This window comes from Candidatus Nitrohelix vancouverensis (assembly GCA_015698305.1).
Lineage (GTDB): Bacteria > Nitrospinota > Nitrospinia > Nitrospinales > VA-1 > Nitrohelix > Nitrohelix vancouverensis.
In genome coordinates, this window is sequence record CP048620.1 from 1735970 (window position 1) to 1793640 (window position 57671).

A 57671-nucleotide genomic window follows, 5' to 3' on the forward strand; every position below is an offset into this window, starting at 1 on the left:
TATGGGATGTATAAACTTTCAGATCGTTTTTTCAAGCTCGACGCAACGGTGTTCTATGTCTGTATGGTTCCGCTTCTTTCGATCATCACCGTTCGTCAGCCCGGGGTGGGTTTTCATGTTTTTTTTATGTATCCACTGATGTTCCATCTGTTGCTGAACTTTCTGCAAGAAAAGAACTTTCGTTATTTTTTCTCCGCGGGCATCGTCTTTGTTTTGGCTCAACTGGGCGCTTTGGGATACACGATGCCATTACAGCTTGTGACCGTTTCTTTTTTCTTCTTTTTTGCCAGTTTTCCTTATCTAAAAGAATGGCGCCAGTTTTTCAGGTGGGACAGGATCAATCCATGGGAATTTTTGACGCTATTAGCTTTATTGTCTGCGGTCGCCGTCACCTATTATCAGGTAGCGACGCACTCTACCGATCCATTGACGTTGATATCATTATCCCGTGACCCCGGGACATCCAAAGTTCCACTAGAGTCGTTTCTGACTTATGGGTATTTGCTGGATGTAAAACTTTCCTTCCTCGACATCTTCTGGCCCATCATCTTCAAATTGGACTTCCCCAGTTTGTATATCGGAATCATTCCGTTCCTGTTCGTCGTCTATTCACTTTTCCGGGTTCGAAACAGGAATTTTTACTGCATTGCGGCTACGGGTCTATTTCTCTTTTTATTCGCTCTGGGAGGGCGCACTCCGCTCGCGGCTTTTTTATACGAATATTTTCCGTTCATGCATTATTTCAGGCATGTCTCTCATGCCGTGGCGGCTCTGGTCATTATTTTTGCAATTATGTCGGGTTTTGGTTTTGACAAATTTTTTTCATCAAATGCCATTCAAAGCAAATTATCCAAAAGTCGCCCCGAGAATATTGTGATAGGGCTTGTGATCTTCAATCTGGGGGTTTTCCAGATGATTACGGCTGTTTATTACCATAATATTTCTCATGTTGGACGCGTGACGGTAGTCAATTCTGATTACTATAATGTGAATGCATTCAATTATCAGCCCGTTCGCAATATCAGTCGGTCTGAGTGGGATGGCAACCGCTTGAGGGGGCGCCAGAGAAGAATTCTCTTCAACAATATATTGATATTAGGGAAACTGGATTACCGCACCTACAACCATTTGCAATGGGATGTGTGCCTGGTTCCTGCCCGGATCGACTTCGCTGGAAAGAGAGTGTTCCAATTATTTGAAGAGCATGAGCTCAAATTATTTGGGACGCGAGGCGGCTGGTTGAATCAGTCTGATTCGTTTTATGATAATAGGGAACTGCTCTACAAGCTAGGATGTGACACTCAGAAAATGCGAATCGTTCGAGACGTGGAGGTCAATGGCGATGCTTTGACGACAAAGTCCATCGAAGCGGATATTCCCAATTCGATACGGGCTCTTGACTATCGTTCAAATCATGTCAAGGCGGCGGTTAATAATCCATTTACGGAGACTTCCTATCTTTACTATGCAGATAGCTGGGACGCAGGATGGAAAGCGAAGGTTAACGGTGAGCCGACGCAAATTCTGCGGGCGAATACGGCGTTGAAGGCCGTTGCGATTCCGCCGGGAAATTCTACTATAGAGTTCAGTTACGAGGCACCCTATCGGCTCCATGTGTGGATATTGATTGTTTATGGGCTGGTATTGGCCATCGGGGTCGTGATCGGACTGGCTCGGGAAGCATTTACTGGCAGACGGAGCCATGAGAAAGCGAGTGATGCAGAGGCTATTTCCGCATCAGCGACCTCGCAGGAATGATCAGTCCGACAATGCTTGTCATCATGAAGATGCAAACGATATAGATAAACAAGGTCGGTTTAAATTTGAATTCCAGCGTATGCGATCCTTCCTCCAGATAGACAGCCTTGTAATTAAAGTTGGCCCTTAACACCGGCATCGGTTCTCCATCCACCCAGGCCTTCCAGTCCTTGGAATATGCATCGGCGTAATAAAACAATCCGCCTTTGCTGTTATTGATTTCAAATTTTATGTAGTTGGGGCCAAAATCAGTCACCTGTGTCGGCTCGTCGCGCGCATAGGGAGAGGCGTCAGGCGTTGTCGTTTCAGGATCAAGGCTGATGATCCAAAGATTCTCTTTTTCCTTCTGATTCTCTTTAAAAAAATTAATCTCCTTGATATAGCTGATAAACCATAGTTTGTTTGAGATGCTGATCTCATTATCTCTTTTATCCACAGCGCATAAATTGGGCTGTGGCGAGTAGGGACTCGGTTCTTCATTTGAGTTGGGAATGGTTCCGTCATTGTATTTATTGGAGAAGCAGAATCGATTTTCACTTTCAGGTTCGCTGGATACAGGAAGGAATGCGTGAGCAAAATATGCCAGGGAAAAACGAGATGAATCGAGGTGATTGATATACCCCTGGAAATAACCGAGATGCTCGTCATCCCAGGGCCAGTTCAGGTCGAAATCGCGGTTGTGCGTCGGAAGAAAAATCCTTCCATTTTCCGATTTTGAAGGGATTGGGTTCCGGCCGATTTCAGCTGGATCGGCGTCTTGTTGAACGATCTCCTTGTCAGGAGGCCAGTTCTTGAAACCGATCTGCAATTTTTTTGTGTAAAGCCTTGTGAGTTGGTTGTACAAGTTCGCCAGTTCCGGTAGCGGTGGCGGCGGCGGAAGAGTTTTATAATTTAATGTCTGCTCTGCGGTGAGTGTGTCGGCCATGGACCGTTCAATGATAGCGAGCTTTCCAAGTTCGTCGGGCGTCATATTGGCGATTTGTTTCAACGCTTCCATGCTATTGGGAACAATCGTAATGTCGTCAAAAAATCCGAATCGTTGCGCGCCGATACCGCTAAGAACGCGTTGATTCTCTACCGGAACCCAGCGGATGAAATCGAAACTTCGTTTGTTCACGATCATATAATCTTTTTGATAAAGCGGGCCCGCCGTCGGGATGCGGAACATGGGGGCTTGGTAGGCCCAGAACGTTCCCAGACGAGGCGCGGAAGGAACGCGCACAGGGCTATATTTGAAGTCTCTGCGTTTATGGTAGGCGCCTTCGGCTGAGTAATGCGCGGGCTGAGTCGCGAAGAATCGATACAATTGAATCAATTCAAAAACTTGAAACAGGGTGAGCAGACACATGCCAAGACCGCAAAGCAAACGAACGGATTTGCGGGAATAGGCAATGAAGAGCGAGACTGATGCGTAAGCCAGGATGAGCAACCATACATTGGATACAAGGTTTTCTTCAACCCAGTTCTTGTATTTAAGAATCGATTCAGTTGATTGGTCGGATGGTAAATTATTGGCGTACAAAAAAAGCAAGACGCAGTGCAGAACAAAGACGCATGCCAGAACAGGAAGCGTCCGATCTTTTAATGTTTGACTGGATTCGTAGAGAATGAAAGTTTCTTTAACAATCAGGGCCAATAGCACAGTCCAGAAAACATAGAAGTATCCAAGAAAAATCAATGGAACGCGGATGGTTTTATATCCGGGGAAATACTGCAGTATGGCATCGTAGAGAAAGCTTGGCGTCGCCATGATGCAGATCAGCGCTATCACAAGGTATAAGATCAGATTCTTGTAGGGCGATTGGGACTGTTTGAAAAGGCAGACGATCAGAATCAGCGGTACGAGTCCGAGCAGTAAGACCACCTCCCATTGCGTATACATTCCCATAAAATATCGTATATCGGCAAAGGGGAAGAGGGCGCTGATCAGGTAATCGCCGGCCGCAAAAAAATGTTGTTTGGGTTGGAATAAGGAGCTGTTCGAGATGTGAACCATCAAATCATAAGCGTTGTACACATCGACGCGAAGATAACCAAAATCTTCTGAGTCTGAGGATACCAATCTTCCAAGGGTGTAGAAAAAAGGGCCGGATAAAATCAGGAGCATGACGACCCCCAGACTTCCTTTCACCCAGCCAATGGCGTTAAGGATTTTTAAGAAGGAGCGATTGCCGTAAAAAGGAATGGCGAAAAGAACCGCGATCAAGCCAAGGATCAAGAGAATATAACTCAGGTTCTTCAGGGGGATGATCCCGACGACAAAAAATCCGGCGATGAACCCGGCGATTTTCAGTATGAAAATTATTCTATGAGACAGGTCGGGAACAGGAAATTTTCTTAACAGCATTCGTTTCTGGCTGATTGAAAAGTAGTAAGCCAGAAGAAGAAACAGAACGATGAATAAATAACTGGGGATATGATTGTAGAGAGAGATTCCCGTCACATAACAGAGAGAGATAAACAGCCATCCCTTGTGTTCACTGCGCGTTCGAGGAGAAAAAAGCTTCAGCAAAAATAGAAAAATAAACGGGAAATAGATCGCGCTGAGCCAGACGCCGTGTTGTCGTAAAGAATTACTGCCGATCACGAACAGGGTGAACGTCGCTCCGAGGAGGGCCGCCCAGCGGTTCTCTGAAATGTGGCAGGCTAAAAGATAAATTCCCCAATAATAGATGAAAAGTCTGAGCAGGTGGTTCCAGTGGTAGACGTCCAGAGCCGAGGCGTCGAAAATCCATATCAAGGGAACCATGAGCGTTACGGTCGGGTCGAGCAGGCTCAGCACGTTGTAACTAGGATAGAAGGCGGTTCCAGAAAAACTGTAAGGGTCCCAGAGAGGCAACTCACCGTTTGCGAGGGAGAGCAGGTAGTAATTAAAATTTCCGTACCAGAAAATACTGTCGTGAGTCATTAAAGACTCGCCGGTGACAAATACATTGTTAAAAGTGTACAGAAAAAGGATCGGCGGCAACAGCGCGGGAGCCCATAGGGGAAGTCTGAAAGATTGGGTTGTTGAAGACGGTCCCATTCAGAACGCGGGGAGTGTGGGTTGTCGGCTGGGCAATCTGACTGGCGAATTTGAAAAACGCATCTGTGAAAGCATAGCCTATGGCCGATGCCAAATCAATTCTGAATGAGTTTTAAGCGAAGAGTTGAGGTCGTCAGGTATTGATTCACTTCTTCGCCAGGATCATTTACCATGAAATCACCTATGGCAATTAAGGGAAGATGAATGAACACTGTTTTAAAAGCTGATGACGAACGGTAAACGACTCATTCTCGTGGTGGGCAAGGAAGGCTCGGCAGTGATCATTGAGTTCGCCGATCTGGCGTCCATGCAATGTTTGCGACAGGAAGCCGAGTCGAAAGGCTTGACCTGCAAACAGATCGGGATAGAAGACTACCTTCCCACCTATCGCGGGCGGCGGTATTTTGATATGCAAAATCCCATCACGAAAAAATTGTTCAATCTTGACTATTTGATCCAGGCCTGGGAGAGCGATAAAAATCATCACGATGGCGAGGGCGGAGTTGATGAATGGTTCATTCATTGAAAGGCTACCCTCAAATCCCCTTGTTTTTCCCCGTATTTTAAATTTCCTCCATATTTCTTAGCCTCGACGCTCATTTTTAGGCGAATTGTGTCGTTAAACACGGCATGTCCCTTCAGTGGGACAAAAGCCTCAAACCTTTTGCGTCGAGTTCAATGGAAATCCAGTCTTCATTTTCAAATTCTTCCTCGCTGTTGGAGCAAACCGCCTTCGAGGGCAAGCTGGATGTATCCAACGCTTCCAAGCTCAAAATAAAAACGGCGGAAGGCGATTTAGTAACCCTGTCATCGCGATCAAAAAATGCCTTGGAAGAGTCGGCGAAAAGTTCATTGAAGAGCGATGGGACGCTGACGCAGGAGTTTTCCAGCGCCTCGCTGGCCGCCTCGAATTATTCGATTCTGGTGCAAGGGGATCTGAATGAGGAAGAGCTGGCGGCGATTCAGGAGTTAACCGCGCGGGTTTCGCCCATCGCAGAGAAATTTTTCAATAATGAGGAATTCAGCCTGGAAGAAACAGGCAATGCGCTGGCGCAGTCTCTAGGCGTGTTACAGGAGATTGAACTGGAATTTCAGCAAACTATCACGGCCAGCTATTCAGAGGCGCAATTCAGTCGCCAGCCGGTAGAGGGGACGCCGCAAGGTCAGCCCTTGCCGCCAAGCGCGGGATTGAGAGATATCGCCGGATTGTTTTTCTCTGTGGTGGATGCGGAATTTTCAAAGCAGGCCTCCGCTTTGACCGGTAGCGCGGGCACGCTCAAATCTTTGGAAGAACTGGCGTTCATGCTCAAGGAAAAGCTGAAGGAACTGCTTGAAGAAAATGAGACGCCGCCGATCGTTCCCGATTCAGATACGCCGCCCACACCTGCCGAAAACGCTACATTGATCTAGTCGGCGCTCAGCTCAGCGCTCTTCGGAAACCCGCCTGTTTGGCGTCCTCTGCAGAACAAAACCAGCGTTCCCCGGTATCCGTCGATTCATTGATCGTCGTCTTGTCGTACCATTTATCGCCGGGTAGATGGAAAATTTTCTCTCCCTTTGCATTGACATTGCCCTTCACCGCACACCAAACGCCTTGATCGGAGGCTTTCAGGGAAACCTCTTCCTCACTGAAAAGTAAAAAAGAGAGAATGCCAAAAATCACGCCTGAAAGGATAACGATAATTTTAGACGGTTTCTTTTCGGGAATTTTGGGCGTTTCGGTCTGAGTCGATGTTGCGTCATCTTTATGGCTGATGGCTTCCGGCGGCGAATCGATATCAGCGCTGGCGCCGGGGAACTGGATGAGATTGTTCAGGAACTGATTTTTTTCCTGACTCTTCATGTCAGCAAGAGACTTTGGGTTGTCCATCATGTAGTTATGCAGTCCGCGAACGGTTTCCCGAATCATCTCCTGCAATTCGGGGTCGCCGTGCTCCATCATCTCTCTGATTTTCAATGAAAGCTCTTCGGCGATCATTTCATCTTTTTCGTTCACAACAGGCTCTCAAAAAATTCGTTGAATAGTTCCTGAATTAAAAATTAAACCCAAAACGCCAAATGCACAAGGCAAATATATTCGCAATGGCCCTTGTGTTCAGAACTCCAAAAAACAGGGGTGAAGCTGGCGGATATAGGCGAGGATCGTTGTTCAGGCTTTGATGATTTTTTTTGATTGGATGGAGGCGCAGGCGTTACGGGTATCGACGACGATATTCGATCTGCGAACAATCATTTCATAGTCGTATTGCGAATGATCCGTCAGGATGACCGTCATATCAAAATTTCCTATCGTGTCCAATGAAACGCTTTGCTTGCCCAGAAAATGTTTGAACTCGCGTTTGTCTCCGACTTTGGAGATGAAAGGATCGTTGAACTCCACCACGGCGCCTTCCTGAATCAGTCGATCCATGATGCGATAACTCACCGACTCGCGGTCGTCGTCCACATCCTTTTTATAGGCGAGTCCGAGGATGAGAATCCGGCTCCCTTGCAGGCTTTTTCCTGAGCGGTTGAGACCGTCCTGAATTTTTTGCATGACATAGACGGGCATGCCCACGTTGATCTCTCCCGCCAGTTCGATGAAGCGTGTGGTGATGCCGTACTCTCTCGCCTTCCAAGTCAGATAGAAGGGGTCGATGGGAATGCAATGGCCTCCCAGACCGGGGCCAGGTTTGAAGGGCATGAAGCCAAACGGTTTGGTCGCGGCGGCGTCGATGGCTTCCCAGACATCGACTCCCATGCGGTCGAAGATAATTTTCATTTCATTGACCAGAGCGATGTTGACGGAGCGAAAAATATTTTCCATCAATTTTGCGGATTCAGCGGTCATCGTGTCGGAGACGGGAACGACTTGCGAAACGAGCGATCCGTATAAGGCGCACGCGGCTTTCAATCCAACTTCGCTGTCGGAGCCGACCACTCTGGGAATGTCCTGAGTCTGGAAATTTTTATTCGCCGGGTCTTCGCGTTCCGGAGCGTAAGCGACATGAAAATCTTTGTTCGCAATGAGCTTGCTATGCGATTCCAGCGCGGGCGTCAGGTAATCTTTAGTCGCTCCCGGAAAGACCGTGGATTCGAGAACGATCAATTGACCCGCCTTCAAGTGCGGCCCAATTTCTGCCGCCGTCGAAAGCACAAAACTGAGGTCGGGTTCCCGGTGTCGCGTCAGGGGCGTCGGTACGCAGATCAGAATACAGTCGAGTTCATTGGCGCTGGAAAAATCACAGGAAAACTGAATTCGTTTTTCAGCAAGCAGGGATTGAATGGAATCTGAAGGAATATGACGTATGTAGCTGAGGCCCTTTTGAAGCTGATCGACCTTGTTCGCGTCGATATCCAGACCGCGCGTCTGGAAGCCCACTTTGGCAAGGGCGAGAAGGATGGGCAGGCCGACATAGCCGAGACCGATCACGCCGATCGTTGCGGATTTGTTTTGAATGCGGTCGATGAGCATGGCTGTCAATTGATTTGAGGGAGGCGCGCCTGCTTGTTGCAGGATGCGCAGAAATGCGAGGCGTCAAGCGTACAGCCGCATTGACAGACCCAGCCTTGTATTTTACCGGGGTTTCCATAGACCAGCGCCTGATCGGGTACGTCTTCCAGCACCACGGCGCCCATGCCTATGAAGGCGTTGCTCCCAATGGTGATGCCGCAACGGATGGTGGCGTTCGCTCCGATGGTCGCGCCTTTCATCACCCGCGTTTCCTGAAACTGATCTTTCCTTGGAATCGCGCTGCGCGGGTTGATGACATTGGTGAAGACGCAGGAAGGACCGCAGAAGACGTCGTCTTCCAGGGTCACGCCTTCGTAAAGGGAAACGTTGTTTTGTATCTTCACGTTATTGCCGATAGAAACATTCGGGCCGATCACGACGTTCTGACCAATGTTGCAGGCCTCGCCAATCGAGACGCCGGAAAGGATGTGGGAAAACCGCCAGATTTTTGTGCGCTCGCCGATGGAACAATCCTCTTCGACGGAACTGGTCTCGTGCAGGAAGTAATTTTTCTCCTGCGGTTTTGGGATCGATGGAGGAGCCGTCAAACTGTTCTGGGCGCGTTCTAGAACGCGCAAGGTCTTCACGCCTTCCGCGCCGTCGGTATAAAACGTTTTGCCATGAGTGATAGCGTCCAGAAATGCTCTGCACTCTGCGAGCAAAGGTTCTTCCCATTGACTCGTCAGATCAATCGCGCGGCCTTCCTTTTTCTCAGATATGGGAGTGCCTGCTTTCCAGTGAATCTGGTGAGGGTAGACGACCAGTTTGTTTTCCAGCGCCGCGGTGTCGTCAAACACCGCCATCTGTTGATCTCCCGTCACCACAAGTTTCTGTTCTTTGAAAGGGTTGAGCCAGGAAACAAAAATATGAGCCGCCACGCCGGACGCAAAGCGCAGATGCGTCAGGGTCGCGTCGGCGATCTCGGGGTGCAAAATGTTCGAACCCATGGCCTGAACGGATTCCGGTTCTTCGTTGACGAGGGAGAGAATGAGAGAAATATCATGCGGGGCGAAGGACCACAGAATATTTTCCTCCCTGCGGATCTTGCCAAGGTTCAAACGATTGGAATAGATGTATTGCAGTTTTCCAAGTTCGCCGTTCGCGACCATTGTTTTCAAGCGTAGGATCGCCGGGTGATAATGCAGGATGTGCCCGACAAATAAAACGCGTTGCCGCTCCGTCGCCAGTCGGGCCAGCTCTTCTCCCTCCTCTGCGTTGAGCGCCAAAGGTTTTTCGACGAAGACATGTTTGCCCGCCAGCAAGGCGTCGCGAACCATGGAATGGTGCATGACCGCCGGAGTTGCGATGACAATCGCATGAATATCATCGCGAGATAACACGCTGGCGAAAGATTCCGTCGTTTCAATTCCCTTGCTCAAAGCGTCGTTACGCGCCGCTTCAGAAGGATCGCAGACCAGACGCAGCACGCCCAGCGTTGAAAAATTTCTCGCCAGATTTTTGCCCCAGTATCCGGCCCCCACCAGCGCTAGATTGACGGTTTCATTCAAGATGCGATTCCCCGGAAGTTGTCGAAGGACTTGGAATTGCCTGAGGCGCGTTTGCATCATTGCTTTGCGCTTCCAGACAACGTTGTAATGCGTCGCGCCAGCGCGGCATGAACACCTGAAACGTTGTTTCGAGTTTTCTGTTATTCAAGACCCAGTAGGGCGGGCGTTGCGCCGGAGTGGGATACTCCGATGTCGGGATGGCTTGCAACTCAGGGCCTACTCCGTCGGATAACTGGAATATGGCCTCGGCGAATCCATACCAGCTGGTTTCTCCCGCGCAGGTCATATGGTAAATGCCGCGCGTGTCCTGCATCGCCTCCTGTAACGAGGCCTGTTGCGTCGATGCGGATTGGATAACGTCTGCGGTGGCTTGAGCGATGGAGGCGCACCAGCTGGGAGCGCCGGTCTGGTCGGAGACGACGCGAATGGTATTTCTTTCTCCCGCGAGACGTTGCATGGTGAGGAGAAAATTTTTAGACCGATTGCCGTAGATTCCGCTGACGCGAAAAATCCAGTACGGCGCCTCTGTGCGGGCGATCTCCCGCTCTCCCTCCAGCTTGGTTTCTCCGTAAACGTTGAGCGGATTGGGGGCGTCGTCTTCCGTGTAGGGTCGAGACTGGGCGCCGTCGAAAACATAATCGGTGGAGTAATGGATCAATCCGGCGCGGCATTGCAAGGCGGCTTGCGCGAGCAGGCCCGGGGCGACGGCGTTGACCCGGTGAGCGGTTTCATTGTCTGTCTCAGCGGCGTCGACTGCGGTGTAGGCGGCGGCGTTGACAATCAGGTCTGGATTCAACGCCAGGATTCGAGGAACGATGGTATCGGATGCGTCCAAATCCAGATGGGTTCGATCCCAAGCGGTCACCCGACCCAATGGGGCCAGCGTTTTCTGCAATTCAAAACCCACCTGCCCATTTTTTCCCAGAATTAAAATATGCATGGCGATTGCGCAAGAGAACGAATGTGTTGGAACGTCAAATTGTTTTGTCGCGTTGAGTCAGCTCAAGCAGGTATTCACCGTACCTGTTTTTCTTGAGAGGTTCCGCCAGTTTGATGAGGTCGCTGTCGTTGATCCAGCCTTTTTTGTAGGCGATTTCTTCAGGGCAACAGATTTTTAAACCCTGACGTTTTTCTATGGTCTCGACAAAATTACCTGCGTCGAGCAGGGAATCGTGCGAACCCGTATCGAGCCAGGCATAGCCTTGGCCCAGTCGCTCCACCGTCAATTCGCCTTTTTCCAGATAAGCGCGATTGACGTCGGTGATTTCAAGTTCGCCGCGCGGCGAGGGCTTCAAATTCGATGCAATGTCGACCACCCGGTTGTCGTAAAAGTACAATCCGGTCACCGCGTAATTGGATTTGGGTTTCTCCGGTTTTTCTTCGATACTCGTCACCGTTCCATTCGCGTCGAATTCAGCGACGCCGTACAATTGCGGGTCGCGCACCCAGTAGCCAAACACCGTGGCGCCGTGATCGCGATGGGCGGCGTTATGGAGCAGGTCGATCAGGCCGGAGCCGTAAAACACGTTGTCGCCCAGAGCCAGACAGCAACCTTCGCCGTCGATAAAATCTTTGCCGATGATGAAGGCCTGCGCGAGTCCTTCGGGTTTGGGCTGGGCGGCGTAAGAAATCTGGATGCCCCATTGCGATCCGTCCGACAGCAAACCTTTGAACTGGTCTTGAGATTCCGGCGTGGTGATGACCAGAACCTCCTGAATATCAGCGAGCATCAGGACGCTGAGCGGATAATAGATCATCGGCTTGTCGTAAAGCGGCATGAGTTGCTTGCTGACGGATTGGGTGAGCGGGTAGAGCCGGGTGCCGCTCCCTCCTGCGAGTATGATTCCTTTGCGTATCATGCCTTATCCTGAAACCTGTGAGTTCAATCCCAAACGTTCGCCGCGATATTCGCCAGAGAGAGCGCGCGCGACCCATTCGGGGTTATCCAGATACCATTGAACGGTTTTGCGAAGTCCCGACTCGAAATCTTCGATCGGTTCCCAGCCCAGTTCGGTTTTGATCTTGCTTGCGTCGATCGCGTAGCGCAGGTCGTGCCCGGGTCGATCCGAAACGAAAGTGATCAGGGATTCGTGCGGCGCGTGCGGCGAGTCCGGAAGCAGTTCGTCCATGATAGCGCAAATGCGCTTCACCGTATCGAGATTGGTCATTTCGCTGGAGCCGCCGATATTATAAACCTCGCCGGGCCGTCCCGATTCGAGCGTCAGCGACAAGGCCCTGCAATGGTCGTCCACATAAAGCCAGTCGCGAACATTCTGCCCCTTGCCGTAAACGGGCAGGGCTTTGCCGGTCGCGCAGTTATGGATCATGAGCGGTAGAAGTTTTTCCGGGAATTGTCGCGGGCCGTAATTGTTAGAGCAGTTGGTGGTCAGCGTCGGGAGGCCGTAGGTTTTGAAATAGGAACGCACGAGATGATCCGACGACGCTTTGGAAGCGGCGTAAGGCGAATTGGGCGCGTAAGGCGTTTGTTCCGTAAAATAACCCTCGGCGCCGAGCGCGCCATAAACTTCGTCCGTGGAGATATGAAGAAAACGGAACGCGTCGCGATCCGCTCCGGAAAGTTGTTTCCAGTAATTTCGCGAAGCGTTCAGCAATTGAAACGTTCCCAGCACGTTGGTCTGAATGAATTCTTCGGGCGAGTCGATGGAACGATCGACATGCGATTCGGCGGCGAAATTAACGACGAAGCGCGGCTGGTATTTTTTTAACAATTCATTCAGCGCAGCTGAATCGCAAATATCGCCCTGATGGAAAATATATCTGGGATCGTTTTCGAGAGAAGCGAGGTTGTCAGGATTCCCGGCATAGGTTAACTTATCCAGGTTGACGACCTTGCAATCGTTATTCTTCAGAAGGGACAGCACAAAGGCGCTGCCTATAAAACCTGAGCCGCCGGTAACGAAATAAGTGTTCATAGGGCTTTGAAAGAATTTCGAAAAATGCGACGGTCAATAAGAGGAACGCAATAAATAATGAAAAAGTATAGAGCTTTGCATGTATGATTGCAAGTCATGGGCGGTGTCGTCGCGCGTGATCCTAGCGAATGATTCTGCTTTGTTTTTCTCTAACAAAACGTCCAGTTTGTGTTGATCTCTTCCTTCCTGAAAATGAGCGACTCTCCTTTATGAACTTGACTGACAGACAGGATACCTCAGACGCTTCCGAATCCTTGATGAATCAAACCTTGCCGCCCTGGCTGATTTTGCTATTGCTGTGCCTGCTGATGGCGGCGATGCGCTATTACACCTTCGACGAACCTTTCGAGAGGGATATCACAACGCAGGCGGTCACAGCGCATGAAATCTTGAACGGGAAGAAAATTTATACCGACATTTTCTCCGACCGTCCTCCTCTGTTGCAGGCGACTTATGCGCTTGGGGAATTGATCGCGGGTTTTGGTCTCTGGCAGATTTATCTCTTGTGGATTGTGCCGTCTATCATCACGCTGATCGGGGTATATTATTGCGCGACGGCACGCAACAATGAGACGTCTACAGGTTTATGGGCGGCGACCTTCTGGGCGGTGATTTCCTGCGACCCCTTCGTGCAGGCGAACCAGCCCAACACGGAAGTGTTCATCAACAGTTGTCTGATTTGGATTCTGGCGCTCATCCTGAGGGATGACGGCAAGGGAAGCGGGCAGGGCAGAGCGGTGGCCATCGGGATTCTTCTCGCTCTCGGCTCGTTATACAAATACCACGTTGTGTTCATGGCTTTGGCTTTGGGTTTTGTTCACGTCGCCTTGCCACCCGGAGGCATTGAGAATCGCGGGCGCGCATTGCGACAACTCGCGACTTCGGCGGGCGTCAGCATCTCGGCCTGGGTCGGTCTGTTTGCGTACTTTTACGCGCTCGGTCGATTCGAAGAGTTCTGGAATGATCTCTTCGTTTACATGGCCCATTACGGCGGCGATTTGTCTTACAATCTGATTCAGGGAGCGTCTCCCAAAAACTTCCTGCCGGATTTCATGTACGGCGAGATTCCCTTGATTGCCGTTTGCGTGATAGGGGCCGGACTGTACTGGAATAAGAAGGTCGACAGAACGGCGGCTTGCCTGATCGCTTACGCCGGGGCGGTGGCCCTGATGGTCGCCATTCCCGGAAAATTCTTTCCGCATTATTACCAGTTCTGGTTGCCCTTACTGACGTTCGGAGGCGCCAAGGCGATCACCGCCATCGCTGATTTGAAAGGGGAGGAGGCGGAGGCTTCTTTAAAGGGGATGGGAGTCGCGTTGGTGATTATTTTGCTCGTTATTCAGGTCCGACATTATTTCATAACCCCTGACAATTGGGCGCGCATGAAATACGGCGATCTGTTTGCGGAAACGCAGAGAGTGGGTAGAGTGATCAATGATGTGTTGAAGCCCGACGAAACTTTTTTCAACTGGGGCATGGACTCGGGGCTTCATTTTTATAGCAGGAAACCTCTCCCCAGCGGCGTTGGCGTCTGGCCTCCGGTATTTTTGATCGGTCCCTTGATAGAACCCTATTCCTTAATATTTAAAGCGGACATGGTTCGCAACAAACCCGAGATGCTGATAGCCGCTCCATACTTTCCACAAACGCATGAAATGTTTCAATGGTTGTTGGAAAGCTACGCCGTGTTTCCTGATAATACTCCGTACGCCCCTTTCAAATTCTATTACCGTAAAGGCGGCGCTCTGGAGCAACGGCTTCGCGCCTCAGGCGCATTCGAGTCACCGGCGAGCAATCCGAGCTAAACTCATTGATAAAACGCCTTGAGCATATTGACGACATGCGTCTGTTGTTGCTCGGTGACCTCGTGCGAGATCGGTAAGGCAAGAACCTGATCGGCGGCGTCCTCGGCATGAGGGAAGTCGCCTTTTTTGTATCCCAGCGAAGCGAAACATTCCTGTAGATGCAGAGGGACGGGGTAATAGATTTCGGAGGCCACGCCGCGTTCGCCAAGAAAGGTTCGCATCGCGTCGCGGTCTTTTGGAATCCGCACCACATACTGATTGTAAGAATGCCCAGGCTCGACGCAGGCGGGCGTGTCAATGCGTTCAGACAACCCGGCCTTGCGGATCATGCTGGTATAACGCGCGGCGTTTTCCTGACGTCGTCGAATCCAGCCGTCCAGATATTTCAATTTTGCGGAAACCACGGCGGCTTGAATCGCGTCGATGCGGAAGTTGCCGCCGACCACCTGATGATAATATTTAGGCTCTGCGCCGTGAACGCGGAGTATGGAAAGCTGTTTGTAGAGGGCCTCGTCCTTGACCGTCACCAGACCGCCGTCGCCAAAACCGCCGAGATTTTTTGTCGGGAAGAAAGAGAAACAGCCGTAGTCGCCCAGCGATCCGGCGGGACGGTTTTGATATTTCGATCCGATCGCCTGTGCGGCGTCTTCAATGACCGTCAGCTTGTGCGCTGATGCCAGCTTGTTGATGGCGTCCATATTGGCGCATTGACCGTATAAATGGACGGGAAGAATTGCTTTCGTCTTTGGCGTGATGCGTTCTTCAATGAGAGCGGGGTCGATGTTGAAGCTGTTCGGTTCGATATCGACAAACACGGGAGTCGCGCCCAGTCTGGCAATCGCTCCCACGGTGGCGAAGAAGGTGAAAGGAGTGGTGATGACTTCATCGCCGGGGCCAACGCCTGCGGCCATCAGGGAAATGATCAGGGCGTCGGTGCCCGATGAGACGCCGACCGCGTGGGGAGTCTCGCAATAACTGGCGACTTGCGATTCCATTTCCTTGACCTTGCCGCCGAGAATGAAATGCCCTGAGCGAATGACGTCGGCCATTTCATTTTCAATATCCGACAGGGTTTCCGGGTAGCTCGCGCCAATATTAAGGAGAGGGACGTGTTTTGTGCGACCGCCGACCACTGTGAGCGTTTCCACCAGGGTTTGCACGGTGCAGGCCTGGGCCGGACAATTTTTAAACAATCCCACATTGACAGCGACGATACCGTCCAGATTGTAGGCCTGATTGGCTGTGATGGAGACGCGGGTATTGATGTTGTTCGACGGGTGAACCATGCATTGGGACATTTCATGGACGGTCAGATTGAGCAGGTTCAATTGTTCCAGCGCCCGGTTCAGGTTGGCTTTTTGCAATTCGGCGTCTTCTCTTTGTTGAATGGAAGCGAGTAAGGCCCCAGCATGGAAAGCAGTGGCCCAAAGCGAGGCGCCTTTCTCCTGGCAGATCTCGAACAAGGGTTCAATGGTTGAAAAATCTCGAGCGGCTTTTGACAAGACGTCAACATGAATTATATATTGCATGGCAAATTATCGAATTGAGAGGGTGGTTGCAGGTCAGGGAGTTGAGCAAAACGCTCAATCGGATTGTTTTTTACAATCAGCGCCTGACTTCATTTGATCTGTATTTTTTGTTTCCGGCGCGAAATAAATTAGCGACAATGGCTTTGATGAATCGTAAGTTTAAAGAATTGGCGGGAAAATGTTTCGCGATCTGAAAACTGAAATCGTCGGGGAAAAGTATATGACTTTGAATCTGCGATTGCAAGCGAGAGAGTCAAACGGCGAATCGCCCGATACACAGGCGTTATGGCGTGGGGATGCGCGCTCTTTTCTGGGTCCTGACGGGCGCGCCCTGCAGGATTTCGCGGCGGTTTTTTGATTGCATCCCATCGCGCCGCGGTTTAGCTTCGCAGGTAGGCAGGATCGGTTTTTCACTGGCAGATACCGGAATCCGCATTGTTTTCAGGATAGAAATTCATGACAACGAACGCCACCCAAAATTCCAACGCCGTTTCAGCAAGTCGGGAAGGGCTGACTTTTTGCAAGCTCTGGAGATTGCTTTCCATCCCCTTCAGTCCGCGCAAGCTGTCTCCCTGGTTTGCAGTCGATTCCATCGCAGAGATTGATATCCAGCGCTTGATAAACGACGGGATTCAGGGGGTCTTGCTCGATGCCGACGGCGTGCTCGCATCGCATCGGAGCCGTGTGTTTCCTGAACCGTCGCTGGCCTTTGTTCGCGAGATGATGACAATGGGACTCCGGGTCGCAATTTACACCAATGCGGATGAAAGCCGTTTTCAGCAGTTTGAGGGGGTTCCCGTGGTGAAAAACGTACCCGCCAAGCCGGATCGAAAGGGATTTGAAATTGCGGCTCGCGAGTATTTGAATGTTCAGGATTTTTCGAGGGTGTGCATGGTGGGCGATAATTTTGTCACCGACGGCGGAGCGGTCGAGGCCGGGATGCGATTTGTGCATGTGAAACCCATCGCCGGGTGCGAAAAGCCGATTCACAGATGGACGCGCCGTCTGGCCTATGAATGCGCGCGGTTGTATTTTCCTGGGAAATTTCGAACTCGTTCCGGGCTTTCCTCATGACGGGTTTACAGTTTTTAGAAAGCGCTGGCCTGCTATGAGCGACGCCGACAAACTCGCGGTCATCATCGTGAACTGGAATTCCGGCGCTTATCTCCGCCAATGTCTGGAGGCTTTAGCGAATCAGTCGCGAACGCCGGACCGGGTTCTGGTGGTGGACAACGCCAGCTCCGACGATTCCGCCTCCAGCCTGCTGGCGAATTTCCCGAAGGTGGAATTTTTATTTCAGAAAGACAATCTGGGTTTTGCCGCCGGAAACAATCTCGCGGTGTCGATGGCGTCTGATTGTCGCTGGGTGGCGTTTTTGAATCCCGACGCATTTCCCGAACCCGACTGGCTTGAAGCTCTGCTTCGCGCGGCGGCGGATCATCCTGAATGTTCGTCATTCGGTAGTCGAATGCGCATGCATGGGACGACTGATTTGTTGGATGGGACGGGCGATGTCTATCATATCAGCGGCATGGCCTGGCGGAGGGACCACGGCGTGGCTGAATCTGCGACCGACCGACAAGCGGGCGAAATTTTTTCGCCCTGCGCGGCGGCGGCCTTGTTTTCGAGAGAAGCGTTTCTTGAGGCAGGAGGCTTCGACGTTTCTTATTTTTGTTATTTTGAAGATGTCGATCTGGGATTTCGTTTACGGCTGGCGGGGCGCCAAAGTTATTACGTGAAAGACGCGATCGTCTCTCATGTCGGTTCGGGAACCACAGCGCGAGACAGCGATTTCGCGGTGTACCACGGCGCTCGCAACCTGGTCTGGACCTACGTCAAGAACATGCCGGGTTATTTGTTCTGGGTTTATCTTCCGCAACATTTAGCGGCGAATATCGCGGCGCTGGTCTGGTATTCCCTGCGAGGTCAGACGGGAACCATCATCAAAGCGAAATGCGACGCTCTCGCGGGTCTGCCGCGTATTTGGAAGGAGCGTCAAGTACAGGCGAAACTCCGCAAGATTTCCATGTCGGAGCTCCGGCGCATGTTGAAGAAAGGCTGGGTTTTGCCCTACTCAAAGGCGAAACGGGGCGTTTAGACCGATTTCTCACTCCTCTTCAAGAGTAACGGAACCGATGTACTGCTCTTTGATTCGTTCGATTTTCTCTCTCACGCGATCAACGCTGTTTTGAGCCACGCGGCGTTCTGAATTTTCTTTCTGGAAGTGCCGGTTGCGGATTTCAAAAGCCTTGGCGAACAGGGGTTCGGCTTTGGCGTAGTCGCCTTTTTTCTCCAGCATGTCGGCAAGATTGTTCAAGGCGATGGCGATGTTGGGATGATCCGGGCCGAAGACTTTTTCGCTGATGATTAAAGCGCGTCGATAGAGCGGAACCGCCAGATCGTATTCTCCCATGTTGGCATAGAGAAGGGCCAGATTGTTCAAGGAAGCGGCGACGTTGGGATGATTCTTGCCAAGGGTTTTTTCGCTGACTTCCAGAGAACGGATTTCCCAAGGCTCGGCTTTTTTCAACTCGCCCTGCGATTCATAAACGCCGGCCAGGTAATTTGCCGAAACGGCGATGTTCGAGTGAAACGGCCCCAGCTTGTTTTCCCGCATTTTCAACGAATGCAGGTGTAGCGCTTCGGCTTTTTGAAATTCCCCGAGATACGAATAGATCAAACCGTGATTGTCCAGAGAAGCGGCGACTTTCAAATGGTCGGCTCCCAGACTGGACTCCAGAATTTTCAAGGAATCCCTGAACAGCGTTCGCGCTTCCTTGTAATTTCCCAAAGCGGCCTGAACCAGCGCCAGATTATTGAGTGAAACTCCCAGATTGGGGTGGTCGGATTGAAGTTCTACTTTTCTTATTTCGACGCCTTTCAAGGCGGGAGCGAGCGCTTCTTCAAATTTACCCTGTTGGTACAACTCGATCACCTGGCGATTGTAAGGTTCTCCACTGTCAAAGGTCTGGGCAAATGCGGATGGGATGGAAGCGGTCAACAACAGGCCAGACAGCAGGGCAATAGAGCAGAATCGAATGGGTGAAGAAAATAGCATGGCAGGAATTCCTCTCAGGCGCTTACGGGTTAATTACGCAGGACCGGGTCGGGGTTGACCCAAGGCTATTCTACATCTTAAAGCTCATTTATTTCAACCACTGAGCCTAAAAAAAGCGCTTTATTGGGCTAAATTTTTCAACAGATGATCAAGGGTTGCATCCATTTCGGGAATGGAGTTGACGGCGCGCGCCTGCTCCAGATAATTGCGCGCTTGTTCCTTGAATTTTCCCTGATTTTCGGGGCGAGACAATAGTTTTCCGAGGTTGTAATTGGCGGCAAAATCCTTGGAGTCGATCCGCAGGGCGTCTTTGAATGCCTTGGCGGCTTCGTCGAATTGTTCGGATTTGATAAAATGCAGTCCGAGTTCGTTGAACAATTCCAGTTGAAGCGCAGGCGTCTTGTTCAATTGGGCAATGAATCTCCGAGCGATAGCGTCGTTGCCGAGGGCGATGTGGATGCGCGCGCGCAGATTGTGGGACTGGGAGTCTTCAGGATATTTCTTTTGAAACTCGATCAGGAGTTGATCCGCTAACTGCCAGTGTTGAAGATGGAAACGCACATCGGCGATATAAAGTGGAAGGTGGCTGGGCGGAGCGTAACCCCAGCGATAATTCCTGTAGCGTTCTTCCGCCTTTAAAAAATAGTCCAGCGCCGGGGAGTATTGTTGCTGGTTGGCGTATTGCGTCCCGAGATTGTAATAACTGAGCGGATTGGTGGGATCGAGATCGATCGCTTTTTCGAATTCCTGACGCGCTCGATTGATGTCCTGACGGGATTGATAGATCAGGCCGAGATTGGCGCGCGCTTGCGAAAGGTAGAAAGGCGTTGTTTTGGCAATGGAGAGTTTGTTGAAAACGACATAGGCGTTTTCATAATCGTCTTGCTTCAAATAAAAATGCCCGAGATTGTGCAAGGCTCTGGGCTTCCCCGGCGCTTTGTCCAGCACGTCCTGCCAGAGCGAGGCTTGCGACCTGTAGACCAGATTTCTTTCGACGGTTAACGCTGAAAACAGGATAGGAAGTGTGAGCAGGAAGGCCCAGCGCAGGGCGCGACCTCGATTCGCGAACATTCGCTCGAATGCGGCGCCGCACAGGTAAAGAAGGGTTGCGAGAACCAGGGACGCTCCAAAACCTGCTGTGTATAAATTGCGTTCGCTCAGCAAGTCGAGTCGCGGCAGGAAGGAATGGGTCGGCGCCATCGCTAATAGAATCCAGGCAATTCCAAAGGGGATGATCTTCAAGTGAGGGCGCTCCGTGATCTGCGCGCGAGTCGTAATCCATGCCGACGCAATCAAAACGATCAGTAGCAGGCTCCATTGATAGGAACGGGCGAACCATGTTTCAGGGAAGGCATGATCGAAACTCAGGTTGATGGGAAGCAGTAAGAGTTTGAAGGCGTAGCCGATAACGGGAATTTGCCTGAGAGCGTAAGCCGGGTCCATCTGTTTCGACCATTTGGCAATGAATTCTGCCAGTTCCGGCGAAGCGGTCAGAGCCAGAAACCCGAGCAGAGGGACGGGCGCGTAGACCCAGATCAGTCTCTCTCTAAACGGTCTCCAGTTCGGTCCGCGCATGAATGCGACGTCGAAAATGAAAATGCCGATAGGCAGGAAAATGGCGGTTTCCTTGGACAGCATCGCTGAAACAAAAAAGACGAAAGATAAAAAATAACAGGCCCACAGGGTTTGCCGGCGCGAGCTTCGCAGGTTGGCTTTGGCAATACACAGGACGCTCAGAAAGCAGAAGAGACCGGACAGACTGTTGCCGCGTCCGGAAATGTATGCGACCGCTTCGGTGTTGAGAGGGTGGAGCGCGAACAGGATCGCCGCCAAAGCGGCGATGGTTTGCGCCGCGCCTAGCCCGAGAAGCGTTCCTTTGCCGATAGCGAGCCGCGTCAGAAAAAATACGACGATCGAGGCGAGTGCGTGAATGAGCGTGTTGACTAAATGGTAACCTTGCGGGTTGGTTCCGTCGGCCTGGTAGTTGAGCCAGAAGGTCAGATAGAAAACATGTCGATAACGCAGAGGGAAGGGTTCTGTATAGACTTCACCCTGGTTTTCTACTTTATCGAAGACGACGTTGAAGTCGTCATAATTGAAGGGGGCGTTCCAGGTGTTGGCGTAAACGCCGACGACTAATAAAAACAGAGCAAGCAGAAAAATCCGGGAAGAGCCTGTCGCATGAGCTTGCGCTTCATTTTCCATTTCGCTTTTTGTTTTCCGCAAACCGCAGACTCAACACCAGAACGAGAACAGACAAGGTGATGAATGCGAGGTATTTGGGAACCATGTTGGAGAGAATATCTATATTGTAAACCACGCCTAAAGCGGACAAATTAAAGCACAGGCAGGCGCCCAGTAAAATGAGGATCGCTTTCACCGTCGACATGCCGAGCTTTTCAAGACGGTGGTGGAGGTGTTCCGCGTCTTTGGAAAAGGGGCTGACGCCTTTGAAAATTCTTCGGAAAAACGCGAAGGTCGTGTCGACAATGGGAAGCAGTAAAGTGATGAGCGGAACCAGATAATAAATTTCATCGGTGTAACCCTGGTTGAGCGGCAACAGGGTGATTAAGGAAACCATCAAACCGAGGGGCAGGCTTCCCGTATCGCCGAGAATTATTTTTGCCGGAGGAAAATTCGATAGGGCAAATCCGAGGACGCTACCTCCCAAAATTACGGCGAGAAATGCGGCTTCTGGAATTCCGCGCTCCAGATAGACGATGGACAGGGTGAGGCAGGAGAGAAATATCACACCGCCGGCGAGTCCGTCTATGCCGTCGATCAGGTTGATGGCGTTGGTGATCCCGACGATCCATAGCAGGGTGAGGACGATGGAGAAGTGGTTGAGCTGAATCAACCCGCCGATGCTTTCGATCTGGAATCCCGACGCGTACATGATGAAGGCGATGCCTGTCTGAGCGAAAAGTTTGAATCGTGGCGGCAGGTGATAGATGTCGTCGAGCACTCCCAATGTCATCATCAAACTGACGCCGACGGTGATGACCAGAAATAAAATCAGATTCTCTTTGGGCAGAAAACCGCTCCCGAACAAAATCCACATGGACCCAATGAGCGAAAAGGTCACAGCGATACCGCCGAAGGGGTTGACCTTTTTGTCCGTCAGCGCCATGGCGCGTTCAAACAGATTCTGAAAGAATAAATTTTCATCCGCGAGCTTGATGATGGACCAGGTGAAAAACAGGGAAAGCGCAAAGGCAATGATGTAGCCTGATAAATAGACGAAGCCTGGAATCGGTTGTGAAAAAAAGGTCATTTGAGTTGGTTGATCGCCAGTTGAGCCATGCATCGCATGAAGATCAGGGAATGGACGCAGACAGCGGCCAAAGCGTTTCCCTGATAGTGTTTGCGGTAAAAATAACTCATCCCTTGATGCCTTTTAATAATGATTCGCCAGGAAACTTTGCCGGAACTTGCGGTGACTTTATGATTTATGCGAGCCTCGGGGAGATAAACCACGTCGCGCCCCCGTTTTTTCATCTCGAAACACAGATCAACGTCTTCGTTGAATAGAAAGTAATTTTCGTCGAAGCCTCCGACCTGTTCAAAGTCGGAACGCCGAATCATCATACAACAACCGGAGACCCAGTCCACCTTTCGAATGGATGCGTGGTCGAAATCCTTCATCAAATAATGCGTTGTGAAGCGGTTGTCCGGGAACCATCGGGACAACAGGGAGTAGCGATTGAAGAGTCCGGTCCAGAGATTGGGGAATCGACGGCAGGAGTATTGGAGCGCGCCGTCGGGGTCCAGAACCTTGGGGCCGACGAGGGCGGTCTGGGGATTCGCGTCCAGATGGGCGCGCATGACGTCGACCGCTTCGGGCAATAGTTCTGCGTCGGGATTTAAAAATAGAATATACTGACCGACAGATTCGCGAACCGCCTGGTTGTTGGCTTTCGAGAAACCAAGATTGCGTGCGTTTTGAATGAGGCGCACGCGAGGATGCGGTTTCACCGCCTCCGCCACGAGTTCATCTTCAGGGCTGTTGTTGACGACGATCGTTTCAAACGATTCCGGCGCCGGAATGGAGGTCAGCGATTCAAGGCACTGTCCGAGGATGGAGCCATGATTGTAATTGACTATGATGCAGGACAGGTCTGGTTTCACGGCGCGCGTCTGGCTTGAGGGAGCGAATTGATAATCCATCGCTATTCTGGTACAAATTATTGCCGAAATCGATATTGAATTCAACCGGCGGAATTTCTGCAAACACCATTCACAGGAAATGATGATGTCCCACACTGAGGAAGAGCGTCCTTCAAGCTCCGCTGAAGGTTCTTCTGGCTCGCATTTTATTCGCCAGATCATAAAGCAGGATAACGAAAGCGGCAAGTTTGGCGGTCGCGTGCATACGCGTTTTCCCCCGGAACCCAACGGTTATCTCCATATAGGCCACGCAAAATCCATTTGCCTGAACTTTGGACTGGCGCAGGATTTGAACGGAGTTTGTAATCTGAGATTCGACGACACCAACCCGGCCAAGGAGGAACAGGCTTATGTGGAAGCGATTCAGGAGGATCTGCGCTGGCTTGGGTTCGACTGGAAAGAACCGGCGTTTTTTGCATCCGATTATTTTGAACAGCTCTATGAGTTTGCCCTGCAACTGATTCGCAAGGGTTCCGCTTATGTGGACGATCTGAGCCCGGACGAGATTCGCGAATACCGCGGGACCCTTTCGGAGCCGGGGCGGGAAAGTCCGTTCAGGAATCGACCGGTTGAAGAGAGTCTGGACCTGTTTGCGCGCATGAAATCCGGCGAGTTTGAAGGCGGCAGTCGCTCTCTGCGCGCCAAAATAGATATGAAATCCGGCAATCTGAACATGCGCGATCCGGTGATGTACCGCATTCTGAAGGCGTCGCACCATCGCACCGGGACGGAATGGTCGGTTTATCCCATGTATGATTTCGCGCATGGACTTTGCGATTCTCTGGAAAATATCACGCATTCGCTGTGTACCCTGGAGTTCGAAGATCATCGCCCGCTGTACGACTGGTTCCTGGATCAGTTGGAGATTTACCATCCTCAGCAGATTGAGTTCGCGCGTTTGAATCTGAACTACACGGTTTTGAGCAAACGCAAATTGCTCAAGATGGTGCAGGAAAAAATGGTGGATGGATGGAACGACCCGCGCATGCCGACGATTTCCGGTCTGAGGCGTCGCGGTTACACGCCGTCGGCGATCCGGGATTTTTGCGAACGCATCGGCGTGTCCAAAAGTCAGGGCACAGTGGACGTCGCCTTGCTCGAACATTGCGCGCGCGAGGATTTGAATAAAAGCGCGGCGCGGGTGATGGCGGTGCTCAATCCATTGAAGGTGGAATTGATCAATTACCCGGAAGGTGAAACGGAGGAACTGGTAGCGGAGAACAACCCGGAAGACCCGGAAGCGGGTTCCCGAAGCTTACCCTTTTCCCGAACCTTGTACATCGAGCAAGATGACTTCATGGAAGACCCGCCAAAGAAATTTTTCAGGCTGGGGCCGGGCAGGGAAGTGCGCTTGAAGCACGCCTATATTATCAAGTGCGAGGAGGTCGTTAAGGACGAGGCTGGGAATATCACCGTTCTCCGGTGTTCCTACGATCCGGACAGCAAGAGCGGCGGCTCTAATGCGGGGCGCAAGGTCAAGGGCACCCTGCACTGGGTGTCTGCCGAGCATGCGGTGGACGCGGAAGTGCGCTTGTACGACCGTTTGTTTCTGGATGAGAATCCCGGCGATGAAAAAGTGCGACCGGAACTGAAGGACGCGATCAATCCTGAATCCATGCAAACGCTTCAACAGTGCAAGGTCGAACCGAGTTTAGCCCAGGCAAGCCCGGAAAGCCGATACCAGTTCCTGCGACTGGGGTATTTTTGCGCAGACCAACCCCGACCCGACGGAGTTCCAGTTTTTAATCGCACCGTCACGCTCCGCGATACCTGGGGGAAAATTTTGAAACAAGGCTCCTGAATGACCCCAGAATGGAAAAAAATATCTATTCATATGATGCTTGGGAGAGATCAACGGCTTCATTGGCGCTTTAAATTGCAGAAAATATTCCTTGCTTTGGTCTATGTGGATTCGGGATTCGGAAAAAAATTTTCTTGTTGATTGTAAATGTAATTGGCGGTTTTTCAGTGTTTAGTCAGTTTCCAATATATTGATAGTATTTGTAAATATTATTCCTCGCCTTTGTTTGCAGTCATTTGCGAGAAATGTTCTGGGAAAAAGGTGGTTGACTTTATTTTTCATATTCCGCAAATTAGTAAGTAGAGCTTTCAATAGTTTAAATTCAATTATTTGCTTCTGCTTATTTTTTGATGGATATCGAACATTTAATTTCAGGCGATAACCAGATCGCGAGTTTGCCAGACCTTTTCTATCGTCTCAAAGAGACGGTTGACGAGGCTGATAGCACTTTTGGCGATATTGGCGAGATCATTGCCATGGACCCGGGCCTCACCCTGCGTCTCTTGCATTTGGTAAATAGCGCCTATTATGGCTTCTCTTCTCGCGTTGAAACCGTGGAACATGCCTTGAGCATCATCGGCTCCGATCAGTTGATCGAGCTGGTGTTGGCCACTTCTGTGGTCGGGCAGTTCAAGGGCATTCCAAAAGACATGATTGATATGAAGGGCTTTTGGCGGCATAGCGTCGCTTGTGGCCTGGCGGCGCGCACGCTTGCGACCTTGAGCGGAGAATACAAGGTGGAGCGTTTTTTTGTCGCCGGACTCCTGCACGATGTGGGTCGTCTGGTGATGTGTTTGAAAGCCCCCAAAGAATTTTGCATGGCGGTGGAATTTGCCCGTAAGACCGGCGACGTGTTGTATCGCTCGGAATGCAAGATTTTTGGTTTCGATCATGCGGCCGTTGGCGGCGAATTGCTCAAAGCCTGGAGATTGCCTGAAAGCCTGGAAGAGGCGGTGTCGTGTCACCATCGCCCCGGAGCGGCGGAAAAGTATCCGCGAGAAACAGCAATCGTCAATATCGCAAACTACGTTGCGCATTTTTATGCTGAAAAAATGGACAATTCTAGCGGAGAGGGCGCTTATGAGATGGATCCCGAGTCCTGGAACGTCATCGAATTGAAAAAGAAATTCATCCTTCCCCAAGTGTTCGCCAAAGTCCGCGACCAGTTTGAAGAGGTCGCCGGCATATTCATGCAATCGGCCTGACCCCTGCACTGTTTCCTTGTTTTAACTCCCTAAGTTGTAATTAATAAACGTCCTCAAGTCCTCAGTTGAGATTGCCGAAGTAGTATGATAAGCATGACCTGTCTGTTGGGACGGGTCGCCAGCCCCTCCTCTGAGGATCGCGATATTCGTGATGCGCGTCTGAGTTGCGGGAAATCCTTTCAATTGTTCCAAGGGAATCACTATGGCGAAAAAAGTTTTGGTTACAGGCGGGGCGGGTTTTATAGGGTCGCATACGGTCGACGCTCTGATCGAGCAGGAAGGTCGTTCGGTCCGCGTTTACGATAATCTCACTCCGCAGGTGCATGGCGAGAACGCAGAGCGTCCGCAACATCTGCACGCCGATGCGGAGTTTGTGCTGGGCGACATGCGCGACCGCGACGGCGTTCAACGCGCCTTGCAGGATGTGGATGTGGTGATTCACGACGCGGCGGAAGTCGGCGTCGGTCAGTCGATGTATTCCATCGACCAGTACATCTCCAGCAACGTTGGCGGCACCGGCGTTTTGTGGGATGTGTTGGTCAACGAAACGACTCAGGTGGAAAAAGTCATTGTCGCCAGTTCCATGAGTCTGTATGGCGAAGGGCGCTATCGTTGCGAGGAACATGGCGTGGTGGTTCCTGCGCCGAGAAGCGAAGCGCAGATGAAGGCGGGCCATTGGGAATTGCAATGCCCAACCTGCGAGGCTCCGGCCCTGCCGGTTCCGACGGATGAAGACAAGGCGCTGGACAGCTCTTCGGTCTACGCGCAAAGCAAACGCGATCAGGAAGTGTATTCATTGTTGATCGGTCGCGCGCATAAAATCCCGACGGTGGCTTGTCGCTATTTCAACTGCTACGGCCCCAGGCAGAGTTTGAACAACCCCTATACCGGCGCGGCCGCGATCTTTTGCTCTGCGATACAAAACGGCAAGGCTCCCTTGATCTATGAAGACGGTCATCAAGTGCGCGATATGATCCATGTGCGCGATCTGGTGCAGGGCAAGATCACCCTCATGAAACACGCCGAAGACGGCATCTTCAATATCGGCACTGGTGTGCCCACCTCCATCCTGAAACTGGCGGAAACCTTGATCGATTTGTTCGGTCAGGATTTTGCCCCGAACGTGATCGGAAAATTCAGAAACGGCGACATCCGGCATTGCTACGGCGACATTTCACGCATCAGCGCGCTGGGTTTCCAACCGAAGATCAGCTTGCGCGAAGGCTTGGAAGAACTGGCGGACTGGGTTCGCGGTCAAGAGTCGGTGTCGCAGATCGAACAGGCGCATCAGGCTCTGCTGGAAAAAGGGCTTGTGGTCTGACGGTTCTGATGGATAACGGACGGAGACCCGTCTCATTGCATAAGGAGATAACGCCATGTCTGTGAAACGATTGGCGGCTTACCTCCTTGTGTACCTCTCGTTTTTTCTTTTGCTGACGCCTCTGGGCGCCTTCAACGACTGGATTCCCCCGGCCCAGCAGAGCGGGTATTATTCCGCGACTCAAATCGACGCGGGCGACGATTCCGGTTATTACGCTTGGTTGCGCTCGGCGTTTTTCGACGGCGATCTGGATTTTGCCAACGAACTGAATTACGCTCACGCCGGTCGCTTCATGGACACGGGTTATGTGTTCAATAACTGGCAGATGGGCCAGGCGCTATTTTTTCTTCCTTTTTTCCTGCTCGGTCACGGCGTCGCCTTCCTGTATCAATGGATGGGCTATCCCGTCGCGCTCGACGGCTATTCCGCGCCCTATTATCTGGCGACGGCGATCGCCTCCGGTTCCTGCCTGTTCGCGGGTTTGATAACGCTTCACCGTTTGTTGATTGAATTTTGCTCCGAGCGCGCCGCCTTCATTGCGGGCGCGTCCCTCTGGCTGGCCTCGCCGCTGATTTATTTTTCTTTCATTCGACAGCGCATGGCGCACAGCGTCGAATTTTTTCTTTCGGTCCTACTCCTACTGTTATGGGTCCTGTATAGAAAATCAGATCGATGGGAAGCGCGCGCTTTACTTGGCTATGTTCTCGGCTTGTTGTGCCTGACGCGCCTGATCAATATCGGATTTTTCGCGCTGTTTTTTGTCGACCAGATCATTCTGTACTTGGAAAATGTTTCGATGTCTGCCGCTGAGAAACGCAAACGATTTGCCCTGCAATCCGGAGCGCTTCTTGCCGGGTTTTTCATCGCTCTTCTACCGCAATTGATCGCCTGGAACCAGATGAACGGCGCGCCGATTCCCACTCGCACAGCCCTCTATGCGGGAAAGGGTTTGAGTCAGTTTTCATTGCAGATGCTTGACGATAAATTTTATGGACTGTTTTTTAGTCCGCAATGGGGGCTGATTTTTTCCATGCCCCTGGCGATTTTTGGGTTTTGCGGCCTGTTTTTGAAATCGGATTCGCTGAAACCACTGCGCGCCAGTTTGCTCGCCTACCTTTCAGCTTTGTTATTTATTATCGTAGCCTACCCGGAAGATTCCGCCTCTTATGGGCATCGCCATCTGATTTCAGCCCTTCCGGTTTTTGCTATTGGTTTGGGAGTGGCGTTGGATCGATGCTTTAAAAAATTGCGTCTGGCGATACCCGTCGCTTTGATTGTTTTTGGCGCCGTCGCCCTGCAATACCTGATGGTCGTGCAGTACAAGGTGACGCTTCCCTACAATCACCCGCAATTCAGCTGGCAGGCGATAGCCGATTCGGCTTCTCTGATTCTTGAGAGATCCGAACTTTTGTTTCGTTCGACGAACTGGTTGACGCTGATGGCGATGAACCCGGCATGGGATGCGCGGGATATTTTGTACCTGCTTCTTTTTCCGCTCGGACAGATCGTGGCGGCGCTTGCGATTGCGATCCTGGCCCTGCGCGTATTCAAAGGCCTCGATTCAGAATTTCCTAGGCGCGAGGTAATGGTTTCAGCGGCGGCGTTCAGTCTCGCGCTATCGTTGACGGTCGGACTGCTGGCGCCGACTTTTTCAGAGGAACGTTTGAAAGAACGAAACGCTTATCGCGATACGATGGGTCAGGCGGAGTCCCTGTTCAATCAGGCCCTCTACGCCAAGTCCGAGAAGGAGTATGAGAAGGCGGTCGCGCTGGAGCCGGAGATATTGAATCCGCGTTTTGGACAGGCCTTGTCCCTGCAGGCGCAGAATCGATTGCAGGAGTCCATCGCCCTGTACGAAACGGCGCTGGCGCAATTCCCCTCGCACGCCCTGTCCTGGCTGAATCTGGGACTGTCCCATGCGGCGATGGGAAATATGGAGCAAGCCGAACAATCGATTCGCCGCAGTTTGCGAGAAAGTCCTCGACTATCAAGGGGCTACGACTTGTTGGGGCAGATTTATTTTCAGTCGGGACAGCTTGATAAATCGCAGAAAATGTACGAATATCAGCTGGGTCTGGAACCACAAAATGCGTCCGTGCATGCGAGACTGGCAATGGTGTATACTATGCGCAATCAGCTGGAAGCAGGGCGAGCGCATCTGGATCGGGCGGTTCAATTGAAGGCGCCAGAATCGTTGACGCGTCCCATTCAGGAACTTCTGAAGCGGGGCCCTTAATTTATATTCAAATGGACAGCGCGACCGATGATCGACGAAATTGATTACTTCCCACGAAGGGATGGAAAAAATAAGAAGAAAGCCCCCGACAATGAATGGGGCGAATTGAAAAAACAAAAAACCGCAAGGCAGGTTGAAAAAAACGCCAGGGATAAAGCCCCGGCAGACTCCAAAGCGTCTGGTGATAAATAGACGGACGGAAGAAAACCGATTTGAAGTGATTGGGAGCGAATTTCCCGTCGATTATTATTTTATTATTAACTCAGTTATTGATAATAACAACCATCAAAAAAGGAGACTGACCGTGACGGTTGTCCTCAAAAATATACGACTCCTGTTCTGCGTTTGTCTGTTGGCGTCGCTAATCGTTCCTTCATCCGCGTTTGCCACTATCGCGAAAGTTCTCGCCGAGGCGGACCTGGATTACGCTCAGGGAAGAAACGCCCAGGCGGAAGAAAAGTATTCCGCTATTCTGGAAAAAGACCCCGACAATTATCGCGTCATCCGCGCGCTCGCCGAGGTGAAAATCAATCTTGGAAAGTATGAGGATGCGGAGAGTTTGCTGTCCCGGGTTCTGAAAATGGAAGTTTCGATGGGACGCAATGTTCTGGTCTATCTTGAAGATGATTCGGAGCCGCTCAAGGCGGAACTGGTCGATGAGACGGTGATCCTGAAGGAAGACACCAAGAACAATATGCGCAATTATCTCGAACCCGCCAGCGACGAGCCGGTGCCTCACTATCGTCTTTTCTTCTTCGATTCCGGAAAGATGGAACTGGTCCCCAAGACGCGGGCTTACGTGAAATATGTCGGCGTGCCGCGTTCCACTTTGGTGATGGTTCAGGAGCGTCACGCGGAAGTGATGAACAAGCTGATCGATTCAAAAGGCTCCAAAGGTCCCGGCGAAATGATCTCGCTTCCAGGCGGCTGTTACATGATGGGCAACGATAAGGGAACGCCGATCGAACAACCGGCTCATGAAGTCTGCTTGTCTCCCTTCAAAATGGATAAATATGAAGTGACGCAACGCGATTTTCAAGCGGTGATGACGCACAATCCAGCGCGTTTCAAGGGCGCCGATCTGCCGGTGGAGAGCGTCACTTTCGACGAGGCGCATGATTACTGTAAAAAGCAGGGCAAACGTCTCCCCACCGAAGCGGAATGGGAATCTGCGGCGCGCGCCGGAACCACAAGCCTGTATTACTGGGGCGATGAATTCGATCCGAGTATGGGAAATTTTTGCGACAAGGATTGTGATTTAAACGATCATTCGGATGTGTCCGACGGTTTCCAGCACACGGCGCCGGTGGGTTCCTACAAACCGAATCCTGCAGGTTTGTACGACATGGCGGGCAACGTCAGCGAATGGGTTTCGGACTGGATGGAAAATAATTACTATGTGAAAAGTCCGAAAGACAATCCAAAAGGGCCGGAGCGAATGGATGAAAAAATCATGCGCGGCGGCACCAACACGAAAGTGTTTCGCGGCGGTTCCTGGGACACCAATCCCTACAACATGCAGTCGGCGGCGCGAAAAAGCATGTGGATCGATTACCGGGTGGAAAGTCTGGGTTTTCGTTGCGCTTCCAATTGATTTCGGTTGCCGGACATGGGGAGGGCTTCAAGCCCTCTCCGTGTCTCGCAACTCAGATTTAACAATTTTCCCGGCGGCGTTTTTAGGCAGGGCTTCATAGAATTCGATTTGGTCGGGAACCATATAGGCGGCCAGATTTTTGCGGCAGAATTCTTTCAGTTCCTGAACCGTCGCCGAACATTCCGGTTTCAATGAAAGACATAATTTGACGCGCTCTCCCACGCGCTCATCTGCAACGCCGACAGCCGCGGCTTCCCGCACGGCGGGATGGTTGAGGACAGCGTTCTCAATCGCCAGCGGCGATACATTCTCTCCTGCTCGAATGATTAAATCCTTGATGCGTCCCGCTGAAATATACAAGCGTCCCTGATCGTCGAGATGACCGAGGTCTCCGGTCTTCAACCAGCCGTCGGGTGAAATGGCGGCCTGCGTTTCCTGAGGCAATTGCCAGTAACCCTGCATGACCGTCTTGCCCTTGACGCAAATTTCTCCAATGTCGTTTGCGGGTAGCGAGTCGCCGTTTTCGCCAACGATCTTTGCCTCAACGTTGGGAAGGATCGGCCCGACTGAACCGGGCACGTTGCCTTCGGCAAATTTATTGACCGCGATGACGGGCGAGGTTTCGGTCAAGCCGTAACCCTCAACGACTGCGACGCGAAGAGAATCCTCCACTTTTTTCAACAAGACCTGGGGCAGGGCGGCTCCGCCTGAAATGCAGTATCGCAGGGAAGAGACGTCGTAACCGCCGCGCTCGTACAATTCCACGAGAAAGGAGTAAATCGTCGGCGCCAGCGGCAGAATGGTGGCCCGATGCTCGGCGATTTGCGCGAGGATGGATTTGGGCGCAAACTGCCGGATGAGAATCAGCGTGCCTCCCGCCTTCAAGACCACCCAGGCCATCATATTTCCAAATGAATGGAAGAGGGGCAGGGCGACGATGACCCGGTCCTGTTTCGTGAAGGTCAGGTGCTGAAGCACGCCTTCCGCATTCGTTTCGAATTGATCTTCGTTGAGCATGACGCCCTTGGGGCGGGCGGTGGTGCCAGAGGTGTACATGATGACGTCGGGAACGCCGTCGCGGCGTTCGAGTCGGGGCGGCGGTTCTTGCAATCCCTTGCCAGAGTCAAGAAATGCGCTGTAGGTTTGAGAATTGGGAACTGCAATCTCTTCCGGGGGCGCGCCCGCCAGAATCTTATGCTCGAATAAATCCAGAAAGGGCTTGGTTTCGGCGCGAATGAACACGCCGTCCACGAGCAGGATGTTGATGCCTGAATCCTTGGCGATATAGAACAGCGTTTCAGGAGTCATCATGGCGTTGAGCGGTACCAGCGGCAGGCCAAGGGTCAGGGCCGCGATATGTCCGACCAGAAATTCCGACTGGTTCACGCAGAGAATTCCCAGTTTGCTTTCAGCGTTGAGGTTCAGTTTTTTCAAGGCTTGGCAGAAATTCAGAATATCCTGCCTGAACTCCTGATAGGTAATGCTTCGGTCGCCGTCGATCAAGGCGATGCGATCCGGGTCTTCTGTGGCGACGGCGTTGATATGTTGATACAGGAATTGGCTCATGTGTTTCCTCGCTGACGTTCATTTTTTAGAAAATTATATATGAAAAAGGACGCGAAATACGACACTTTCCTTTTTTATTCGATGCGCTTACACTGAATACATCCCTAGTTGTGATGAAAATTGATGATGCGCGTTTTTCCAGCGCTTTTGGGAAATATTCAGAGAAAGCTCTAATGCTCTGAATGCTGAAAGCCGATAAAAAAGGGAATAACCTCTAAACAAGAGGGTTTAGAATCTTCAAATCATCGAGGTCCGGGTAATGAACAAAACGGTATGGTTTCAGCGGATTTTCATTTTTGCTCTTGTCATTGGAATTTTCGGCGGAACGGCGGTTTATGCTGAAGGCGTTAAGGATTCGCATGTCAGCGGGGTTGCGGCATTGGGCGGCATTGCTCATCCTGCGGTTGCGGTTCCGCATATCAGCGGCGCGAGCACTCCGATAGCCGCCGCGCGTACAAACTCTGTTGTGATTGGAGATGTTGGACAATCGACGAAGCCGGAGAAGACGAAAACAGCGGTTTCTGTTCAGCCAAAGGCGACGGAAAAGAGCAAGAACGCTCCTTCTCCAAAAGCCGCGGCCCCCAAGGTTAAAGTTCGTGAAGGTGTTCAAAGCGCGCGCAATTCATTTTCCAGCCGCAAAGCCTGTTGGGCGCAATGCGAGAGTCAGTACAAAACAAATGTGGCTGAGTCTTGCTCTGACTTGAACAGCGTTTTGCGTAAAAAATGCCGCGTCAATTTTTTTGAAGAACGTTTGATGTGCGTGCGCAATACCTGCAAGAATCCCTGAACAAGAGGCGTCGTCTTTTATCGGCCTGCGTTCCAGCGCGCATAAAAGCCGTTGGGCAATGCGGGGCCATTGGAGCAGGGGATGTACATCTCTCCCGATTCGCAAGGCGCTTTTCCCGGCGCCAGCAAATACTGCTCGATGAGATTTTTTAAGGTGATGCCGGAAAAGCCCGGCGTGTGAGTCGTCAGCAGAATCAGGGCCGGCTCGTCGGATAGGATATCGCGGCAGGCGGTCATCAATTCCGGCAGAGCATTTTCGATTTTCCACACCTCCCCTTTGGGGCCTCTTCCAAACGAGGGCGGGTCCATGATGATCCCGTCGTAGCTTCGCTCCCTTCGCTTCTCCCGATTTAAAAACTTAACCGCGTCATCCACGATCCAGCGCACCGGTTTGTCCTGCATCCCGGAATGTTCGAAATTGGAACGCGCCCAGGACACGGAAGTTTTTGAGGCGTCCAGATGCGTGACCTGCGCGCCTTGCGCGGCGACCATCAAGGTGGAAGCTCCGGTGTAACCGAACAGATTCAGTAGGTTCAAAGATTCCGCTTTCGATTCGCTGACGCTCTGCGCGAGCCATTCCCATTGGAAGGCCTGTTCGGGAAACAATCCAAAATGACCAAAGGGCGTGGGGTTCACCCAGAAGGTGTGGTCTTTGTAACGGACCGGCCATCCATCGGCGGGGAGTTTTGTCTTGAATTTCCATTCCCCACTGGCGGCTTTTTTGCTTTGTTTGAGGTGCTGGAATGTTCCGGCGACGTCCTGCCACTGGCCCGGTTCAAGCGATTGCGGCCAGACGGCCTGGGGAGCGGGGCGGACAAAGCGAAACGGGCCGAAACGCTCAAGTTTTTTGAAGTCCCCGCAGTCGAGCAGTTCGTAGTCAAAAAATGCTTTAAAATCAATGTCTTTCATTGGTGGGGAAACTCATGAATGTGTTTGAATATGCCGATGGGTTATAGCATAATGCTATCTATACAATCAGTTAAATTTGTCAAAAAGGATTATAGCAAAATTCTCTGCTCCAGGTTTTCTTCAGCGGCAGGCTTTGCCCTGCTGACCCTGCTGTCTTTCACCACATCGTGTTCTCAAACTACGCCGGAAGAAAGTAGTCAGTCGAGCGAATCTTTTTCGCTTCCCGTTCAGATCGGTCGCGTTTCCTATCTCGATGTCGCGGATGAAGTGCGCGCTATCGGGAATTTCGAAGCGGTGCAGGTGACGATGATCTCTTCCGAAGTGGAAGGGCGCGTGACCCGTTTCCCTGTGGACGAGGGCGCTCCCGTGAAACGGGGCGATCTTCTGGTTCAGATTGACACTCAGGAATACCAGCATCAGACCGCGCGCTTGCAGGCGGAACTGGTGAGCGCGGCGAAGGAGTTAGAGAAACTGGAAAAGGGTTTGCGTCCTGAAGAAATCCTGCAATTGGAGGCGTCGGTCAAGGTTGCGCAGAGCGCTTTGGACTTGGCCCGAAAGGATTATCAACGCGTACTCGAATTGTTTGAGAAAAAAGTAGAATCCCAGTCCGCTCTGGATCGGGAGACCGACCGCTTGCGTCAGGCCGAGGAAGCCCTGAGCGCGAGCGAGGCGATCCGCGACGCGGGCCTGAAATCGCGCAAGGAAGATATTCAGGCGGCGCGTTTACGCGCCGAAGCGACGCGCAGAGAACTGGAAACAGCGCAATTGAATTTCAAACGCACTACGCTGACCGCGCCTTACGATGGCTTTGTCGGTCTGACTTACGCGGAGCGCGGCAGTTATGTGAACGTTGGCGACACCTTGATGGATTTGATTGGAACCGACCGCTTGAAAGCGGTGGTCGAGATTCCTCAGGCTTATCGTGACCGGCTGACGGAATTGAAGTCGGTTCGCTTTTACGCCAACGCCCTGGACTTTGAATTTGAGAAAAACGTTCGCGCGCAGGACATTCGAATCGTTCCCGACTCAAGTATTTATTCAGGCGGCGTTCAACTGCATATCGATTTGCAGGATGCGCCGCCGGAATTGTTTCATGGCCTGGCCATGGAGAGCTTGCTTCGTTTTGGCGGTCGCGTCGGCGTCTTGCATGTGCCGGAAGCGTCGCTGGTGAGCACGCAACAGGGCAATGTCGTTTATATCAAGAAAGAAGATCAGGCGCATATGGTGCCGGTGCTGGCAGGTAAGAAGCGCGATGGGATGGTAGAGGTGAAAGACCCGAGCGGGACCCTCAATTCTGAAGCCGAGTTGATTTTAAAAGGCTCCGGCGCGGTATTTCCGGGAGCGCGGGTGCATCCGATCAAGCCCGTGGGCGGGCAGGAGCGGCCCATGCAGTCTGCGCAACAAACTACAAAGAAAAGTAAACCGGAAGAAGCGCAATGAAACTGATCGATCAATCCATACGAAATTATCACACCGTCACAGTGATGGTCATTCTGGTCGCAGTGGTTGGATATGTGTGCTTTGAAAGTCTGCCGCGACAGCTCACCCCGACGGTTGACAAGCCGATCATTGAAGTCAAGACGGAGTATCGAGGCCTGTCGCCCAACGAGGTCGAGAGGAACATCACCCGTCGTCTGGAAGAGCAACTGGAGTCGGTCGAAGGTTTGAAGAAAATGACTTCCAGTAGCCAGCACGGTTTGAGTACGATCAATCTCGAATTCGACTGGGGCATCGACAAGAACATCGCCATGATCGATGTGAACAACAAGCTCCAGCAGGTGAAAGACCTTCCCGTATTGTCCGACAAGCCGACCTTGAAGTCAGTGTCGTCGGATAACTCCAATCCGATCATGTGGATCATTTTCGACAAGCCCGATCCCAAAATGCCGAGCATGGATCAGAATAAAATGTTCCAGATCGGCGAGGATATCGTGGTTCAGCATTTGTTGCGCATCAGCGGCGTGGCCGACGTCTGGCATTTTGGCGGTGAAGAACGCGAGATGCGGGTGGAGTTCAATCCCTACGATATGGCGCGTCTGCACCTGACCTACAGGGAAGTGATCGACAAATTGTCGAAGGAAAATCAAAACACGCGCGCGGGATTTCACGACGAAACGAATCGGGAATACACGGTGCGCGCTCTGGGCGAATTCACCCAGGCAGAAGAAATTCTCAATACGGTCATCAAACGCGATGGAGAAAAAACTATCCGCGTGAGAGATTTTGCCGAGGTGGTGGACGGTTTTCAGAGAACGAGTTCGCTGGTGCGAATCGACGGCAAGTTGTCGAACGCCTTTGGAATCATCCGCAAAGCCGGGGCCAATGTGGTCGAGACCTGTAACCTGGCGGCTGAAGGCGTCGAGGCCTTGAATCACGAGCTGTTGAGCCGTGGCATTCCGTTGAAGCTGGTCGTCGTTTACAAGGACGTCGATTATATCGACGAGGCCATGCGTTTGGTGAAATCCAATCTGGGAATGGGTTCCCTCCTTGCTGTGCTGGCCTTACTGTTGTTTCTCGGATCGGGCCGTTCGGTTCTCATCGTCGCTCTGAGCATCCCCGTCAGTCTGATTGCCGTATTCATCGTTTTAAAATTACTGGGCCGGACCATCAACGTGATTTCCCTTGCCGGCATGGCGTTTGCCGTCGGTATGGTGGTGGACAATTCGATTGTAGTTCTGGAAAACATTTACCGGCATCTGACGATGCGCAAGGGCGTGTTCAAGGCCGCGTATGACGGAACGACGGAAGTCTGGGGCGCGGTGCTGGCTTCGACATTGACGACGCTGGCGGTATTTGTGCCAATCATTTTTATTGAGGAAGAAGCGGGGCAGATGTTCAAGGACATCGCCATCACCATCAGCGCCAGCATTGCATTGTCTCTACTGGTATCGATCACAGTGATCCCGACCTTGACCACGCTCTTGATCCGACTGAAACCGGGCGAAGAATACAAACCGGGATTGTTTCATCGCACCGTGTTCCGCCCTCTGGTGTCGGTCGGCGGCGTGGTAGCCAGAGCCTATTCTGCGGTTATGGCTCGCTTGCTGGCCCGGTCGGCGCTAGGGTTTTTCGGCAAGCTGGGCATCGTCGGAGGCGTGGGCGCCTTGATGTGGTGGAGCGTGACGATCTTGCCAGAAAAGGATTATCTCCCTTACGGCAATTCCAATATGGTTTTCATGCTCATCGAACCGGTTGCAGGAACGCCTGCGGAAGAGAACATGCGATTTTTCGCCGACTATGAAAAAGAGATCGTCGCTATGGACGATGTGGAGCACAATTTTCTGGTTTTTTCGCAACGTTTCAACGGCGGCGGTTCGATCATAGATCCTGAACTGGCTGGTGGACAAAGAGGGGAAGTGAAAATGGCGCTCAAGGCGGGCGAAATGGGGGGCCGGATTTTCACGATTCCGGGTTACCGCTTCGCCTTTGCTCTGCAACGCCCAATTTTCCGGTCCGCTGATAAAACCTTTCAGGTGGAAATCACCGGTCCTGATATATTCAAATTAAAAAATATCGCCCTGCAAATGATGCCGCAACTGTCGGCGCTTCCCGGCGTTCATTCCGTCCGCCCGGAATTCAAGTTTGGCAACCCCGAGCTTCGCTTTATCCCGAAGCGCGAGCAGGCGGCCCGGTTGAATATGAGCATGCAGGAGATCGGCGATATCATCGAATCCCTGAACGCCGGGAAATACCTTGGCGAATTCAACGATCAGGGCGAGCCGATCGATTTTGTTTTTGTGCAGAAAAAAAGCGATGCGCGGTTGGGATTGAACGATTACGACACGCTCCCTGTGTGGACGGACAGCGAGAAGATGACGCACCTTGGGCAATTGGCGAATGTTGAAGTTAAGGCGGGACCGTCTCGCATCGACCATATTGAAAAAGAGCGCGCGATGGTGTTGAAGGTTCAGGTCAAAAAAGATTATCCGATGCAGAATGTGATCGACGCTGTGGGCGCTAAGGTATTGACGCCTATGCAACGCACGCTGGAACAGGATTATGGTCTGGGCGTCGGCGGCTCTGCGGATGAGTTGGCCTCGACGGAGCGGTCCCTGCTTGGAAGTTTTGTCTACGCGGTGGGATTCATTTATCTGCTTTTGGTGTCGTTGTTTTCATCGTTCCTTCGACCGATCATCGTCATGCTGACGGTCGCTTTGGCGGTGACGGGTTCGTTCCTCGGCATCGTCGGCAACAACGAACTGCAACGCCATTTCATTCTGAAAATTCTCAACGAATGGAATGTTCCCAACGCGGAGTCGATGGCGGCGGACTGGAACTGGATCACCTTTGATATTCTGACGCAGTTGGGAATCGTGATTCTGGCGGGTATCGTCGTGAACAACGCGATTTTGATCGTTCACCAAATGTTGAATAACATCAAGTCGGGGATGGAAGAGCGCGAGGCATTGCTGGAGTCGTGTCAAACCCGCCTTCGCCCTATCATGATGACGGTTATTTCCAGCGTGTTTGGCATGATCCCGCTCGCCTTCGGCGAAGGAGCGGGCGCTGAACTCTATCGCGGCATGGGCACCGCATTGATCGGGGGCTTGAGTATCTCTGCGGTGTTTACTTTATTTCTGGTGCCCGCCCTGATGTCCCTGTTGATGGATCTGGGTTTTCATACCCGTAAGGAAGATCTGGTGCGGGACTCGTTGGCGAACCCGGAAGCGTTACCGCCTGATTCCAGGCCGGCTTGATTCAAGCCGGACCCCGCATCCTACTGCCGGGGATTTAAACATTCCTTGCCGAGTTCCTTGTCCTTCTCACTGCAAGAGACGCAAATTTTTTCAAGTTTGGTATCGCCAATATTGGAACACATTCCCGGATCGCTTTGCACAACCGCCGTGCAAAAATTCATCATGTCGCGGTCTTTCTGGTATTGCATCAAGGAACAGTAGTAGATGCTGTGGTCTTTGTGCTGATAACGATTTTGGGGGTTCTTGATTGGGTGCAAGGCCAGGCAAAGGTTTTTTTCGAGGGGATTCGTGATCGCGGTGCACATGGACACGTCCGCGACTTCCTCAGCGCCCGCTTGGGGAAGGGAAATAAAGCCTGCCAAGAACATCACGCCTAAAGCCGAAATAACTTTATTCATTGATTCCTCCTTGTGTCTATTGGCTTTTCTCAATCTAATCTGAACGGCGATATTTAATCATAAAAAATGAAAAATGGACAGTTAAAACCCGAAGCCATGCGCCCAAGCCTTGATCTAGCGGGGTTTCACAAGGGGTTAAAAGTAAAATTATAAGGATAAAATCTCCTGTGGCGTCAATGGAAATCGCCGCTTGACGACGGTTGAACCGTGTTACACTATTTGATATAGACAATTTTACCATCGGTTTGTTGGAGGGTCTGTGATGTATCGCGACAATTTCCAACCAGGCTCCATCAATCAGTCATGCAAGGGCGTTGAAGGTTTTACCACCCGGATTTTTGGCGGTCACACGCTTCCTGCTCTGTTTTCTTTTCTGTTTTCCATTCCTGAAAAATTACTCGCCGCTTTATTCATAATCGTTTTATTTCATACCCCCGCCGAAAGTCTGGAGCGGGTGGTTGTGCTGGAAATTTTCGGCCCCATCAATCCTGTGGTGGCGGCGTTTGTCGTCGAGGGGATTCAACAAGCCAACGACGATGGCGAAAGTCTGGTTGTGTTGCAGATGGACACGCCAGGCGGACTGGACACGTCCATGCGGGAAATCATCAAGGCGATTCTCAACTCACAGGTTCCCGTTGCGACTTACGTTTCGCCTTCGGGTTCGCGCGCGGCTTCGGCGGGGGCGTTCATCGCGATCGCGTCGCATGTGGCGGCGATGGCTCCCGGCGCCAGCATCGGCGCGGCGCATCCGGTGAACATGATGGGCGGCGACGGCGGCGACAAGGTCATGCAGAGCAAAATTGAAAACGATGCGGCGGCTTACATCCGTTCGCTGGCGGAACATCACGGACGCAACGCGGACTGGGCGGAAAGCGCGGTGCGTCAAAGCGCGTCGTTGTCGGCGGTGGATGCTGAGAAGCAGAATGTGATCGATCTGGTGGCGGGGAATCTGGATGCGTTGCTACTGGCGATCGACGGGCGATTGGTGAAAATCGGATCGATGGAGAAGACGCTCAACACGCGCGGCGAAGTGATTTTTCTGGAACTGAATAAACGCCAGCAGATTTTGGACGCGATCTCCAATCCCAACGTGGTTTATATTTTGATGATGCTGGGCATGGTGGGCCTGTATTTTGAATTGTCCAATCCCGGCCTCATCCTGCCAGGATCGGTGGGCGGCGTCAGTCTGATCCTCGCCTTGTACGGCATGCAAACGCTTCCTATTGAATACGCGGGCCTGCTCCTGATCGTTCTCGGCATGGTGTTCTTCATCGTTGAGTTGAGCGTGGCAAGTTCCGGCCTGCTGGCCATAGGCGGGACCATCTCCATTTATTTCGGCTCGATCATGTTGATCGATTCCGACGACCCTTCCATGCAAATATCAAAGACCGTGCTGTATCCAACGCTCGCGCTGTGCGTACTTTTGTCGATTGGCATTCTCTATCTGGCGGAGCGGGCGAGGGAATTGAAGGCGGTCAGCGGTCTGGAGGGCATGCTGGGCTCTGTCGGCGCGGCGCGCACGGAGGTGAACCCGACGGGAACGGTGATGGTGCACGGAGAAGTATGGAATGCCGTGAGCGACGAGCGAATTGAAAAAGGCGAATCGGTTACGATTGAAGCGGTGGACGGTTTGAAGTTGAAGGTTCGAAAAACCTGAAAGGAGCGGTTATGGACAGTGTGTTGGCAGGTCTGATATTGGCGGCGGCGCTGTTGTTCAGCGCCTTCAAAATTTTGAGAGAGTACGAACGCGGCGTTATTTTCATGCTGGGTCGGTTCTGGAAAGTCAAGGGACCGGGCTTGATCATTCTGATTCCGGGCGTCCAGAAAATGGTCAAGGTGAGTCTGCGTACGGTGGTGATGGACGTGCCGCCGCAGGACATCATCACCAAAGACAACGTGACGGTGAAGGTCAACGCGGTGGTGTACTTTCGCGCCCTCGATCCGAAAAAAGCGATCATCGAAGTGGAAGATTATCTCTACGCGACCTCGCAATTATCGCAGACCACTCTGCGTAGTATTCTGGGCCAGAGCAGTCTGGACGATCTGCTGTCGAACCGGGAAGAGATCAACAACCACCTGCAACGAGTCATCGACGAGCAGACCGAGCCCTGGGGCATCAAGGTCGCCAACGTGGAAATCAAGAACGTCGATCTTCCTCAGGAAATGCAACGCGCCCTGGCCAAACAGGCGGAGGCGGAACGCGAGCGACGCGCCAAAGTCATCAACGCCTTGGGCGAATTCGAAGCGGCGCAGAAAACCGGCGAGGCGGCGGACATCATCGGCGCGCACCCTCCGGCCCTGCAATTGCGCTACCTGCAAACGCTGGTGGACCTTGCGGGCGACAGGAACAGCACGACGATTTTCCCGTTCCCCATTGAACTGCTCGACGTGTTCAAGAAAAACGCTCCCGATTCGAAATAGGGGCTAGATATTATTTTATCAGGATGAGTTCTGCTATGGATAAGGCAAGCCTCGCAGAGGCGTTAAAAGCGCACCGGGTCTGGTTCGATTCGCTCGGTCATGAAGGAACGCAAGCTGTGTTCAACGGCAAGGATTTGTCGGGCGCGGACTTTTCCGAGGCCTTGCTGGTGGAGGCGCAGTTTCAGGGGGCCCTGTTGTGTGGCGCCAACTTTGCGGGCGCTGATCTGCGCGGCGCGAATTTTCAGGACGCCAATCTCGAAGGCGCCCTGTTCTTCGATAGTAATCTGGAAGAAGCGGACCTGATGTGGTCCGTTGCCAAAAAAGCGCGATGGAAGGGAGCAAAATTCAACGGAACCTATCTGCAGGGCGCCGACCTGCGCGAGGCGGCGGACTTGCAGTATGAACAGCTTGCCAAGGCGATGCTGGATGAAGACACGCACCTGCCCGCCGATATTCTCATAGACGATCTCAAACGAGAAGATCCCCCCGACCCAATCACTTCCTGATTTTTTCCCGCTGATCCCAGAAGGGCCAGCCCTTCGGCTCGGGCGCCTGCACAAGGATTTCCTTTTTGTCGATAGGATGCGAAAACTCCAGCCGACTGGCATAGAGCGCGATGCCGCCTTTAGGCAGGCTCCATTGCGCGCGGTATTTGCTATCGCCCAATAGCGGATGACCGCTGAACGATAACTGCGCGCGGATCTGATGAAAACGCCCAGTCTTCAAAGCGATCTCCAGTACCGAGGCATTCCCCTCCAGCGATTCGATGACGCGGTAGTCCAGTTCGGAGCGTTTCGCCTCGGGCGCGGGATTGGGGAAGACCGTCGCTTTCAGACTGCGCTCCTTGCGCAGGTAATGCACCAGCGTTGCCTGCTCCGGCTCGACGATTCCCTCGGCAACGGCGCAATAGAATTTTTTGATCGTATGATCGCGGAACTGTTGCGACAAACGCGATGCCGCCTTGGAGGTGCGCGCGAACAGAACCACGCCCGGCACCTGCCGGTCCAGCCGATGCAGGAGGCCGAGGAAGACCTCGCCGGGCTTGTTGAACTCGCGCCTCAACCAGTCCCTCGAAAGATCGAGCAGAGACGGTTCGCCGGAGCGGTCGCCCTGAATGAGAAGGCCCGCCGGTTTTTCCACCGCGAGCAAATGGTTGTCGATGTAGAGAATGTTGAGCGGCGTCAATCCTTGCTCTGTTCCTTAGCCAGCGACTTGGCGGATATCGGGTCGACAATGCCGCCGGAGATCACGTACTTCACGCCTTCCTCGATGGACATGCTCAGCTCTGTCAGTTCTCCGGGCGGAGAAAAAATCAAAAAGCCGGAAGTGGGGTTCGGCGTCGTCGGCACAAACACGTTGTAAGCCTGGAAGTCCGTCTTCTTCTGAATCTCGCCGCGCGTTTTCCCCGTCACAAAGCCCAGCGCGTAAGCGCCCTTGCGCGGGAACTCGATCAGCACCACCTTGTTGAACGATTGCCCGTCCACCGAGGCGAAGGAAGTCACGATCTGTTTGGTGCCGGAGTAAATGCGGCGCACGAAAGGAATCTTCTCGACGATCTTCTCGCCGATCTGCACCAGCTTGTTGCCGAAAATATTCGTCGCAAAAGCCCCGACCAGAAAGATGATGGTCAAGGTCACCGCCACGCCGAGGAAAGGAATGCGATAGCCCTCCGGGATGGGCGCGCCCATCTCGATCAGCAGATTGGTGAAGGTCGGCGACAAGGCGTCCAGATTCTTGAACAAGAACTTCAGGATGAAGATCGTCAAGGCGATCGGGAGCGTGATGAGCAGACCCGCAATGAAAATATTGCGCAAGCGTTTTTGTAATCGACCGAACATGAAACGTATCTTTATATAAAGGCCAGAAAGGAAGAACAGGCAGACGACAAGACTGTCGAAAGCCTTGAAAATACTATATAATAGGAAGAAAGGCTAAAACAAGGGGCAAAAGACAGCCGCGCCAGGCGCGCCTCTGGAATTCCCTTGACAGAAGCTGTAAAATCATTAAGATCAAGACCTCATTCGAGGGACCGCTATACGCGTAGCGGGGCTGTGGCGCAGTTGGGAGCGCGCTTGAATGGCATTCAAGAGGTCAGGGGTTCGACTCCCCTCAGCTCCATTGTTACGTAAGGGGTTAGCCGATTTGGCTAGCCCCTTTTGCTTTGAAAACTGTAGCCAATTGTAGCCAAATACCCCAAAACTGGCGACTCTGTAACCAAAGCTCATTTTGTTCCCGTCCGAGCCTTGGCAAAATTCAACGCTTCGATGGCTTTGCGCTTCGTTTCTGGACTCAGATGCGCATAACGTTGCGTTGTGCTGATGTCTTCATGCCCCGCCAATGCGGCAACCACATGCAGAGGTTGACCTGCTTGAACCAGTCGAGAGCAGAAGTCGTGACGAAGATCATGGAAACGAAAATCCTGTAGCCCGATTCGTTTGCATAACCTTCTGAACGCCAGCCCCACCCAATCCTTGTGAATCGCTTTCCCATCGACGATGAACACACGATCCATTTTCAGATCACGAACCTTGTTCCATTTCGTGAGTTCTGCATGAGCGGCATCAGTGAGAGGAATCCAGACGGGTTTCCCGTTCTTGGTCTTCTCAATTTCAATGAAGCCCTCAAAGAGATTTGTCTGGCTCCATGTCAGGTTGCATACGTTGGAGAGACGCAATCCCGTTTCCCTTGCGACGATGACCACGGAGCGGAGCCAGTCGTTTTCCTTCAGGGAATCAAAGAGTAGCGTTTCCTCTTCCGGTTTCAGGTAGCGCACCCGCTTGCGGTCGCCAGTGGGAAGTTGAACTTTTACAAATGGGGTTTCCTTTAACAAATCCCATTTCTTGACTGCCAGCGAATAGGCATGGCGCATCAGGTTCAACTCATGATGGATGGTGACGGGCGATCGTCCATCAGCAAGCCGCTTCTCAACATAGCCCTCAATCAAAGAAGGGGTGATCTCCGTCAGGAATCGATCTCCGAAATAAGCGATTAAAACATTGCCCATGTACTTATCGGTTTGGCACGACTCCGGTTTCTTGTGAAAGCGGGCGTGCCGTTCCTGATAGATGTCGAGAAGGTGGCTTAGCGTCAGGTGTTCGCCTTGCTGTTTGTCAAAGAACTTCCCTTCGAAAATCTCGCAACGAATCTTTGCTTCAATGGCCTTTGCCATTTTTCGATTTGTTCCCAGACTTTGATAGAAGGGTTTTTGCCCCGGCTGGGTGATCTTGCACCAATAAACATTTCCCCGTTTATACATAGCAACTCCTGTTCAAACGGGCGTCTCTTGGCCGCTATCGCCTAAATTATGTCTCAGGCTGTAACGCTTGCCAATGATTTTTTTGGCTTCCCTTGACGAGCTAGCAGGCTTTATTTTTTTATCCTTCAGAAAGCCATTGATCTCATGAATATTAAAGCGGAGCGCGCCGTTGATCTTGTAGGCGGGAATTTTTCCGCTCTCTACCCATGAGTAAAGCGTTTTGGCTTTGATAGAGAGATAGTGAGCCAGTTCCTTGACTGAATAAAATTGTTTCATTTTAAATGTCTCCCTCTTCCTCAGCTTTTTCCATGAGATGGCTAAATATAAAATGGGTGGTTTGATTCTCTATGCAGAGTTCAGGCGGTACTTCATCCCTGCATCCAAACTCTTTGTAAAGCAAACAATCTTCACAACAGGCCCCCTGATTAGGCCCGTAGAATTCAGGCGCGAATAATTTGAACCATAGTTTTTTATTGATGCCGCGCGCTAATTTTTTCATCATCTTGTTTAAATACTTCTGGTCTTTATTCATGAAAATCTCCTTAGAGTTAAAAAGGAATGTCCTCATCAGGCGCTTGTTCTCCTGAATCAAACCATTGGTTGATACCGTTTAGAAAAGTCTGGCGAATCATTTGTTTCATGGTGTCCGCTTTGAACTGTTCCAGAGGCTTGCGGAACTCCCGACGGGTGTTTCTCAGAAGCATTTGCAAACCGCCGGCAGAGGAAATATTTTGATCGTCTTCAAAATCGTAGAATTCCAGGCGGTCGAAATAGGAAACGAGGCTGGCAGGGGATTGCGCCAACTCGTTCAGACTCAGGCCGGGACGTTTAATCATGATCTCGAAGCGGGTGAGTTCTTTTTCAGAATCGACAATCGTTTGTTCCCATTCCGTCAATTCCCGGTCCTGTTTCAATCGGGCCTTCAGTTCTTTTGTTTTGGAATAAATACGGACTTTGGGATTACTGCCCATGTAGATTGAGCTTTTGAAAATATTCAGGCTGTCCCGCCGTAGCCCCTTGATGAACAGGCGAGCTTGCACAACGTCGAGGGGAAGGTTTTCGATATCGGCTTTAACGTCTATACGGCTTATGTGAAAACGATTGAGGCCTATGTCATGGTTGTGAGGGAAATAGTTCTGTAGCGCGCTTAAGAGAGCGTTGAACGAGGGGAAATGCTTGGGGCTGAAATCTATCTTGGTATAAGCAATCCGGCTATTGCCTTCCGGGCCGAATTTGTGAGGGTGCCACATGATTTGGCAGTGACCCAGATCACAGAAGTATCTATATAATTTATCCCGTCCAGATACATAGACAGAGCCAATTTCTTCGAGCAGTTGCGAGTCGATAGACTCATAGATAGTTAAATTTAATTTATCCAAACCCATGCTAACTTTTCCTTACTGTACGTTTAGGTCGGTTATTACCCTATACCGACCTCCGGGGCCATCAGCGCGCTTGCGCGCGCCTTAAGGCCCGCCGGGCCGATGAGAAATAAAAAAAGCCACTGACGAAAACTCGTCAATGGCGACAGTATGGAGAATGGGTCGAATTATTTTTAGGACATGAAATTACATTTTTGTGTCCCCCTAAGATTTCTTTGTAGGCTGGTCCCTTTTTCGAAGTTTCAGACGTTTGATTTCTGTGTAGAGAGAGCCGGGATCATCACTCCCGTAGATACCTAGTGATTTAATATAATCAAACAATTCACTATTCTTGAGATTCTTTAAGCCCAGTTCCCAGCCAAGCACAAGGACGCAGGTCAGTTGCACATTCCGCTTTGACGAAACCAAGGCATCTTTGCTAAGAGCCTTGGACAGTTTTTTGAGATATGCCAAATCACCAGACATTTGTGCTTTGCGAATTTCTTTGGCAGACCATTCTGCGGTAATCAGGGACTTGTCTATTTGAATTAATTTTAGAATGGAATCACGGTCTCCATTTTTTGCCTTACTAAAAAGAACGTCCATTCGTTGCCCGTGGATGGCAGGGCAGAGTAAATAGGCGAGTAGTGTGAAAATGTTTAAAAAGTCATCGATACTCATATCCTGAGCAATTTTCTGAGAGATTTTCTCTTTCCCAACAGGATCATTTTTATAAATATCGAGCAACTCTTTACTTAAGGAATGAACGTCATGATCGCCTTTCGAATGAGTAGAATGTTTGTCTGTAAAGTGGGCGGTAGGAAATTGAAGAATTACAGGCGAAATATATTGAGCTAATTGAGACTCATATTTTAAAAACCATTCTGGACAATTCTCAGCCTGATATTTGCTCAACAGGGGTTCTTCAAGCATTAACGATCCACCTTCATGAATCTTGAATGCGTCGCATAGCAAAAGTATGTTGAGCAAAAGACTGTGTAGTCCATAAGGGATAGGTATCATTTTAAAACTAGTAAGGTTCCTTTGGATTAAAAAACAAACGAAAAACCATTTGTTTTATGATTTTGATCATAAATTTTCATTTCCAGATCAGCTTTGGGCATCCATATACGACCGATTTCTACTGCAACTGAACAGGGAACGGCTGGGAACAAATGTATCTCATCATTTTGTTCATGGTACGCTTTGATTTCATTTAATAGCTTCCGAAATGTTTCTCGAAACATTTTTAATTGTTCTCTACTTTTTAGAAAATCATTATAAGGAGATTCAATGGTAAGAGTCCAGATGGACACGTCATCACCCAAAACAGAAATTATGCGGGAATTGTCGATTGTCGCACTTAAGGACATATTAAGAGCCACCTTGTTCTTTTTGAATTTGGGTTTGTTCAAAATAAATTGAAATTCTTCCGGATGAGGTTGCCATTTCCAATCGGGAGGCTCCCGATGCAGTTGAAACACATCGGCAGCAGGTATATCTGAAAGCAAACGACCCATTTCTATTAATAAAGGCTGGGGGGCAAGTGCAAACACAGAAAGGTGTCTTATTTCACCCGTTGTGAATCTGGGTTTTATTTTTTCTGTGACCTGCCTTTTCAGGTTCTCCCGTTCTATTTCCCAAAAGCCTTCTTCGTGATCCTGAAATGAACTGTTTTTCATGCCAAGTTCAAAAGGGGAAGAATCTGCAGGATAGTGATGAGGAAGCATTGCTTGAGCGGTGTTTTTCCAACTTAAAGGTGCTTGATGCTGACCAATATTCGCCCCATATATAAGCAAATGACTTTCTTTTTCCTCATTGAGAGAAGTTACTAGCTCTATCCGGCTCTCATGCCTGCTCTTCATATTCTGAAGACGCTCAACAGAATGTTCTTCGACAGCCTCTTTATCAATCAATCTATGATGCTGGTCACACATCAGCATAAGGTTGGAAATATCCGCTTTTAGTTTCTCAGACAATTCAGGATGTCCTCTTGGTCCATCAGGTTTGTCCGCAATGATGTGTGCAATATAGGCAACATTAAACTCAGATTTGGTAAGAGAATCTAACCAAAGAGGTATATTACAACCTTCATATTGGCATCGTCCAGCCGCCCTACCCCAAAGCCGAACTTTTATTTTTTCAGGAATATAAGAAACAGACATAGGTGCTTTTTGTATTCAAAAATTTTAGGAAGCTTTCTTTTGGCGGTGGACCCTAGAGACTCCCTTTTTGACCATCATTTTCTTCTTTTTAGAAAATTTATCGATCACCCTTAGCATTTTTTTACTTTTTAAACATTCAGGCAAACTTTCTTTATTATTGTACAAAAGCTTAATAATATCCAAAAAATCAAAAAAAAATCCTTCTTGGCTTCTATGCTTCTTTATTTGCAAAAGAACAGGCCCATGGCATTTTCGAAGTTGTAAATCACTTCCACATGGACAATTAAGATGTCCCCTGTAATTTCCCTCCACAAGAACTTTTATTAAACAAAGGGCTTTTAGGTCTGTATCAACATCTAGAATATCCCTGTACTGTTCTAATACTCCAGCTACTCCATGAGAACGTTCCCCAAAGGGCATATCTCCATTTTTTTCCCAGCAACAAAATGAGTACAAGTATGGAACAACAAATTTTTCAACAAACCCAACCAGAGATTTGTCCTTAGAGAACTTCAATCGAACTTCCAAAGGAGCGGCCAAACAAAGAAAATCATCCTGAATTTTATGAAAATCCTTTGGAATTCGATTGAGTAATTCACGTACTTTTGGGGGAGATTCTGGATAGTCCTCAGGAATGACAATTTCAATCTCGAAGCAATCCTTTATTGAATTCCCACCAATTTCCACATAAAATCCTAAAGGACCACGAATGGCAAATGGATTTTCCTTTTGAGAAATTAAACTAAGATTTTTATAAATCTTTTTGAGATCAGCAAACTGTTCTTCCACAAGGGATCTCAAATCATCTTTCATTTAAACCCCATGGCTGACTTGGATTCTTGATTTCAATCCGTGGATGATCGTCATCTGCCCCTGACGTTACATTTGAAGCTGAAGCTACTAACAAACCTTTTGAAGCCTTTTGCACAAGGTCTTTTCCTAATATGGGCTGGAGGGCTTCGCATACGTCTTCCAATTCATACTGATCTAATATTTCGATCAAATCTTCTTGAACCCAAGCCACCCACCGGAAAAATGCTTTTGCTTTTCTGTGGTTATTTTCATGCCATCGATCAGCAAAATTTTCATTGGGATTTACAGGATTGGGGATATACCATTCCTCATCAGATTTCCTGTTGATAACACTTTTCCCGGCATACGACTCTTTAAACTCATACCAACCTGGGTTGACAAGTTTGGAATGTTCCAATAATTGGCCAACAATACCTTTCAATGCTGACAGAATATCTGGTTCCTGATTATAAAGTTCAGCGGAAAGGGTCGTAATAATCATTGAAATGGGTTTGTCTTCTTCAAGATCATGCTCTGAAAACCGTTGGTCCCGATGGCGTTTTAATATTTGAATTGCTCCTTGAAGGGGAGTTTTTACCAACTGATCAGGAACCTTGTCTACTTGAGCAAATACTGACTTATTTTCCATAAAAATACGGTTTTTTTCAGAGAATTGGATCAATTCAAAAGTAGGTCGATTTTTCTCATCGAACCAATCAGCGTAGCCGTTCGGGTCGCTTGTAGACCACTCATAAGAACCAGCATCCTTCTTATCTGTTATTGCTATAGCGTTACACGATAGATATTGTTGGTCTGGTTCTGGCACAGATGGAAGAACATCCAAATGGAAGCCAACTCCATCCTCTTCGGAATAATTCAACGTCCAGCATCTACGACCCTCCTCATCTAGCATATCTTTATAGGTTTCGTGTTCTTTTAGACGTGATCCTGCCGATAATTTGATTTCGCCAGGAGTCGTTTGTCTTTTATTCGTTTGAAGTTCACAAACTAAATCGATATCATAATCTGATTCCTTGCCTTCTTTTAATGGCCTTATAACAGTGCCTAGTCGAAACGAACCTTGTGGATAAATATGTGGGACATCTTGCGGGTTTCTGTAGGTTCCTTTCTCAAGCCAGTTTCCTACAGCGGTATATCTATCAACCGCTTGCTGATATTTGCTTGGTGAAATGTCTAATTCTCTTTGAATATTTTTAAATAGTTGGTTGTGATCAGTTTGAAGTTCCGTTGTCATAAAAATTCTTTTCCTTTAACTTTAAGAGGCGCGTTTCTTTCCACCTACAATTTTTATTTTTTTTGTACGCATAAAAAAGGCCGCACTACTTCCAAAGAAATAGACGGCCGTACGTTATTTTATTCATAGAGGACTCCTGTTTTAGTTTTTATTGACACAGGACGTCCGTTTTACTATTATCTGCGTGTCTATAGGAGGACGGACATCCAAGTTTTTTACCGGTCTCCACGAAAGCGGCGAGCGCCAACTCGCCGCTTTTTTTCCGGTGTTTGAAATAGTTTCTATACTCGTTTACTGCATGCTCACTTCAAATTACCCCAATCCCTCTTTACTGAATGTAATTTAGGTATTTCCAATATTCTGAAAAGATACAAGATATTGGGGGTCGAATTAGGATAATATCGACATGTGGTGTTGTCAAGTTCCTCTGTCCAATATTTTTCGAGAAAAGTATAATTTCTTGAAAAATAAAGAGTTATTTGTCTCATTTTTTGATTTTTTTCAATCATTTCCTGCTAAATTCCTCATTCCTTTGAAGGTTGGTTATATTTGACGTTGCCTTCAATTGGTATTCCGGTCTCATCATTGGTTAGTCGATGCAATCATGTATGGAAATGGACCCTTATTGTTTTATAATGTCGGCAACTCCGAAGTTGTCAGCAAAATAGTTAATCAATGGATCAGTGGAATTGAGACTGTAGCCAAATTGTAGCCAAGGTCCTCAGAAAGGGCCGAAAACGAGGGTAAAATACAGAATTTAGGTTGTGCTGGAAGGAAATTGATAGCGGCGCAAAAGACCCCGTTTCGATTGAAAATTAAAGTTAAACTGAATGCCATGAGCCTCTTTTTTTGAAGAGGCTTTTTTCATTGGCGTCAAATGGCATTCAAGAGGTCAGGGGTTCGACTCCCCTCAGCTCCACCAGCGTGCCGCTGGACCCGGTGTTTATTCGCCGAGTTCAGCGGCTTTTTTTATTGGTTTTGTCAATCTGTATCAATTTTAGAATGGAATCGCGATTCCCATTTTTTGCTTGGATAAATAGAACGTCCATGCGCTGTCCATGAATGGCAGGGCAAAGCAAATAGGTGAGTAGTGTGAAAAAGTTTAAAAAGTGATCGATACTCATATCCTGAGCAATTTTCTGAGAGATTTTCTCTTTCTCAACAGGATCATTTTTATAGATATCGAGCAACTCTTTGCTCAAGGAATGAACATCATTATCGTCTCTGGGATGAGTAGAATGTTTGTCTGCAAGGTGGGCACTAGGGAATTGGATAATTTTCTTTGAGTTATCTTGATCTAATTGGGAGTTATAATTTAAAATCCATGAAGGATAGCCCGCTTCATGATAACTGTTCAGCATGGAGTCACCAAGCATTAACGACCCCCCTTCATGAATCTTTAATACGGTGCATAGAGTTACCACATTATTAATGAATTGTTTAATTTCGTTTGAAAGTTGTGTGGATTTGGAGGAAATGCTTCATAAATAATACTGCGCTATAAACTAGCGTGTGTGTAAGGGAATATCTTTAACTATAATTTTATAATGCATTTTGAAAAAATAAAAAATACATAAAATAAGATTTAATTTGCTTATGCAGGGGTAAATATTTTAGATATCTTATTTTGTTGTGAATTTAAATCAGAACCCAAAAAATATTTTATGTTTGCATTTATATACTGGCAGCTAATTCAATAGATTTCTTGTTATATTAGATGAAATATAGCGAGCTTTATTTAATTCAATCAGTTCATAATAAAATAAATGCCAATGGATCGGAAATGTGATGAGAAAAACTAAACAAGTTATTGCGTCTATAAAAGAAGAAGAGAATGATTATTATTCCGATGATGATATTTTTTCAATATCTTCATGGGGTGCTGATCTTTCATTTAGAGAATTAATTGATCGATATGAAAATGATGAATTAGAAAAACCTGAACTACAGAGGAAATATGTGTGGGATAAAACTGAAGCATCACGTTTCGTTGAATCGATTTTATTGGGCTTGCCTGTTCCAAGCATTTTTTTAGCAAAAACAAACGATGAAAAAATGCTTATTATAGATGGCTATCAAAGGATAATGACAGTTCATGATTTTGTGAAAGGTACTTTTTCAACAGATAAAAAACTTTTTCGTCTTTCTAATTCAAAAAAAATTAATAGACGCTGGAGAGGTAAATCTTTTAGCGAATTAAGTGAAGCAGACCAACGTAGAGTTAAAAATACTACAATACATGCAATAATTTTTGTTCAGGATCAGCCATCTGAGACCAACACAAGCATGTTTCAGGTTTTCGAGCGGATTAATACTTCTGGGCGTACACTGTTTCCTCAAGAAATTCGTAATTGCATTTATCAAGGTGAATTTAATTTATTCCTCCTGGAACTTAATAAATATAAAAATTGGCGAAGATTATTTGGCTTAAGCCAGGAAGATGGAAGAATGCGTGATATAGAACTGATTTTAAGATTTTTTGCGCTTAGTTCAGATATGTTCAAAAACCAAGAAAAAGAAAAAATTTCATTGAAGAAATTCCTTAACGATTTTATGAAAGCTAATATTAATATATCTGATTCTGAGAAAAAGCTTTTTAAGAATCGTTTTGTCAGCACTGTTGACTATATCTTTGAAACCTATGGCGAGCATGCATTTCATAATATCTCACCGACTAATCCACAAAAATTAACATCGAAATTAAGTCCCACAATCTTTGATTCTATTATGATTGCAACAGATGACTTGTTAAAGGAGTCCTTTTTCTTACATGATGGAGAGGTCTCTGAAACTAAGAGACGTTTACTTTTGAAAGATGATCGTTATAGAACCTCAATTAGTAAGGAAACAATGAAAAAGGATTCGATTTTAATGCGAATTGATGTTGCTAGCATGATGCTCTATGGAAGGCGTTATGTATAATGATGGTGTTGAACAAGAGCTCGCCAGGTGTGAAGATGAGATTGTATTGTTGGGGAGAAAGATTGATGAATTAGGCGTGACAAATAGTTTAGTGCCCTATCTGACTAAGTACGCGATTATTCGTGGGTGTGGGGCTATTGAGCAGGCGTTTAAATCCATTATCGTAGATTATTGTATAGTTAACTGTAATGTTCAGGTTATTAATTATCTTGAGAATAAAATCAGCAGGTCATCAATGAATCCCTCTTATGAAAATATTTGTGGATTGTTAAAGGAATTGGATGACAATTGGCACAGAAGATTTAAGAATGAAGTGAATGGTCATTCAAATGCTAATTTAAAAACTTCCCTTTCATCTCTTGTTCAATTGCGTAATGAGTTTGCGCATGGCGGAAATCCTACTGCAAGTATTCAGGATGTTTCAACCTATTTTAGTGATTCAAGAGTAATAATTTACAAGCTTGACACTGTCATTCGTACGTTATGATTCTAAGAGACTTTTATTTTTTCTTCTTAAGAATCTTAAAATTAAGTGAAAATTATATTTCTCTCAAATGCTTAATTGGCAGCTTATTAAGATTGGGTACTGTAGCCAAATTGTAGCCAGGGACCTCAGAAAGGGCCGAAAACGAGGGTGAAATACAGAATTGGGGTTGGGCTGGAAGAAAATTGATAGCGGCGCAAAAGACCCCGGACTTGTTTGGAAATTTGAAAAATTATTTGCTTGAAGCCTCTTTTTTGAAGAGGCTTTTTTTATTTTAAGCAAAGAGCATTCAAGCGGGCAGGGCTTGGGTCGTTGGGCGCGGGGCTTGAGCCGCCTTCTTCCTTCTGCGCTGTCGGTCTGCCGCCGGGCGGGGCTTCTGGAGCCGCGTTCTGCGGCTTTTTTTATTTGTCGGGATTGGCGGTTTGCGGGGGCTTTGATCTTTTACCTGTTTTATCAAGGAGTTGATAGTAAACTGTTTGAGGGTGAATGTTCCTTGAGTTCGGAGGGGCTTCATCTGCCGTGGGTCGTTTTGTTCTGATCTTTACAGGTTTCTTCCACTTTTTGGCGCGAGGCGTATCGATTCAATCCGATGACTGAACCTTCGACGAAAATTGATAACTCCGTTCTCTGGCCTGTCCTCACCGTTATCTTCTTTTTAGCGCTCAGCTATTTTGTTTCTCATATCTTATCGCGTCAGGCTGTTTTGCGGGACCGGGAAACGTTGAATTCCTATGTGAGCGAGGTGGCGAGCGGTCTTTCCTCGATCATGAATCAGCGTTTGCAATTGACTCAAAGTCTGGCGGCATACGTCAAGGTCAACGAGGACATGACGGAGGAGCAGTTCCAGGAATTTGCTGTGGGGGCTATGGGCCAATTGCAGGGCATTCGGAGTTTGCAGTTGGCGCCCAATGCGGTCGTCAAGTTTGTGACGAATAAAAGTGAAAATGCAAAGGCCATCGGTCACGATTTGCTGGGCGATCCTTTGCGTCGCCCTCTGGTCGAAGCTTCAATAGAGGAAAAACGCTACGTTATCGCCGGGCCGATCGACCTGATTCAAGGGGGGCGGGCGATCATCGGGCGGAATCCTATTTTCCTGAAGTCGCCTGATGGCTCGGACTATTTCTGGGGCTTTGCAACGATCTTGCTCGAACTGGATACGATTCTCGATATCGCGGTTTCTGTTCACAGCAGAACGAATATTGATATTGCCATCCGCGGGAAGGACGCTCTGGGCGACAGGGGCGAGACTTTTTATGGGGAGGATGAGGTCTTTGAGAATGACCCCGTCCTCGGGCAGGTTAATTTGCTTTCTGGCTCATGGGAAGTGGGAGTGGCGCGCGCGGGGGGAGTCCCTGGTTTGCTGAGACTGCAATTCATTGTCTGGGTGGTTGGCGTGATTTTCTCCCTGACGCTGGGCGGTCTGGTTCGGAAAATCGTGAAGGAACCCGAGGTTCTGAGAGACGCTGTTATATTGGCCACCCGCGATCTGCAGGCTGAGAAGTCAAAAACGGAAGAGCTTCTAATTGAAACTGAAAGATCGAAAAAAGAAGCGGAGTCGGCGAACAAGGCCAAGTCCAATTTTCTGGCGAACATGAGCCATGAAATCCGCACGCCTATGAATGCGATTATGGGCTATTCCCAAATCCTGCTTAGGGGGAAAAGTTTTGATTCTGACACCCGGCATGCGTTGGAAACCATTGGCAAGAGCGGTAAAAATCTCCTGAATTTAATCAACGAGATACTGGACCTTTCAAAAATCGAATCGGGGCAAATGGAACTCGTTCATGCTGATTTTGATCTCGGTGAATTGATTTTTGATGTTTCAAGTATGTTCGAACTCCGGTGCCAGGAAAAACAACTCGAATTCAAAGTCGAAGGGATAGATGCGGGCGTGAGGGCGCATGGAGACGACGGCAAGCTGAGGCAGGTTCTGGTGAACCTGGTCGGCAACGCGGTGAAGTTTACAGATTCTGGCGGCGTGACCTTAAGAGTCACCGCTCTTGAAAACGACCGGCGTTTATTTGAAGTGATAGACACGGGGCAGGGCATCGAGGAAGAGGATCATAAAAGAATATTCGAACCTTTTCTTCAGTCGGATGAGGGCGTTAAGAAAGGGGGCACCGGGCTGGGGCTGGCGATTTCTAGAAAACAGTTGGAATTGATGGGGGCGAGTCTGGAGTTAGAGTCGCAACCAGGAAAAGGCGCGCGATTTTATTTTACCCTTCAGCTTTCGCCGGCTCAGGGCGCTGTTGAAAATAGGGCTGAGAAAATTGCTAATGTTCTGCGGCTTGCAGAGGGTCACTCTGTGACCGCGTTGGTCGTCGATGATGTCGTTGAGAACAGGGATGTGCTGAGGTTGATTCTTTCTAATATTTCGGTGCAAGTGATTTGCGCCGAAAACGGGAAAGAAGCTCTGGATCTGATAGCGCGGGATCAACCCGATATTATTTTCATGGATATAAGAATGCCGGTAATGGGTGGGGAAGAGGCGATGCGGGAGATTCAAAAACAATACGGGAGAGATCGCTTTAAAGTAGTCGCTATCACTGCATCCGTTTTGGGGCGGTTGGAGGAGAAATATAAGAAACTTGGATTTCATTATTATATAGCCAAGCCTTTTAACGAGGAAAAGGTTTATTCATGCCTGAAAGAATTGCTCCAAGTGGAGTATGAATATGAAAAGGAAGCGGATGAAGAAAAGGCGGCGAGTGTCGGGCAGAGCCATGATTTTTCCAATTTATCCATTCCTGAGCATTGTATGAATCGGATGAAGAAGGCGGCTGAACTTTATAATGTCACCCAGCTTGAGGATGTTCTGGGCGAACTTATGGAGGATGGCATGATTTATAAAGACTTTGTCCAGTACATCAGCAATCTTTTGAAAAAATATGATATGAAGGCCATTCAGAATATTTTGGAACAGATAGCATCAACCCCTTCAAATTGAGGGCTGAGCGAACTAATTATTTCTGGACTTCGTTGTGAGAGAAATTAACCAGTATGAAATACTGAGAAACAGCACGAGCAGTCCATACATGAGTATTTCTTTTGCTTTTTCCGGGGAGAGGGAGACGATCAGTATCTTGCGGATCAAGGCGGCGATGACGAGGGTTAAGAATGCGGCCAGGGCGGAGGAGCCGCCGCGCAAATGTTTTATTTCTTCGTTGATCAGTTCGATCGCCGACCAGAGAATCAAGAGACTGCCCAGGGTGGTTAAAATTCCTCT

At 49.6% G+C, this 57671-nt stretch carries 47 protein-coding genes and 1 tRNA gene (2 of these 48 running past the window's edge); 21 read left to right on the forward strand and 27 right to left on the reverse strand.

The window, feature by feature from the left end; translation table 11 throughout:
- Positions 1-1758, forward strand: partial view of a YfhO family protein gene (locus G3M78_08025; GenBank protein QPJ65340.1) — the 3' portion only. Its footprint begins 354 nt before the window's first position; the window shows 1758 of its 2112 coding nt (coding positions 355-2112); its start codon lies beyond the left edge, outside the window; the stop codon is at positions 1756-1758.
- Here G3M78_08025 and G3M78_08030 read toward each other — a convergent pair.
- A complete protein-coding gene (locus G3M78_08030; protein QPJ65341.1) occupies positions 1727-4666 on the reverse strand; it encodes a YfhO family protein in 2940 nt (979 codons plus the stop codon). The genes G3M78_08025 and G3M78_08030 overlap by 32 nt on opposite strands.
- A gap of 343 nt (positions 4667-5009) precedes the next feature.
- On the opposite strand from G3M78_08030, the gene G3M78_08035 reads away from it, so the two are divergent.
- On the forward strand, positions 5010-5309 hold the full coding sequence (locus G3M78_08035) for a hypothetical protein (GenBank protein ID QPJ65342.1): 300 nt from the start codon (positions 5010-5012) through the stop codon (positions 5307-5309).
- A 104-nt stretch (positions 5310-5413) separates the two neighbouring features.
- The gene (locus G3M78_08040; protein QPJ65343.1) at positions 5414-6193 is read left to right on the forward strand and encodes a hypothetical protein; all 780 of its coding nucleotides are present in this window, start codon (positions 5414-5416) and stop codon (positions 6191-6193) included.
- Positions 6194-6200: 7 nt separating this feature from the next.
- Here the strand turns inward: G3M78_08040 and G3M78_08045 are convergent, their stop codons facing one another.
- The 6 genes from G3M78_08045 to rfbB all read right to left on the reverse strand — a co-directional run bounded on the left by G3M78_08045 (position 6201) and on the right by rfbB (position 12717).
- Positions 6201-6779 carry a hypothetical protein gene (locus tag G3M78_08045; protein ID QPJ65344.1) on the reverse strand — a complete coding sequence of 193 codons (579 nt, stop codon included), beginning with the start codon at positions 6777-6779 and terminating at the stop codon, positions 6201-6203.
- A gap of 153 nt (positions 6780-6932) precedes the next feature.
- Positions 6933-8237, reverse strand: a complete 1305-nt coding sequence (locus G3M78_08050; protein ID QPJ66805.1) for a nucleotide sugar dehydrogenase — start codon at positions 8235-8237, stop codon at positions 6933-6935.
- Positions 8238-8242: 5 nt separating this feature from the next.
- The gene (locus G3M78_08055) at positions 8243-9784 is read right to left on the reverse strand and encodes a Gfo/Idh/MocA family oxidoreductase (GenBank protein ID QPJ65345.1); all 1542 of its coding nucleotides are present in this window, start codon (positions 9782-9784) and stop codon (positions 8243-8245) included.
- Complete coding sequence (gene rfbD, locus G3M78_08060) at positions 9777-10724, reverse strand: dTDP-4-dehydrorhamnose reductase (protein ID QPJ65346.1); 948 nt, start codon at positions 10722-10724, stop codon at positions 9777-9779. The genes G3M78_08055 and rfbD overlap by 8 nt, the downstream gene beginning before the upstream one ends.
- A gap of 34 nt (positions 10725-10758) precedes the next feature.
- Entirely contained in the window at positions 10759-11643 is an 885-nt protein-coding gene (gene rfbA, locus G3M78_08065) for a glucose-1-phosphate thymidylyltransferase RfbA (protein ID QPJ65347.1), read from the reverse strand.
- A gap of 3 nt (positions 11644-11646) precedes the next feature.
- Positions 11647-12717, reverse strand: a complete 1071-nt coding sequence (rfbB, locus tag G3M78_08070; GenBank protein ID QPJ65348.1) for a dTDP-glucose 4,6-dehydratase — start codon at positions 12715-12717, stop codon at positions 11647-11649.
- 209 nt (positions 12718-12926) lie between these two features.
- Between rfbB and G3M78_08075 the strand changes: the two genes are divergently transcribed.
- Positions 12927-14522 (forward strand): hypothetical protein, encoded by a 1596-nt coding sequence (locus tag G3M78_08075; GenBank protein ID QPJ65349.1) that lies wholly within the window; start codon positions 12927-12929, stop codon positions 14520-14522.
- 2 nt (positions 14523-14524) lie between these two features.
- On the opposite strand, the gene G3M78_08080 is transcribed toward G3M78_08075, so the two are convergent.
- A complete protein-coding gene (locus G3M78_08080) occupies positions 14525-15571 on the reverse strand; it encodes a DegT/DnrJ/EryC1/StrS family aminotransferase (protein ID QPJ66806.1) in 1047 nt (348 codons plus the stop codon).
- Between the two features lie 936 nt (positions 15572-16507).
- Between G3M78_08080 and G3M78_08085 the strand changes: the two genes are divergently transcribed.
- Both G3M78_08085 and G3M78_08090 read left to right on the forward strand, forming a co-directional pair.
- Positions 16508-17125: an HAD family hydrolase gene (locus tag G3M78_08085; protein QPJ65350.1), complete on the forward strand. Its 618-nt coding sequence runs from the start codon at positions 16508-16510 to the stop codon at positions 17123-17125.
- 34 nt (positions 17126-17159) lie between these two features.
- Entirely contained in the window at positions 17160-18149 is a 990-nt protein-coding gene (locus G3M78_08090) for a glycosyltransferase family 2 protein (GenBank protein QPJ65351.1), read from the forward strand.
- Between the two features lie 9 nt (positions 18150-18158).
- Here the strand turns inward: G3M78_08090 and G3M78_08095 are convergent, their stop codons facing one another.
- The 4 genes from G3M78_08095 to G3M78_08110 all read right to left on the reverse strand — a co-directional run bounded on the left by G3M78_08095 (position 18159) and on the right by G3M78_08110 (position 23276).
- Positions 18159-19109 carry a tetratricopeptide repeat protein gene (locus G3M78_08095; GenBank protein QPJ65352.1) on the reverse strand — a complete coding sequence of 317 codons (951 nt, stop codon included), beginning with the start codon at positions 19107-19109 and terminating at the stop codon, positions 18159-18161.
- Between the two features lie 120 nt (positions 19110-19229).
- Positions 19230-21314: a tetratricopeptide repeat protein gene (locus G3M78_08100; GenBank protein ID QPJ65353.1), complete on the reverse strand. Its 2085-nt coding sequence runs from the start codon at positions 21312-21314 to the stop codon at positions 19230-19232.
- A complete protein-coding gene (locus G3M78_08105; protein ID QPJ65354.1) occupies positions 21304-22383 on the reverse strand; it encodes an undecaprenyl/decaprenyl-phosphate alpha-N-acetylglucosaminyl 1-phosphate transferase in 1080 nt (359 codons plus the stop codon). Before G3M78_08105 ends, G3M78_08100 begins: the two co-directional genes overlap by 11 nt.
- On the reverse strand, positions 22380-23276 hold the full coding sequence (locus tag G3M78_08110) for a glycosyltransferase family 2 protein (protein ID QPJ65355.1): 897 nt from the start codon (positions 23274-23276) through the stop codon (positions 22380-22382). Before G3M78_08110 ends, G3M78_08105 begins: the two co-directional genes overlap by 4 nt.
- Positions 23277-23361: 85 nt before the next feature.
- Here G3M78_08110 and G3M78_08115 point away from each other — a divergent pair, with 85 nt between their 5' ends.
- The 5 genes from G3M78_08115 to G3M78_08135 all read left to right on the forward strand — a co-directional run bounded on the left by G3M78_08115 (position 23362) and on the right by G3M78_08135 (position 31433).
- Entirely contained in the window at positions 23362-25077 is a 1716-nt protein-coding gene (locus G3M78_08115; protein QPJ65356.1) for a glutamine--tRNA ligase/YqeY domain fusion protein, read from the forward strand.
- 350 nt (positions 25078-25427) lie between these two features.
- Entirely contained in the window at positions 25428-26282 is an 855-nt protein-coding gene (locus G3M78_08120) for an HDOD domain-containing protein (GenBank protein ID QPJ65357.1), read from the forward strand.
- Positions 26283-26484: 202 nt separating this feature from the next.
- Positions 26485-27603, forward strand: a complete 1119-nt coding sequence (locus G3M78_08125; protein ID QPJ65358.1) for an NAD-dependent epimerase/dehydratase family protein — start codon at positions 26485-26487, stop codon at positions 27601-27603.
- A gap of 55 nt (positions 27604-27658) precedes the next feature.
- Positions 27659-29839, forward strand: a complete 2181-nt coding sequence (locus G3M78_08130) for a tetratricopeptide repeat protein (GenBank protein QPJ65359.1) — start codon at positions 27659-27661, stop codon at positions 29837-29839.
- 304 nt (positions 29840-30143) lie between these two features.
- Positions 30144-31433: an SUMF1/EgtB/PvdO family nonheme iron enzyme gene (locus tag G3M78_08135; protein QPJ65360.1), complete on the forward strand. Its 1290-nt coding sequence runs from the start codon at positions 30144-30146 to the stop codon at positions 31431-31433.
- A 27-nt stretch (positions 31434-31460) separates the two neighbouring features.
- Here the strand turns inward: G3M78_08135 and G3M78_08140 are convergent, their stop codons facing one another.
- Positions 31461-32999, reverse strand: coding sequence for an AMP-binding protein (locus G3M78_08140; GenBank protein ID QPJ65361.1), 1539 nt, complete (start codon positions 32997-32999; stop codon positions 31461-31463).
- A gap of 259 nt (positions 33000-33258) precedes the next feature.
- Between G3M78_08140 and G3M78_08145 the strand changes: the two genes are divergently transcribed.
- Positions 33259-33786, forward strand: coding sequence for a hypothetical protein (locus G3M78_08145; GenBank protein ID QPJ65362.1), 528 nt, complete (start codon positions 33259-33261; stop codon positions 33784-33786).
- Between the two features lie 17 nt (positions 33787-33803).
- Here the strand turns inward: G3M78_08145 and G3M78_08150 are convergent, their stop codons facing one another.
- Positions 33804-34694: a hypothetical protein gene (locus G3M78_08150; GenBank protein QPJ65363.1), complete on the reverse strand. Its 891-nt coding sequence runs from the start codon at positions 34692-34694 to the stop codon at positions 33804-33806.
- Between the two features lie 51 nt (positions 34695-34745).
- Here G3M78_08150 and G3M78_08155 point away from each other — a divergent pair, with 51 nt between their 5' ends.
- Together G3M78_08155 and G3M78_08160 are read left to right on the forward strand one after the other, a co-directional pair.
- Positions 34746-36134 (forward strand): biotin/lipoyl-binding protein, encoded by a 1389-nt coding sequence (locus G3M78_08155; GenBank protein QPJ65364.1) that lies wholly within the window; start codon positions 34746-34748, stop codon positions 36132-36134.
- Positions 36131-39391: an efflux RND transporter permease subunit gene (locus G3M78_08160; protein QPJ65365.1), complete on the forward strand. Its 3261-nt coding sequence runs from the start codon at positions 36131-36133 to the stop codon at positions 39389-39391. The genes G3M78_08155 and G3M78_08160 overlap by 4 nt, the downstream gene beginning before the upstream one ends.
- A 20-nt stretch (positions 39392-39411) precedes the next feature.
- Here the strand turns inward: G3M78_08160 and G3M78_08165 are convergent, their stop codons facing one another.
- Complete coding sequence (locus G3M78_08165; protein QPJ65366.1) at positions 39412-39789, reverse strand: hypothetical protein; 378 nt, start codon at positions 39787-39789, stop codon at positions 39412-39414.
- Between the two features lie 262 nt (positions 39790-40051).
- On the opposite strand from G3M78_08165, the gene G3M78_08170 reads away from it, so the two are divergent.
- From G3M78_08170 to G3M78_08180, 3 genes are read left to right on the forward strand one after another with little or no spacing between them, the layout of a single operon-like run.
- The gene (locus tag G3M78_08170) at positions 40052-41446 is read left to right on the forward strand and encodes a nodulation protein NfeD (GenBank protein ID QPJ65367.1); all 1395 of its coding nucleotides are present in this window, start codon (positions 40052-40054) and stop codon (positions 41444-41446) included.
- A gap of 11 nt (positions 41447-41457) precedes the next feature.
- The gene (locus tag G3M78_08175; protein QPJ65368.1) at positions 41458-42210 is read left to right on the forward strand and encodes a slipin family protein; all 753 of its coding nucleotides are present in this window, start codon (positions 41458-41460) and stop codon (positions 42208-42210) included.
- 35 nt (positions 42211-42245) lie between these two features.
- Positions 42246-42716 (forward strand): pentapeptide repeat-containing protein, encoded by a 471-nt coding sequence (locus tag G3M78_08180; protein QPJ65369.1) that lies wholly within the window; start codon positions 42246-42248, stop codon positions 42714-42716.
- Here the strand turns inward: G3M78_08180 and G3M78_08185 are convergent.
- Together G3M78_08185 and G3M78_08190 are read right to left on the reverse strand one after the other, a co-directional pair.
- Positions 42706-43395: an RNA pseudouridine synthase gene (locus G3M78_08185; GenBank protein ID QPJ65370.1), complete on the reverse strand. Its 690-nt coding sequence runs from the start codon at positions 43393-43395 to the stop codon at positions 42706-42708. The genes G3M78_08180 and G3M78_08185 overlap by 11 nt on opposite strands.
- Positions 43392-44048 carry a DUF502 domain-containing protein gene (locus tag G3M78_08190; protein ID QPJ65371.1) on the reverse strand — a complete coding sequence of 219 codons (657 nt, stop codon included), beginning with the start codon at positions 44046-44048 and terminating at the stop codon, positions 43392-43394. The genes G3M78_08185 and G3M78_08190 overlap by 4 nt, the downstream gene beginning before the upstream one ends.
- 207 nt (positions 44049-44255) lie before the next feature.
- Between G3M78_08190 and G3M78_08195 the strand changes: the two genes are divergently transcribed.
- Positions 44256-44328 (forward strand) — tRNA-Ala (locus tag G3M78_08195).
- Between the two features lie 103 nt (positions 44329-44431).
- Here the strand turns inward: G3M78_08195 and G3M78_08200 are convergent.
- From G3M78_08200 to G3M78_08240, 9 genes are all read right to left on the reverse strand, one after another.
- Positions 44432-45466 carry a tyrosine-type recombinase/integrase gene (locus G3M78_08200; protein ID QPJ65372.1) on the reverse strand — a complete coding sequence of 345 codons (1035 nt, stop codon included), beginning with the start codon at positions 45464-45466 and terminating at the stop codon, positions 44432-44434.
- Between the two features lie 12 nt (positions 45467-45478).
- Positions 45479-45742 (reverse strand): helix-turn-helix domain-containing protein, encoded by a 264-nt coding sequence (locus tag G3M78_08205; GenBank protein QPJ65373.1) that lies wholly within the window; start codon positions 45740-45742, stop codon positions 45479-45481.
- 1 nt (position 45743) lies between these two features.
- A complete protein-coding gene (locus G3M78_08210; protein QPJ65374.1) occupies positions 45744-45998 on the reverse strand; it encodes a hypothetical protein in 255 nt (84 codons plus the stop codon).
- Positions 45999-46014: 16 nt separating this feature from the next.
- On the reverse strand, positions 46015-46851 hold the full coding sequence (locus G3M78_08215; protein QPJ65375.1) for a hypothetical protein: 837 nt from the start codon (positions 46849-46851) through the stop codon (positions 46015-46017).
- Between the two features lie 201 nt (positions 46852-47052).
- Positions 47053-47760, reverse strand: a complete 708-nt coding sequence (locus G3M78_08220) for a hypothetical protein (GenBank protein ID QPJ65376.1) — start codon at positions 47758-47760, stop codon at positions 47053-47055.
- A gap of 116 nt (positions 47761-47876) precedes the next feature.
- Positions 47877-48992 carry an SAVED domain-containing protein gene (locus G3M78_08225; GenBank protein ID QPJ65377.1) on the reverse strand — a complete coding sequence of 372 codons (1116 nt, stop codon included), beginning with the start codon at positions 48990-48992 and terminating at the stop codon, positions 47877-47879.
- A 24-nt stretch (positions 48993-49016) separates the two neighbouring features.
- Positions 49017-49805, reverse strand: coding sequence for a hypothetical protein (locus G3M78_08230; protein QPJ65378.1), 789 nt, complete (start codon positions 49803-49805; stop codon positions 49017-49019).
- Positions 49795-51039, reverse strand: a complete 1245-nt coding sequence (locus tag G3M78_08235; GenBank protein ID QPJ65379.1) for a nucleotidyltransferase — start codon at positions 51037-51039, stop codon at positions 49795-49797. Before G3M78_08235 ends, G3M78_08230 begins: the two co-directional genes overlap by 11 nt.
- Before the next feature lie 956 nt (positions 51040-51995).
- Positions 51996-52415, reverse strand: a complete 420-nt coding sequence (locus tag G3M78_08240) for a hypothetical protein (GenBank protein QPJ65380.1) — start codon at positions 52413-52415, stop codon at positions 51996-51998.
- A 412-nt stretch (positions 52416-52827) separates the two neighbouring features.
- Between G3M78_08240 and G3M78_08245 the strand changes: the two genes are divergently transcribed.
- The 3 genes from G3M78_08245 to G3M78_08255 all read left to right on the forward strand — a co-directional run bounded on the left by G3M78_08245 (position 52828) and on the right by G3M78_08255 (position 57392).
- Entirely contained in the window at positions 52828-53961 is a 1134-nt protein-coding gene (locus tag G3M78_08245) for a DUF262 domain-containing protein (protein QPJ65381.1), read from the forward strand.
- Positions 53954-54448: a hypothetical protein gene (locus tag G3M78_08250; GenBank protein QPJ65382.1), complete on the forward strand. Its 495-nt coding sequence runs from the start codon at positions 53954-53956 to the stop codon at positions 54446-54448. The genes G3M78_08245 and G3M78_08250 overlap by 8 nt, the downstream gene beginning before the upstream one ends.
- Positions 54449-55034: 586 nt before the next feature.
- Positions 55035-57392, forward strand: a complete 2358-nt coding sequence (locus G3M78_08255; GenBank protein QPJ65383.1) for a response regulator — start codon at positions 55035-55037, stop codon at positions 57390-57392.
- A 12-nt stretch (positions 57393-57404) separates the two neighbouring features.
- On the opposite strand, the gene G3M78_08260 is transcribed toward G3M78_08255, so the two are convergent.
- A protein-coding gene (locus G3M78_08260) for a hypothetical protein (protein QPJ65384.1) crosses the window boundary here: on the reverse strand, positions 57405-57671 show its 3' end. It continues 654 nt past the right edge of the window; 267 of the gene's 921 nt are visible here — the last part of the coding sequence; the start codon falls outside the window, past its right edge; its stop codon occupies positions 57405-57407.

Excerpts from the sequence above, each read along its gene's own strand:
- G3M78_08125 (QPJ65358.1), top strand. The coding sequence starts at position 26,485 with ATGGCGAAAAAAGTTTTGGTTACAGGCGGGGCGGGTTTTATAGGGTCG.
- G3M78_08160 (QPJ65365.1), top strand. The coding sequence starts at position 36,131 with ATGAAACTGATCGATCAATCCATACGAAATTATCACACCGTCACAGTG.
- G3M78_08100 (QPJ65353.1), bottom strand. The coding sequence starts at position 21,314 with ATGGAAAATGAAGCGCAAGCTCATGCGACAGGCTCTTCCCGGATTTTT.
- G3M78_08230 (QPJ65378.1), bottom strand. The coding sequence starts at position 49,805 with ATGAAAGATGATTTGAGATCCCTTGTGGAAGAACAGTTTGCTGATCTC.
- G3M78_08250 (QPJ65382.1), top strand. The coding sequence starts at position 53,954 with ATGTATAATGATGGTGTTGAACAAGAGCTCGCCAGGTGTGAAGATGAG.
- G3M78_08205 (QPJ65373.1), bottom strand. The coding sequence starts at position 45,742 with ATGAAACAATTTTATTCAGTCAAGGAACTGGCTCACTATCTCTCTATC.
- G3M78_08145 (QPJ65362.1), top strand. The coding sequence starts at position 33,259 with ATGAACAAAACGGTATGGTTTCAGCGGATTTTCATTTTTGCTCTTGTC.
- G3M78_08155 (QPJ65364.1), top strand. The coding sequence starts at position 34,746 with ATGCTATCTATACAATCAGTTAAATTTGTCAAAAAGGATTATAGCAAA.
- G3M78_08200 (QPJ65372.1), bottom strand. The coding sequence starts at position 45,466 with ATGTATAAACGGGGAAATGTTTATTGGTGCAAGATCACCCAGCCGGGG.
- G3M78_08030 (QPJ65341.1), bottom strand. The coding sequence starts at position 4,666 with ATGACTCACGACAGTATTTTCTGGTACGGAAATTTTAATTACTACCTG.
- G3M78_08240 (QPJ65380.1), bottom strand. The coding sequence starts at position 52,415 with ATGCTTGGTGACTCCATGCTGAACAGTTATCATGAAGCGGGCTATCCT.
- G3M78_08090 (QPJ65351.1), top strand. The coding sequence starts at position 17,160 with ATGAGCGACGCCGACAAACTCGCGGTCATCATCGTGAACTGGAATTCC.
- G3M78_08215 (QPJ65375.1), bottom strand. The coding sequence starts at position 46,851 with ATGGGTTTGGATAAATTAAATTTAACTATCTATGAGTCTATCGACTCG.
- G3M78_08130 (QPJ65359.1), top strand. The coding sequence starts at position 27,659 with ATGTCTGTGAAACGATTGGCGGCTTACCTCCTTGTGTACCTCTCGTTT.
- G3M78_08165 (QPJ65366.1), bottom strand. The coding sequence starts at position 39,789 with ATGAATAAAGTTATTTCGGCTTTAGGCGTGATGTTCTTGGCAGGCTTT.
- G3M78_08175 (QPJ65368.1), top strand. The coding sequence starts at position 41,458 with ATGGACAGTGTGTTGGCAGGTCTGATATTGGCGGCGGCGCTGTTGTTC.
- G3M78_08095 (QPJ65352.1), bottom strand. The coding sequence starts at position 19,109 with ATGCTATTTTCTTCACCCATTCGATTCTGCTCTATTGCCCTGCTGTCT.
- G3M78_08180 (QPJ65369.1), top strand. The coding sequence starts at position 42,246 with ATGGATAAGGCAAGCCTCGCAGAGGCGTTAAAAGCGCACCGGGTCTGG.
- G3M78_08150 (QPJ65363.1), bottom strand. The coding sequence starts at position 34,694 with ATGAAAGACATTGATTTTAAAGCATTTTTTGACTACGAACTGCTCGAC.
- G3M78_08115 (QPJ65356.1), top strand. The coding sequence starts at position 23,362 with ATGTCCCACACTGAGGAAGAGCGTCCTTCAAGCTCCGCTGAAGGTTCT.
- G3M78_08075 (QPJ65349.1), top strand. The coding sequence starts at position 12,927 with ATGAACTTGACTGACAGACAGGATACCTCAGACGCTTCCGAATCCTTG.
- G3M78_08080 (QPJ66806.1), bottom strand. The coding sequence starts at position 15,571 with ATGGCCGACGTCATTCGCTCAGGGCATTTCATTCTCGGCGGCAAGGTC.
- G3M78_08040 (QPJ65343.1), top strand. The coding sequence starts at position 5,414 with ATGTCCCTTCAGTGGGACAAAAGCCTCAAACCTTTTGCGTCGAGTTCA.
- G3M78_08210 (QPJ65374.1), bottom strand. The coding sequence starts at position 45,998 with ATGAATAAAGACCAGAAGTATTTAAACAAGATGATGAAAAAATTAGCG.
- G3M78_08105 (QPJ65354.1), bottom strand. The coding sequence starts at position 22,383 with ATGACCTTTTTTTCACAACCGATTCCAGGCTTCGTCTATTTATCAGGC.
- rfbB (QPJ65348.1), bottom strand. The coding sequence starts at position 12,717 with ATGAACACTTATTTCGTTACCGGCGGCTCAGGTTTTATAGGCAGCGCC.
- G3M78_08255 (QPJ65383.1), top strand. The coding sequence starts at position 55,035 with ATGACTGAACCTTCGACGAAAATTGATAACTCCGTTCTCTGGCCTGTC.
- G3M78_08235 (QPJ65379.1), bottom strand. The coding sequence starts at position 51,039 with ATGACAACGGAACTTCAAACTGATCACAACCAACTATTTAAAAATATT.
- G3M78_08120 (QPJ65357.1), top strand. The coding sequence starts at position 25,428 with ATGGATATCGAACATTTAATTTCAGGCGATAACCAGATCGCGAGTTTG.
- G3M78_08245 (QPJ65381.1), top strand. The coding sequence starts at position 52,828 with ATGAGAAAAACTAAACAAGTTATTGCGTCTATAAAAGAAGAAGAGAAT.
- G3M78_08190 (QPJ65371.1), bottom strand. The coding sequence starts at position 44,048 with ATGTTCGGTCGATTACAAAAACGCTTGCGCAATATTTTCATTGCGGGT.
- G3M78_08110 (QPJ65355.1), bottom strand. The coding sequence starts at position 23,276 with ATGGATTATCAATTCGCTCCCTCAAGCCAGACGCGCGCCGTGAAACCA.
- G3M78_08050 (QPJ66805.1), bottom strand. The coding sequence starts at position 8,237 with ATGCTCATCGACCGCATTCAAAACAAATCCGCAACGATCGGCGTGATC.
- G3M78_08035 (QPJ65342.1), top strand. The coding sequence starts at position 5,010 with ATGACGAACGGTAAACGACTCATTCTCGTGGTGGGCAAGGAAGGCTCG.
- G3M78_08140 (QPJ65361.1), bottom strand. The coding sequence starts at position 32,999 with ATGAGCCAATTCCTGTATCAACATATCAACGCCGTCGCCACAGAAGAC.
- G3M78_08225 (QPJ65377.1), bottom strand. The coding sequence starts at position 48,992 with ATGTCTGTTTCTTATATTCCTGAAAAAATAAAAGTTCGGCTTTGGGGT.
- rfbD (QPJ65346.1), bottom strand. The coding sequence starts at position 10,724 with ATGCATATTTTAATTCTGGGAAAAAATGGGCAGGTGGGTTTTGAATTG.
- G3M78_08170 (QPJ65367.1), top strand. The coding sequence starts at position 40,052 with ATGTATCGCGACAATTTCCAACCAGGCTCCATCAATCAGTCATGCAAG.
- G3M78_08085 (QPJ65350.1), top strand. The coding sequence starts at position 16,508 with ATGACAACGAACGCCACCCAAAATTCCAACGCCGTTTCAGCAAGTCGG.
- rfbA (QPJ65347.1), bottom strand. The coding sequence starts at position 11,643 with ATGATACGCAAAGGAATCATACTCGCAGGAGGGAGCGGCACCCGGCTC.
- G3M78_08220 (QPJ65376.1), bottom strand. The coding sequence starts at position 47,760 with ATGCTTGAAGAACCCCTGTTGAGCAAATATCAGGCTGAGAATTGTCCA.